The sequence below is a fragment of the Rothia sp. HMSC065D02 genome, assembly GCF_001815285.1.
Taxonomy (GTDB): Bacteria; Actinomycetota; Actinomycetes; order Actinomycetales; family Micrococcaceae; genus Rothia; species Rothia dentocariosa.
Window position 1 is genome coordinate 122,499 of the sequence record NZ_KV820076.1, and the last position, 57,671, is coordinate 180,169.

Annotated in this window: 40 protein-coding genes, 1 pseudogene and 1 riboswitch (1 of these 42 only partly in view); of the genes and pseudogenes, 24 read left to right on the plus strand and 17 right to left on the minus strand. The window is 55.8% G+C overall.

Going from position 1 to position 57,671, the window contains the following annotated elements; translation table 11 throughout:
• Positions 1-70: 70 nt before the first annotated feature.
• The 3 genes from HMPREF3016_RS03010 to HMPREF3016_RS03020 form a co-directional block, all read right to left on the minus strand.
• Positions 71-1,510 (minus strand): MFS transporter, encoded by a 1,440-nt coding sequence (locus HMPREF3016_RS03010; RefSeq protein ID WP_070740090.1) that lies wholly within the window; start codon positions 1,508-1,510, stop codon positions 71-73.
• Between the two features lie 360 nt (positions 1,511-1,870).
• Complete coding sequence (gene metE, locus HMPREF3016_RS03015; RefSeq protein WP_070740093.1) at positions 1,871-4,192, minus strand: 5-methyltetrahydropteroyltriglutamate--homocysteine S-methyltransferase; 2,322 nt, start codon at positions 4,190-4,192, stop codon at positions 1,871-1,873.
• 42 nt (positions 4,193-4,234) lie between these two features.
• Complete coding sequence (locus tag HMPREF3016_RS03020; RefSeq protein WP_037286983.1) at positions 4,235-5,146, minus strand: methylenetetrahydrofolate reductase; 912 nt, start codon at positions 5,144-5,146, stop codon at positions 4,235-4,237.
• 77 nt (positions 5,147-5,223) lie between these two features.
• A riboswitch (SAM riboswitch) is annotated at positions 5,224-5,332 on the minus strand.
• Between the two features lie 313 nt (positions 5,333-5,645).
• On the opposite strand from HMPREF3016_RS03020, the gene HMPREF3016_RS03025 reads away from it, so the two are divergent.
• Both HMPREF3016_RS03025 and HMPREF3016_RS03030 read left to right on the plus strand, forming a co-directional pair.
• Positions 5,646-6,647 (plus strand): aldo/keto reductase, encoded by a 1,002-nt coding sequence (locus HMPREF3016_RS03025; protein WP_070740096.1) that lies wholly within the window; start codon positions 5,646-5,648, stop codon positions 6,645-6,647.
• A gap of 119 nt (positions 6,648-6,766) precedes the next feature.
• Positions 6,767-8,248: a sugar porter family MFS transporter gene (locus HMPREF3016_RS03030; protein WP_070740099.1), complete on the plus strand. Its 1,482-nt coding sequence runs from the start codon at positions 6,767-6,769 to the stop codon at positions 8,246-8,248.
• Positions 8,249-8,364: 116 nt separating this feature from the next.
• Here the strand turns inward: HMPREF3016_RS03030 and HMPREF3016_RS03035 are convergent, their stop codons facing one another.
• A complete protein-coding gene (locus HMPREF3016_RS03035; protein ID WP_070740102.1) occupies positions 8,365-8,490 on the minus strand; it encodes an antitoxin PHD in 126 nt (41 codons plus the stop codon).
• Positions 8,491-8,620: 130 nt separating this feature from the next.
• Positions 8,621-8,749: a cell division protein FtsL gene (locus tag HMPREF3016_RS03040; RefSeq protein WP_246828443.1), complete on the minus strand. Its 129-nt coding sequence runs from the start codon at positions 8,747-8,749 to the stop codon at positions 8,621-8,623.
• Between the two features lie 367 nt (positions 8,750-9,116).
• On the opposite strand from HMPREF3016_RS03040, the gene HMPREF3016_RS03045 reads away from it, so the two are divergent.
• The 5 genes from HMPREF3016_RS03045 to HMPREF3016_RS03065 all read left to right on the plus strand — a co-directional run bounded on the left by HMPREF3016_RS03045 (position 9,117) and on the right by HMPREF3016_RS03065 (position 18,439).
• Positions 9,117-10,313 (plus strand): cytochrome P450, encoded by a 1,197-nt coding sequence (locus HMPREF3016_RS03045; protein ID WP_070740107.1) that lies wholly within the window; start codon positions 9,117-9,119, stop codon positions 10,311-10,313.
• A 907-nt stretch (positions 10,314-11,220) separates the two neighbouring features.
• A complete protein-coding gene (locus HMPREF3016_RS11040; RefSeq protein ID WP_168165979.1) occupies positions 11,221-11,382 on the plus strand; it encodes a hypothetical protein in 162 nt (53 codons plus the stop codon).
• Positions 11,383-12,943: 1,561 nt separating this feature from the next.
• A complete protein-coding gene (locus HMPREF3016_RS03055; protein ID WP_048754637.1) occupies positions 12,944-13,141 on the plus strand; it encodes a hypothetical protein in 198 nt (65 codons plus the stop codon).
• 41 nt (positions 13,142-13,182) lie between these two features.
• Positions 13,183-16,224: a type 2 lanthipeptide synthetase LanM gene (gene lanM, locus HMPREF3016_RS03060; RefSeq protein WP_070740113.1), complete on the plus strand. Its 3,042-nt coding sequence runs from the start codon at positions 13,183-13,185 to the stop codon at positions 16,222-16,224.
• Between the two features lies 1 nt (position 16,225).
• Positions 16,226-18,439: a peptidase domain-containing ABC transporter gene (locus HMPREF3016_RS03065; protein WP_048754635.1), complete on the plus strand. Its 2,214-nt coding sequence runs from the start codon at positions 16,226-16,228 to the stop codon at positions 18,437-18,439.
• Between the two features lie 115 nt (positions 18,440-18,554).
• On the opposite strand, the gene HMPREF3016_RS03070 is transcribed toward HMPREF3016_RS03065, so the two are convergent.
• The 3 genes from HMPREF3016_RS03070 to HMPREF3016_RS03080 form a co-directional block, all read right to left on the minus strand.
• A complete protein-coding gene (locus HMPREF3016_RS03070; protein ID WP_141757694.1) occupies positions 18,555-18,947 on the minus strand; it encodes an LURP-one-related/scramblase family protein in 393 nt (130 codons plus the stop codon).
• Positions 18,948-19,010: 63 nt separating this feature from the next.
• The gene (locus HMPREF3016_RS03075) at positions 19,011-19,751 is read right to left on the minus strand and encodes a lytic transglycosylase domain-containing protein (RefSeq protein WP_070740119.1); all 741 of its coding nucleotides are present in this window, start codon (positions 19,749-19,751) and stop codon (positions 19,011-19,013) included.
• Between the two features lie 145 nt (positions 19,752-19,896).
• Positions 19,897-20,640, minus strand: coding sequence for a peptidoglycan-binding protein (locus tag HMPREF3016_RS03080; protein ID WP_070740122.1), 744 nt, complete (start codon positions 20,638-20,640; stop codon positions 19,897-19,899).
• A gap of 136 nt (positions 20,641-20,776) precedes the next feature.
• Between HMPREF3016_RS03080 and HMPREF3016_RS03085 the strand changes: the two genes are divergently transcribed.
• Positions 20,777-21,535 carry an ABC transporter ATP-binding protein gene (locus HMPREF3016_RS03085; RefSeq protein ID WP_070740127.1) on the plus strand — a complete coding sequence of 253 codons (759 nt, stop codon included), beginning with the start codon at positions 20,777-20,779 and terminating at the stop codon, positions 21,533-21,535.
• Positions 21,536-21,571: 36 nt separating this feature from the next.
• On the plus strand, positions 21,572-24,355 hold the full coding sequence (locus HMPREF3016_RS03090; protein WP_083315868.1) for an ABC transporter permease: 2,784 nt from the start codon (positions 21,572-21,574) through the stop codon (positions 24,353-24,355).
• A 139-nt stretch (positions 24,356-24,494) separates the two neighbouring features.
• On the opposite strand, the gene HMPREF3016_RS03095 is transcribed toward HMPREF3016_RS03090, so the two are convergent.
• A complete protein-coding gene (locus tag HMPREF3016_RS03095; protein WP_371441532.1) occupies positions 24,495-27,449 on the minus strand; it encodes a multicopper oxidase domain-containing protein in 2,955 nt (984 codons plus the stop codon).
• Between the two features lie 133 nt (positions 27,450-27,582).
• On the opposite strand from HMPREF3016_RS03095, the gene HMPREF3016_RS03100 reads away from it, so the two are divergent.
• Both HMPREF3016_RS03100 and HMPREF3016_RS03105 read left to right on the plus strand, forming a co-directional pair.
• Complete coding sequence (locus HMPREF3016_RS03100; RefSeq protein ID WP_070740130.1) at positions 27,583-28,215, plus strand: hypothetical protein; 633 nt, start codon at positions 27,583-27,585, stop codon at positions 28,213-28,215.
• A gap of 258 nt (positions 28,216-28,473) precedes the next feature.
• On the plus strand, positions 28,474-29,784 hold the full coding sequence (locus HMPREF3016_RS03105; RefSeq protein WP_070740133.1) for a glycosyltransferase family 87 protein: 1,311 nt from the start codon (positions 28,474-28,476) through the stop codon (positions 29,782-29,784).
• Between the two features lie 90 nt (positions 29,785-29,874).
• On the opposite strand, the gene HMPREF3016_RS03110 is transcribed toward HMPREF3016_RS03105, so the two are convergent.
• Positions 29,875-33,285 (minus strand): hypothetical protein, encoded by a 3,411-nt coding sequence (locus tag HMPREF3016_RS03110; protein ID WP_070740135.1) that lies wholly within the window; start codon positions 33,283-33,285, stop codon positions 29,875-29,877.
• A 217-nt stretch (positions 33,286-33,502) separates the two neighbouring features.
• Between HMPREF3016_RS03110 and HMPREF3016_RS03115 the strand changes: the two genes are divergently transcribed.
• Both HMPREF3016_RS03115 and HMPREF3016_RS03120 read left to right on the plus strand, forming a co-directional pair.
• Complete coding sequence (locus tag HMPREF3016_RS03115; RefSeq protein ID WP_246828444.1) at positions 33,503-35,941, plus strand: CPBP family intramembrane glutamic endopeptidase; 2,439 nt, start codon at positions 33,503-33,505, stop codon at positions 35,939-35,941.
• Positions 35,942-35,950: 9 nt separating this feature from the next.
• Positions 35,951-37,264: a M18 family aminopeptidase gene (locus tag HMPREF3016_RS03120; RefSeq protein WP_070740141.1), complete on the plus strand. Its 1,314-nt coding sequence runs from the start codon at positions 35,951-35,953 to the stop codon at positions 37,262-37,264.
• Positions 37,265-37,385: 121 nt separating this feature from the next.
• Here the strand turns inward: HMPREF3016_RS03120 and HMPREF3016_RS03125 are convergent, their stop codons facing one another.
• Positions 37,386-37,790 (minus strand): hypothetical protein, encoded by a 405-nt coding sequence (locus tag HMPREF3016_RS03125; protein ID WP_141757695.1) that lies wholly within the window; start codon positions 37,788-37,790, stop codon positions 37,386-37,388.
• A gap of 164 nt (positions 37,791-37,954) precedes the next feature.
• Between HMPREF3016_RS03125 and HMPREF3016_RS03130 the strand changes: the two are divergent.
• The 3 genes and pseudogenes from HMPREF3016_RS03130 to HMPREF3016_RS03140 form a co-directional block, all read left to right on the plus strand.
• Positions 37,955-38,509: pseudogene (locus tag HMPREF3016_RS03130) on the plus strand (DNA-binding response regulator); the annotation flags it as partial.
• A gap of 169 nt (positions 38,510-38,678) precedes the next feature.
• Positions 38,679-40,337 carry an ATP-binding cassette domain-containing protein gene (locus HMPREF3016_RS03135; RefSeq protein WP_070740194.1) on the plus strand — a complete coding sequence of 553 codons (1,659 nt, stop codon included), beginning with the start codon at positions 38,679-38,681 and terminating at the stop codon, positions 40,335-40,337.
• 350 nt (positions 40,338-40,687) lie between these two features.
• Complete coding sequence (locus HMPREF3016_RS03140; protein ID WP_070740147.1) at positions 40,688-41,863, plus strand: ATP-binding protein; 1,176 nt, start codon at positions 40,688-40,690, stop codon at positions 41,861-41,863.
• Positions 41,864-42,039: 176 nt separating this feature from the next.
• Here HMPREF3016_RS03140 and pdxT read toward each other — a convergent pair whose 3' ends face one another.
• Together pdxT and pdxS are read right to left on the minus strand one after the other, a co-directional pair.
• Complete coding sequence (gene pdxT, locus HMPREF3016_RS03145; protein ID WP_070740149.1) at positions 42,040-42,666, minus strand: pyridoxal 5'-phosphate synthase glutaminase subunit PdxT; 627 nt, start codon at positions 42,664-42,666, stop codon at positions 42,040-42,042.
• A 222-nt stretch (positions 42,667-42,888) separates the two neighbouring features.
• Entirely contained in the window at positions 42,889-43,800 is a 912-nt protein-coding gene (pdxS, locus tag HMPREF3016_RS03150; RefSeq protein ID WP_070740151.1) for a pyridoxal 5'-phosphate synthase lyase subunit PdxS, read from the minus strand.
• Positions 43,801-44,167: 367 nt separating this feature from the next.
• Here pdxS and HMPREF3016_RS03155 point away from each other — a divergent pair, with 367 nt between their 5' ends.
• The 3 genes from HMPREF3016_RS03155 to HMPREF3016_RS03165 all read left to right on the plus strand — a co-directional run bounded on the left by HMPREF3016_RS03155 (position 44,168) and on the right by HMPREF3016_RS03165 (position 47,013).
• A complete protein-coding gene (locus HMPREF3016_RS03155; RefSeq protein WP_048752423.1) occupies positions 44,168-45,808 on the plus strand; it encodes a Na+/H+ antiporter in 1,641 nt (546 codons plus the stop codon).
• A 121-nt stretch (positions 45,809-45,929) separates the two neighbouring features.
• Complete coding sequence (locus HMPREF3016_RS03160; protein WP_246828445.1) at positions 45,930-46,532, plus strand: hypothetical protein; 603 nt, start codon at positions 45,930-45,932, stop codon at positions 46,530-46,532.
• A 76-nt stretch (positions 46,533-46,608) separates the two neighbouring features.
• Positions 46,609-47,013, plus strand: coding sequence for a hypothetical protein (locus tag HMPREF3016_RS03165; RefSeq protein WP_048752420.1), 405 nt, complete (start codon positions 46,609-46,611; stop codon positions 47,011-47,013).
• Between the two features lie 168 nt (positions 47,014-47,181).
• On the opposite strand, the gene HMPREF3016_RS03170 is transcribed toward HMPREF3016_RS03165, so the two are convergent.
• Entirely contained in the window at positions 47,182-48,063 is an 882-nt protein-coding gene (locus HMPREF3016_RS03170) for an EamA family transporter (protein WP_070740156.1), read from the minus strand.
• 103 nt (positions 48,064-48,166) lie between these two features.
• Here HMPREF3016_RS03170 and HMPREF3016_RS03175 point away from each other — a divergent pair, with 103 nt between their 5' ends.
• Positions 48,167-48,694, plus strand: a complete 528-nt coding sequence (locus HMPREF3016_RS03175) for a MarR family winged helix-turn-helix transcriptional regulator (protein ID WP_048754619.1) — start codon at positions 48,167-48,169, stop codon at positions 48,692-48,694.
• 30 nt (positions 48,695-48,724) lie between these two features.
• On the opposite strand, the gene HMPREF3016_RS03180 is transcribed toward HMPREF3016_RS03175, so the two are convergent.
• Entirely contained in the window at positions 48,725-49,162 is a 438-nt protein-coding gene (locus HMPREF3016_RS03180; protein ID WP_239662003.1) for a nuclear transport factor 2 family protein, read from the minus strand.
• Between the two features lie 747 nt (positions 49,163-49,909).
• Here HMPREF3016_RS03180 and HMPREF3016_RS03185 point away from each other — a divergent pair.
• The 3 genes from HMPREF3016_RS03185 to HMPREF3016_RS03195 all read left to right on the plus strand — a co-directional run bounded on the left by HMPREF3016_RS03185 (position 49,910) and on the right by HMPREF3016_RS03195 (position 54,726).
• Positions 49,910-50,530 (plus strand): FMN-dependent NADH-azoreductase, encoded by a 621-nt coding sequence (locus HMPREF3016_RS03185; protein ID WP_070740159.1) that lies wholly within the window; start codon positions 49,910-49,912, stop codon positions 50,528-50,530.
• Positions 50,531-51,181: 651 nt separating this feature from the next.
• Complete coding sequence (locus tag HMPREF3016_RS03190; protein WP_141757696.1) at positions 51,182-52,783, plus strand: MATE family efflux transporter; 1,602 nt, start codon at positions 51,182-51,184, stop codon at positions 52,781-52,783.
• 482 nt (positions 52,784-53,265) lie between these two features.
• Positions 53,266-54,726 carry an MATE family efflux transporter gene (locus HMPREF3016_RS03195; RefSeq protein WP_246828446.1) on the plus strand — a complete coding sequence of 487 codons (1,461 nt, stop codon included), beginning with the start codon at positions 53,266-53,268 and terminating at the stop codon, positions 54,724-54,726.
• 45 nt (positions 54,727-54,771) lie between these two features.
• Here HMPREF3016_RS03195 and nadE read toward each other — a convergent pair whose 3' ends face one another.
• Positions 54,772-55,602, minus strand: coding sequence for an ammonia-dependent NAD(+) synthetase (gene nadE, locus HMPREF3016_RS03200; protein WP_070696003.1), 831 nt, complete (start codon positions 55,600-55,602; stop codon positions 54,772-54,774).
• A gap of 250 nt (positions 55,603-55,852) precedes the next feature.
• Here nadE and HMPREF3016_RS03205 point away from each other — a divergent pair, with 250 nt between their 5' ends.
• Positions 55,853-56,323 (plus strand): DUF4870 domain-containing protein, encoded by a 471-nt coding sequence (locus tag HMPREF3016_RS03205; protein WP_070628087.1) that lies wholly within the window; start codon positions 55,853-55,855, stop codon positions 56,321-56,323.
• Positions 56,324-56,661: 338 nt separating this feature from the next.
• On the opposite strand, the gene HMPREF3016_RS03210 is transcribed toward HMPREF3016_RS03205, so the two are convergent.
• A protein-coding gene (locus tag HMPREF3016_RS03210; RefSeq protein WP_070740162.1) for a S8 family peptidase crosses the window boundary here: on the minus strand, positions 56,662-57,671 show its 3' end. It continues 2,602 nt past the right edge of the window; only the last 1,010 of its 3,612 coding nucleotides appear in the window; its start codon lies off the right edge, out of view; the stop codon is at positions 56,662-56,664.

The window sequence follows — 57,671 nt, forward strand, 5'->3', positions numbered from 1 at the left end:
TGCCGATAAGGTAGGAAAATCCTACCTGCTCGAATCAAAAACCACCTGCTCGCGGAAACTGAAATTACGTCTATGCGTTTTCTGCAGCGAGTTTCTTATCCCTCTCAGCCATCATGCGCTTCTCGGCCCCATTAACAAGCCAGAGGAACACAATAGCCAGTCCCGAGCATACGATCATGAAGATGAAGGCGGTGCTCCAGCCCCAGTGATCCACAATGATGCCGATACCGGTAGAAGCCAACGTAGCGCCCAGAGCATACCCGAAAAGACCGGTAAATCCTGCGGCGGTACCCGCGACATGTGAAGGCGACAGGTCGATAGCCTGCAAACCGATCAGCATCACCGGCCCATAAATCAGACCGCCAATCAGCGCCAACGCAATATAGGCGATAATGAGCGGAGCATCGGCTGAAGGCAGCCAATACAGCAAAATAGCGCCTACGGTAGCAATCAAGAAGAGAATACCCGCGGGTGAACGGCGCCCCTTAAAGACGTAGTCAGAGACGAAACCGCAGAGAATAGTGCCGCCAATACCGGCAAGCTCCAGGATTGAGAACCCGGCGATACCGCCCTCAAGGGAGGCGTGGCGCACATCGTGCAGATATTTAGGAGCCCACACCAGCACACCGTAGCGCAGCGTGTACACAAAGACATTAGCAAGAGCCAGATACACCATGGTCGAATTAGTCAGCACATGCTTACGAATAGTCGTCCATGTTGATTCAGAACGGTCTTCGTCCGTGGACTCAACCTTGTGGGGATCGTTGCGGTACACGTCAATAGTGGGCAGACCCTCAGCCTCCGGATTATCGCGAATCAGCAGCCACGCCACAAAAGCAAGCACAAAGCTAATCACGGCGGGGAACCAAAAAGCAACCTGCCAAGTTTTACCGAAGAGCGTGAAACCCCAGGCGACCAAAAGACCCGAGAGCGCACCACCAACGTTATGTGCGGTATTCCAGAGAGAAACCTTAGACCCGCGCTCGCTCGTTGAGAACCAGTTCACGAGCACGCGGCCTGAGGGCGGCCACCCCATACCCTGGAAGATACCGTTGAAGACCATAATGGCGGCCATGGTGGATGCGATTGCGGCCCCGTATCCTGCAGCTGCCGCACCGGATCCCATGTACCCGGCTATAGCAAGCAGAACGTTTGCAATACCAGAAAGCACCAATCCTATGGGGAGGAATAACCGCGCGTTAGAGCGGTCAGAAATCATAGCGGTAAAGAATTTGCTGAAACCATAGGCTAAAAGTAATGCCGTAGAAAGCGCACCAATAGCCGCATTACTAAAACCGAGCTCATGAGTCAGAATCGGCGTAACAAGCGGAACGTTATTGCGAATCAGATAAAACGTTGCGTACCCGATAAAAATACCCATAAAAACCTGAAAACGTAGGCGTGGGTACTTCGCCGCGACCTCTGCCGTGTTCAGTTGAGGTTTTGCTGTCGGGATAGCAAGCCAGCGGGGTACAGAACCCTTCTTCTTTGGAGAATCTGTAGTAGTCATGCTCGCATTTTAGGAATAGATACCTATAGAAATAGTAATTTTAAGAGCATATGTACAGGTCACTTAAACTAGAAGTGAACATATGTTCAGAATGATTATTCTGTGAATAACAATTTTAGGCTGTCAAAACAGTAAATTTTTTTTATTTATGTGAGATAGGACTATGTCTTAGGGAACATAAATGCCTATGTTGGATGTGCATACCCTCTATATAACCGCGAGCAGGTAGGATTTTGCCGATAAGGTAGGAAAATCCTACCTGCTCGAACCAAAAACCACCTGCTCGCGGAATTATTGTGATTGTTTAAGCCTGTAATTAAGGCACTTTATAGGGGTAGGGGAGAGGCTCCGCGCCAGAGACTACAGGCTCGCCCGAACCTTCTTCGCGGCGGACACTACGTTCTCCAGCGTCCTCTTTGTCTCCTCGTAGTCGCGGGTCTTCAAACCGCAATCCGGGTTAACCCACAGGTCAGAGATGGTTCCGTACCCAATCGCGGCACGGATCAGCTCCTCAACCTCGGACTGCGAAGGCACACGCGGCGAGTGAATATCCCACACGCCCGGGCCCAGCCCCGAAACATAGCTCTCGGGAATATCGGCCAGCAGCTCCATATGCGAGCGCGCAGCCTCAATACTGGTCACATCCGCATTCAGGGCATTAATCGAATCAATAATCTCGTTGAACTCCGAGTAGCACAGGTGGGTGTGAACCTGAGTTTTATCCTCGACCGCGCTCGTCGCCAGGCGGAACGCATTCACCGACCACTTCAGGTACGCGGGCTGCTCATCACGGCGCAGTGGCAGAAGCTCACGCAGTGCCGGTTCATCCACCTGAATAATGCGGATGCCCGCCTCTTCCAAATCGGCGATTTCGTCGGCGAGCGCCAATGCAACCTGATTCGCGGTTTCCTCGCGCGGCTGGTCATCACGCACGAACGACCAAGCCAGAATAGTCACCGGGCCGGTCAGCATGCCCTTAACGGGACGATCGGTGAGCGACTGGGCGTAGGAAATCCAGGGCACGGTCACGGCCTCGCCGCGCAGCCCTTCACCTGAGCGTTTCACATCGCCGAACAGCACCGATGGGCGGGTGCAGCGTGAACCATAGGACTGCACCCAGCCGTGCTTCGTCGTGGCGAAACCATCGAAATTTTCGGCGAAGTACTGCACCATGTCGTTACGTTCGGCCTCGCCGTGCACGAGCACATCCAGGCCCAAATCTTCCTGGAGTTTAATAACGGAGGCGATCTCTTCACGCAGGAACTCGTCAAGCTGCTGCTGCGTGATTTTACCGGCACGTGCCTCTGCACGGTGGCGGCGAATATCGCCGGTCTGCGGGAACGAACCAATGGTTGTGGTCGGCAGCTTCGGCAGATTCAGATCGGCTTGGGCATCCCGGCGGGTCTTCAGTTCGGGACGCTCAAAATCCTGCGGTTTCACGGATGCGGCACGCTCACGGATTGCCGCATTATGCTTACGCGGATCCGCTGTGAAACGTGCTAGCGCTTCGTCGGCGGTCTTCAACTCTGCCTCAACCGCAGACTCACCGTCGGCAAGACCGCGGGCAAGAGTCACGATCTCGGCGACTTTCTGGTCGGCAAAAGCCAGACCGTCTACGGGCACATCGGCAGGGTCTTCAAGGTCAAGATCGTGCGGCACATGCTGCAGCGAGGTTGAGGACGCAACCGCCGCCGCACCGCCGTTAATGTTCTGGAGTGCGTGCAGGAGCGCTCGCAGGTCGGCGCGCCAAATATTGCGCCCGTTAATGGCACCCGCCACCAGGGTTACGCCGGAGTCTTTGAAGGCGGTCAGCGCCTCGGCATCGTAGAGCGTGGAAACCAGATCGAGATGCAGCGCCTCAATACCGGTGTCTAACAGTGCGGGCAGGTTCTCGCGCAGATTGCCGTAGGGGCTTGTCACCAGGATTGCGGGGCGGTTCGTTTCGGCTGCCAACGCGGTGTAAGTTTTACACGCCAATTCGGCGATTTTGGCGTTGGGAATGTCGCGGTCCACGGTCAGGCCGGGTTCGTCGAGCTGCACCCACTGCACGCCGCGTGCTGCCAGTTCGGCGAGCACCTGCTGGTAGGCTTTCACGAAATCGTCCAGGCGATCCAGCGGTGTGAACCCTTCGGGCGAACCCTGTTCGGCTTTTGCCCCGAGAAGCAGGGTGAGCGGGCCGACCAGCTGCGGGCGCACCGTCACCCCATGTTCCTTGGCGACTTCAAGCTGCTCGTCAATAGCTTCAAGATTCAGCTTGATCTCGGTATCCGGACCGATCTCGGGCACCAGGTAGTGGTAGTTCGTATCGAACCATTTCGTCATCTCCAGCGGAGGCAGCGTCTCGGTGCCGCGCGCTAGAGCAAAGTACCCGGGCAGATCGAGCAGGCCGCGCGCATCCTTGGCGTCGGCAAGACGCTTGGGCACGAGGGTGAAAAGGCGCACGGCATCGAGCACCTGATCGTAGTACGAGAAAGTCGCCGGGATAGACGAATCGGTTGCGCTAAGACCGCGCTCGATCACACGGTCATAGTAGGTGCGCTGCACATCTGCGGCCGCCTGGCGCAGTTCATCCTGTGTGATTTTGCCTTTCCAGAACGCTTCCTGTGCCTTCTTCAGCTCGCGGAAACGGCCCACGCGGGGGTAACCGACGATGGTTGCTGCGGGGAATGGGGTGTGGGTCATCCTAGTTCCTTACTGTGGGAGGGTGTCAAATAAAAGGGGAGTTTAGAGGTATTGAAGATCGCTTAGGGGGAGTTTGAAACGGTTCGAGTAGCGCGGAACGTCGAGTTCTTCGAGGACGTCCAGCACAGCCTCATGCTCGTTAAATGTGAAGAAATGCAGGCCGGGGGCGCCAGCATCAAGCACCTTGCGACATTGGTCGAGCGCATGTTCCACGCCGATGCGGTGCATCTCGCGCGGCTCACTCGCGGTTTCCAGGCGATGCGCCAGCTCGCGCGGTACTTCAAGCCCGGCAAGCTCGCACAGCTTCGTCAGCCGAGTCAGCGAGGTAACGGGCATAATACCGGGGATAATGGGCATCTCCACCCCGGCAAGGCGCGCCGCATCCACCAGCCCCGAATAGCGCTCGGTCTCAAAGAAAACCTGGGTGATGGCGAAATCCGCCCCGGCACGCTGCTTTGAAAGCAGAATCTCAATGTCTTGAAGAAGCGAGGAAGACTCGGGGTGCTTATGCGGGTATGCCGCAACCCCAATCGACACCTTCCCCGCAGCAAGATGCGCGAAATCCTCACGTTCCACCCTGCGAATCAGCTCCACCAGGTAGCGGGCAAAAGGCAGCTCAAGCGAGCGCGTGTTTTCGGGTGGAATATCGCCGCGCAGCGCCAAGAACCCGCGTACTCCAAGCCCCAGAATCAGACGAACCGAGCGTTCCAAATCGGCCACGGAATGCCCCACGCAGATTAGATGCGCCAGCGGATTCAGCGAGGTTTCATGCACCAAGTGATCGAGCAGAGCCAGCGTCTTTTGGCGGCGCTGCGCATCGCCCGAATAGGTAACGGAAACATAATCCGGGTTGGTTTGCTCAAGCTCGGCAATGGTTTTGAGCAGGGAATCGCAGCTTGCGTGCGACCGTGGCGGATACAGCTCGTAAGAAAGAGCCGGGTGAACTGTCGTCATTTTCATTCCTCCGTGTTCACCCGATAGAAGCGTGCCCGAAGGTACGCCAAATCTTAGCAAGACGCGAAGGGAATTCACTTCTATCGGTTCTGGCGGGAGCACCTTGTCCGTCCACCCCATGGGTGGAGGCTGGCGAGGTTGCTGCGACGTCTAAGAGCCAGATCTCTCGGTCGCTCTGGATAGATAACGTTCCTATTCTAGGCAGGATGCGCGGTGCCAGCAAGAATATGTCAGCACATGTCGTCGAGCGGTCATAACCGCTTAATATTTGTGGGATGCGGCGAAACAATACGTCATACGGGTTCGCGGCGGTGCGGGTCAGCGCGTTGAAACCTCCACCTGATTTGGCCGCAAGTTTGGCCGCAAGCAGATAATATTTCGACGAACAGTAGCGGAATGTTATCCGCTCGTCACGAAACTATCTGCTCGCGGGAGAATTGCAGAGCGCCGTGAACGTCATGTTGCGACCATGTACTGTCAAACACGGTAGAGTAAACGTATGGAACGCATCGAATCTCCCGCATATGCACGCCTGGGTAACTCCGGGCTGGTCGTGCCCTCTGTCGGTATCGGCTGCAACAACCTGGGACGCCCCGGCACCCCCACTCAAACTCAGGAAGGCACCAACGCCGTGATCGCCGCCGCAGTCGAGGCGGGCATCGGCTTCTTCGATATTGCCGACCTATACGGCGCCGAACCCGGGCTGTCAGAAACCATGTTCGGTACCGCGATGCGCGAACTCAACCTCAACCGCAATGACCTGATCATCGTCACCAAATTTGGGCTCCCTACTGGTACCCTCAACGGCAACGACTGGGATGCGCGCGGCTCACGCCGATACATCATACGTGCCGTCGAAGGTTCACTGCGCCGCCTGGGAACCGAGTACATTGACCTGTATTTCTACCACAGCCCCGACCAGAACACCCCGCTGGAAGAGACCCTATCTGCTCTCGACACGCTCGTGACCAGCGGAAAGGTGCGTTACCTAGGGCACTCCAACTTTGCGGGGTGGCAGCTTGCCCACGCCGAGCACCTCGCCCGCGAACTCGGCACTGAGCGGTTTATCGCCGCCGAAAACCACTACAACCTGCTGGATCGCCGTGCCGAACTCGAAATTCTTCCCGCCGCCCGCCACTTCGGGCTCGGGGTTCTCCCGTATTTCCCGCTCGCCAACGGGCTTTTGACCGGAAAATACCGCCGCGACGGCATCCCTGCAGGGTCACGTCTGTCGCACTCCAAAGCGCAGGTACTCGCGCAAGCCGATTGGGAACAACTCGATGCCTACCGCGAATTCTGCGTCGATCTGGGGATCTCTGAGGTTCAAGCATCCATCTCTTGGCTCAAACAGCAGAACCCCGTCGCCAGCGTGATCGCCGGGGCAACCACCCCCGACCAGGTACGCGCAAACGCGCAGGCCGCAAGCGTGCGTTTCAACGATGAAGAACTGGCGCGGCTCAACGAGATTTTCCCAGCGCCTGAAAGCATTGCACTTTTCTAACAACCTCCTTCGCCACTGCGAATATAGCCAAATGGGAATATAACTAATCGGGAATATACCCAAGCCAGCAAGCGTTTAAAGACTGTGCGGTCTCTCAACCTGTGCCGTACAAGACCCTCATGAAAGACAAAAATATCCGCATGAGCATCACCACCGAGCCGCCGAATCGCGCCAGTGCACTACCCCCGCTCGGGCAGGGCGCACACACACGCCGCCTAGGCGTTATCGCGCTGGTGGCAACCTTCGGCGGGCTCCTCTTCGGGTACGACACCGGCGTTATCAACGGTGCCCTCGACCCCATGAGCCGCGAACTCGGCATGGACAACACCATTCAAGGCTGGGTCACAGGCTCCCTCGCCTTCGCTGCCGCCCTCGGAGCCATGGTCACCGGGCGTATCTCAGATGCCATCGGGCGACGCAAAACCATCATCGGACTCTCAATCCTCTTCATCTCGGGCGCGCTCGCATGCGTTTTCACCCCCAGCATTGCTGTACTGTTGATGGGCCGCACGATGCTCGGGCTCGCTGTGGGAGGCGCATCCGCAGTTGTGCCTGTATTCCTCGCCGAACTTGCACCCTACGAAATTCGCGGATCACTCTCCGGGCGTAACGAACTCATGGTCGTCGGCGGGCAGCTCGCAGCGTTCATCGTGAATGCCATCATTGGCAACCTCTGGGGTGAACACGACAGCGTATGGCGGTGGATGTTCGCCGTTTGCGCTCTGCCTGCGCTCGCGCTTTTCATCGGTATGCTGCGCATGCCCGAATCCCCACGCTGGCTTATCGCCCAGGGGCGCACCGAGGATGCGCGCGCTATTATGCGGCGCATCCGCCCCGCCGAACGTGCCGATGCCGAAATTGCGGACATCGCGCGTTCACTTGAGGAAACCCGCACCCAAATCGGTACGAAGGCTAGGGGCAGCACGGGTAAAATCCTACGTGAAAAATGGTTTGTGCGGATTCTGCTGGTCGGTATTTTGGTGGGTGCCGGGCAGCAACTCACAGGTATCAACTCGATCATGTACTACGGCATTAAGGTGCTCAAAGAGGCCGGATTTGACGAGGGTTCGGCTCTCATTGCGAATATCGCGCCGGGCGCTATCGCCGTGGTCGGCTCAATCTTTTCGCTGCGCATGATGGAGCGCGTGAACCGCCGCACGATGGTGATCGCTGGGTATTCGCTGACCGCGTTTTTCCACCTGCTGATCGGGGTAGCGTCTATGCTCCTGCCGGAGGGCAGCCCCGCGCGTCCCTATATTATTCTGGCGCTTGTGGTTGGGTTCGTGGGGTCGATGCAGACCTGCCTGAACGTTTCGACATGGGTGCTGATGAGCGAGCTGTTCCCGCTTCGGGTGCGGGCGGTAGGCATGGGCCTTTCCGCATTTTGCGGGTGGATGATGAACGGTCTGCTTTCCCTCGTATTCCCGGTCATTCTGGGTGCACTGGGACTGACCGGCTCATTCTTCGGGTTCATGGTGGTGAACGTGCTAATTGCCGTGCTCATGTGGCGTAACCTGCCCGAGACCCGCGGCAAAACCCTGGAAGACGTGGAGGCGGGCGTTATCTCGGGTGCCGCATACCCGTTTGCGGCTACTCGGTAGACGCGAGGCTTCGCTAGGACGCGAGCAGGTAGGATTTTGCCGAATAGGTAGGATTTTCCGACCTGCTCGTGCCGAAAACCACCTGCTCACGGATAAATAACACCGCTGGATGCGGTTTACGGATTCTGTTTTAGAAAGTCTTCAAGAGAGATGCGATAACCATCATCTTCGGCACGGGCTTTACGCAGAGCCTCAATATCAAGTAGCTCTTCGTATTCTTCTACGGGGTCTAGATCAGTCATATGTCCTACTCAAGGTGATGTTATTGATAGATAATGCTTGTGTTAGTCTTAACATATCTTCGCAAAGTTACCTGCGTACAGCGGAAGACTCAGCAGCGGTAACTACTGAGCCTTCCCGGTAGGTAGAGCACTACTTCAGAGGCTTAATGAGGCTTGAAGCAAAGCTCATGATGTACGAGACGGCCTGAGCCGCTCCATCGGTAAGGGCAAAACTTACCAAGAGCGCTTGGGTCGTTTCTACGTAGTCGTAGAAAGACATCGTATCCCACCGCCTTTCCGCCCCGGGAATCTCCACAGGATATTCTTCGCAAAGTGGCTGTGGGATTACCCTGCAGAAAGAGCATTACTAACTTTACTGTACGCATATGTTAAATTCTGCAAACGTGCGGTATATGACCGTCTTACGGGAGTAAACCAGTGATAGCTCTAGGCTTTGCAGACCCACCTAGCAAAGGCATTCCTATCCTGCGGGGGCGCGGGTTAAGTGATAGTGTCAAATATGTTATAACTATCCTTCGGTTGTGGTGCCGTCGCGCGATATTCCCGCTGCCGACTCCACGGATAGCGCACGGTCGCGCATACTTGACGGCACCCGCATACCTGTGACTTTTAGAAGGCAGAAAGTCGTGGCAGACAACGTAAAAAATGATTGGGATTTGCGCAGCGAAAAGGTTCAGAAGAACCAGGTAACCGCTTATGACGAGATGCGCCGCCGCTGCCCCGTAGCGCACGACGAGTTCATGGGCTACTCCGTGTTCAAGAATGCCGATGTGCAGCATGTGCTCGATCATCCCGAAATTTACTCGAATGTCGTCTCGACGAGGCACATTGCCGTGCCAAACGGTATGGATGCGCCCGAACACACAACGTTCCGCGCCGTGAACGACAAATACTTCACCCCCGAGCGCCTGAAGGAGTTCGAGCCGAAAATCCGTGAGGTCGTCAAGAACCTGGTGGCTGATCTGCCGCGCGGCACCGAGGTTGATGTGATGGACGGGTTCGCGCAGGCTTATGCGATGCGCATTCAGAATGCGTTCATGGGCTGGCCCGCGAGCCTTGAGAAGCCGCTGATCGAGTGGATTGAGAAGAACCGCGAGGCTACGCTGCGCCGCGACCGTGAGCAGATCGGCAAGGTCGCCCTTGAGTTTGACACCTATATTCGTAAGCTTCTGGATGCGCGCCGCGAGCAGGCTGCCGCCGGGAACCCGCAGGATGTGACCGCCGAGCTGCTGACCGACACCGTGCAGCTGCCCGGCCAAGAGCCGCGCACCATGACCGATGAAGAGATTGTGAGCCTGATCCGTAACTGGACGGTGGGGGAGCTTTCGACCGTTTCGGCGTGCGCCGGGATTATCGTGAACTTTTTGGCGCGCAACCCGCAGGAGCAGGCGCGGCTGCGTGACTCACTGGGGGAGAGGTATGCGGAGATCGCCGCCGCGGTTGAGGAGATTATGCGCCTTGAAGACCCGCTGGTGACGAACCGCCGCGTGACTACCGAGGATACCGTGCTGGGCGGGCGCACCATTCCGGCAAATTCTCGGGTGACGATTAACTGGTCGAGTGCCAACCGTGACGAGGACGCGTTCGAGGATGCGCTCGCCTATAACCCGCATCGTGACCAGTCCCGCAACCTGGTGTATGGAGACGGTATTCACGTGTGCCCGGGTGCGCCGCTGGCCCGCTTGGAGCTGCGCCTGCTCATGGAGGAGCTGCTGAAGGCAACCGAGAGTATTGTTCCTGGTGACGAGTCGGATGCCCCCGCCACCGAGAACGCGACCTACCCGATCTCGGGTTACTCGATGGTTAGGGTGGTGTTTGGTTAGGGAACTATAAAGGTTAGTCCGAGACCATATTTTATGGTCTCGGACTAACCTTTTGCTAAAGATATTTAAATAACTATCTAGAAACTTTTTGACAAAGAACCTTGCTGCTATTAGCAGTTAAAATAATAATAAACGGATTCTGCAAGAGTAGCCGGAGGCCACATCTTCCCATCTAGACGAGCTTTTAGGTTCTCGCAGGTTCCTGCTCCATTTACTTGCTCAAGTTCTTGTTCGCTGAGCTCTTGCAAGGTCATAGTACTTTCCTCCCGTTGATGATAACTTTTGAATCTACACACATTATATACATGATTGACTGCTTTAATGAACCTTATACATGTATATATTAGCTCATTAGGATTATTTATTCTTGTCTAAAATTTATAGCGTACCTTAATTAGGTTATGAAAGATGGGTAAGGTTCTTAATGATTTTATTAATCAGATAGCTGATATGCCACAGTTAGAGAAAAATTTTTAAAAATATTTTGTGCACACATATTCGTCTATAAACACTATTCATTTTCATGTATTTGAACATAGTTATTTATTTATGAAGGTGGGTTATTAATTTTCATCCTACCTTGATATCTCGATGTAAATGCTAATTTCGATCAGTGTATAATATATTTTATACACAAAATATATTATACACTGATTTCACCACAGATTCTCTTAAACTATCGTATGGATGGTCTTGAAACCAGTTATCGAGGTTGCTAGGTTTAACGTATCGGCTAACTTAGTCTGTCTGAAAGTTAAATAAAAATTTCAGGTTATTCTATGTTACTGATATGCCAGTGGGGTATTTTGTAGGTGTTGCCATATGAGTGCATGCCTTATTTAAGGTTGAGATCCTCTCATCTAATACCTATTGCCCTGAAATTTTTAATAATTGAAAGGAAATTCCAGTGCACAATGATAATATCATCCTGGAGGAACTCACTGACCAAGAGCTTAATGGCGTAAATGGTGCGGGTTACTGTGAGAATATGAAGGGTCGCGTTGAAGGTTCTGAGTGGCCTCCGGCTGGCCTTCTCGAAACCTTTTGGTACTACCGCAAATGCAAATAGTGTATAATAATTATTAATAATCATAGAGCATTTCTAGATATTATAAATTAAATGCCCGCTATACCTTCTTTCTGAAGGTGTAGTGGGCATTTAATTTGATAGTTTTTAAATAAAGTGTTTGTACTGTTCATGTCGAAAAGATAGTAAATATATACGGTTAAAATTTGTGTTAGGCATTTTGAAATTTGGAGATGTCTATTTTTCGAGGCTCTATACCCTCTCTAGTCGTGCGTCATTAAGGTCATCCCTAATGTTGTATCTAGCTTTTGAACGGATAATTTCACCTATTTCATAGCAATATGCCCTGCCCGGCAGATCGTGGTGATGGAACACGGACGGGTGGTACAGGTTGGCCGTCACGAGGATTTGATCTCGACTGATGGCCGATACTGGGAGTTATATTACCAGGAAGAAAAAGCAGCCGTGAGGAGTATGCATGAAAACCCTAGCCGTGATGAACGGACCTTGAAGTGGCTTTAGAGGCTGTAGCGGCGAAAAAGTTCCATCCAGTGATAGATTCGGTGTATTCCCCGGATCAAGCAGAGGAATTCCTGCGTCGTAGCTTCGGTGCAGAGCCGCGGTTTGGGAAAGTCGTTATGGATATGCGCAGCGGCTCGCACGAGTAAACAATCTAAGCCGTAGAGCAACCGAAAAACGTGGATGCTGTCGCACAAGCGTGCTGCCTGGGCGACAGCATCCAAATTTTTTTGGTGCTTCTTCAAAAACCAGCGCGGCAAGTTCCCCTCAAACCGCATAATATTTCACCCATAAAGTTTAAATTTCTAAGCAACAATACTCAGATTTCTCGGGAATTTTTAATGGTTTTGTTATCTTAAAAATGATACCAAACCGTTACAAAAACTTTTTCAAAATTATTTATCTAATTAAAAAACAAAAGTTAAGCTAAATAATAAAATACTTTCCAAGCGTTTTATTTTCCGAGTAAATAAACCTAAACCCTTGAAATTACAGCCCAAACTCGTAATGATTATTGTTTTGAATTACGTTTAAAATGCTTGACATCAATATTATTTACCATTTTAAAGAGTGCACAATAAATTTTTGACCCCTAGAGTACATCTTGAAACACGTTTATCAAGTTGTTACTGTAGAGTCACCGATTTCAATAGAGAGAAAACCGACTCTGATAAGGACTTTTGTTCCATGACCTTGCCGCATGATGAGAATAGAAGATATATCTCACCACCCCTATATGTCGCAGCCCGCGACGAAAGTTCATAGTCAATGGAGATGTGAGGCTTTTGTCGCTTGGCACCTGTAGCACACGCGGCATCCCCACATAATTTAGATGACATAGCTCTGACAGCTTGTGTCTAATAGCTATGTTTGTAGTGCTACAGAAAATAAGTAACAAATTTTACAAACTTCCTTTTCTTGGGGCGTTAGTGCGCCGTAAGGAAGGGTAGTGGGTTCCAGGTGAATACTGTGGAAAAGCAAACACCTGGAACCCAGTCAGAGAATAGTTTGATGTCTTCAGCATCAAACTAAACACCGATAATACTATTCCTGAACGGATCAGGAATATTTAAGGAGGATAACCATGGCTAAGGATATCACGCTCCTGGAAGAGATCTCGGACCTCGACCTGGACCAGGTTAACGGCAGCGGTCACGGCGGCGGCGGCTTCTCCGGTGGCGGCTCCACCGGCGGTGGCAACGGCGGCGGCGGCAACTACTGCGGTAACGGCTGCGGCAACTACAACTTCGGCTTTGGCTTCTGGGGCGGCAGCTCTTCCTAAGTCCGGGGAATAAGTAAATACGATAGATAAGGAGATACCAGGTGTTAATCAGGGAACTTCTTCCTGAACTGGATGATGAGCAATTCCGACGCCTAGAAACGTATGTATCTAGCACTTCGTTGTTAGAACGTTTGGGTACCGCATCCAATACTCCCGACTCCGAGTCTATCGTACGGTTGTCGGCTCCGGTGCTCGAAGCACTGGGGCCGACGGCCGAGCCCTCCATGTTTCACGCGCTCATTGCTCAGCTTGCCGAAGGTGAGCGTGACAATGTTGAACGTGCTGTTGCCGCATCGGGTTACGCCGCACCGTCGCGGCTTCCCCTTCTGGTTAGTCAGTTTTTGGAGAACCTGACCGCGCGTTTGACTAATTTCTACCTCAGACCGCTGGTTGCGCACATCAAAAAGATCTCTTCGCAGGGGCTTCTGCACGGGAGTACACCCGAAGAACGGTATGAAGACTACTGCCGACGTTGGGGCGAAGAATTTAGTGACGACTTTTATGCAAGCTACCCGCTTCTGCCCGGCGTTCACGGCAGGACTATTGAGCAGTTTCATGCGATGATTGCCGAGATTTTTGAGCGTGTGAGCGCTCGTGAAGATGATGTTCGCGAGCTTCTTAATGTCAAAGATGACGAACCCCTCAAACTCGAATCCTTCGGTCTGCCCAGAACCCGTTACGGTGGCGGACGCGCCGGTTGCCTTCTCGAATTTACCCAGGGCATGGTGGTCTACAAATCCCGCAATGTTGAAGGCGAATGGGTCTTCTGGAAAATCGTTCAAGACCTTGCCGCGCAGGGGGCGCCTTCGATGCGTGCTGCCCGCGTGATTCGGGGTGACGGCTATGGTTTCATGGAGTTTATTAAACGTGAAGACGCAGACTTTTATGCCGAAGATTTCCTTGGAGCTTGCGGGCGGCTGGCAGCTTTGCTCTACACCCTGCAGGCTAAAGACCTGCACGCTAAGAATCTGATACCCCTGCGCACGGAACCCGTTCCGATTGACCTTGAAACGATTCTCCACCCCGTGCATATTTTGACGGAGGATATTCAGAGTCCTCCCGAAGGCAGCGTTTACCTGCGCTGGCTGCGCGGAATAGCATGCAGCGCGTTCTTGCCTACCCGCCGCACACGCCGCGATATCTCGTTAGGGTTCCGTGACGTAGGCTTCCTACACGGCGAACAGGGGACGAACCCCTTCCACGAGGTAACCGTCGCAAATCCCTTCCGTGACGATGCTGTGGCACGCATCAACCGTGAACCAAGCTCAGAGAACCCGACCACGGAAGACGCGAATAACGCCGAGGAAGCTAACGCCAGTACCCCAGAGGAGCGGCGTATCTCTGAGGCAGCCCGCGCCCGCGCCTTCGCACGCGGATTCACGCAGATGTACCGGTGGGTCTGCGAGCATCGCGAAATCATGACCGAGATAGTTCGCACAAATTGCTCCGGGCTGACGCTGCGTGCCCTGCTGCAATCCACCAGGTACTACACCCGAATCCTCAAAATGCTCAGCAGCCCCGAAGCGCTGGCCTCCGAAGAAGTCTTCGCCACGATCGCGCTGCGTGCCGCAACGCTGAGCAATAACCGTCCCCTTGAGATGATCGGGGCCGAAGTAGAAGCCCTCTGGCGGTTCGACATTCCCTTTTTCATGCATCGCACAGATGGCTCCGAGATCATATCTTTCGACGGGCACGCCGTAGGACTGACCATCGACAGCAGCGCGCTCGATGAAACCCTGGAGCATATTGCCGCTCTCGGTGAAGACGACCTTGAAGAGCAGATGCAGCAGATCTGGTCAGCTTTCGTATCACTCTACCCGCCGGATCGCATACTCGCGGACGCATCGGCAGAGCTACTGTCAAACAGGCAGAGTGTGCAGCATGAACGAGAACTCTGCGAGAGCATTGCCGACCGGCTAACAGCGACGAACCACCCGGGCGGCAGAGAGGAAGACGCCTGGACCTGGCTGGCGCCCACCCCCGGACTATGGCAGCAGCACCTTAGCCTGTGGAACACCGAAGTCCTCGGCATAGACCTCTACACTGGCTCAACCGGAGCTGCACTCGCCCTCACCCAGGCCGCGCGGATGCTCGAAAAACCGGAATACACACAGACGGCTCGCCGGGTACTGGACCCCATCGCACAAGATGTCTTCGCTGACAGGCTATTCAGCATTCCCCCCGAAACCTGCGACGGCATATCCTGCGGCGAAACAGGTATCGCCTTCGTACTCGCCGCTGCCGCAGAAAACCTTCGAGACGACCGTTTTGCTGAGGCAGCCGTCAAGGTTGGCAACCGCACCGCCGCACGCCTGGCGCAGGTTGAGCATCCCATGCCCGGGTACCTGGACCACCAGGTAGGGGCTGCCGCCCTGCTCCTGGGTTATAACCTCGCCACCGACCGCGCAGCCCTGCTGGCGGTATTAGACAGGCACGCCCAAGACATTATCGCCGGCATGACAGAAGAAAACTGGTGGCACCGCAGCGGATTCGCCTACGGAATCAGCGGATCAGTCTTCGCGCTCGCCCGCTGGAACCACCAGATGCCCTCACCCGAACGTGCTCGCGAAGCCGTCGAAATTCTTTTGCGCCGCCTTAACGACTTCAACACCGGGGACGAATGGCGGGCCCAGCTCACCGAGCATGACAGCGGCGAAGAGCATGCCAGCGGCACCTGGTGCTCCGGCAGCGCGGGCATCGCCCTCGCCTTCGCGGCACTGCACCTGTGGATGCCCGAACTCGCCAGCCGCACCGACCTCGACCGCGCGGTACAGCATGCATTCCGCACCGGCACCCGAAGCAACCTCACCCTATGTCACGGCGACTTTGGCACCCTGGATGTGCTCGCCTGGATAGCCGACCGAATCCCCGACTTACCGTGTGCAGAGGCTATCCGGGATGCCATCGAGAACGGTTATAGCGCATCGGATATCCGGGCAGTCCTCGACGATAAATCCGTGCGCTACTCGCTGACTCCCTCGTTCATGGTCGGTACCTCCGGCGTGCTGTCCTGGCTGGCTCGCCGGGCAGACAATGCTCGCCCGTACAGCCCTCTTATCCCCGAGCCGTTCGAGGTTCGATAGTATGGGTTTTCCTGCTGTTCTTCAGGCGGCGAAGACTGAGTGCGGGCTGGGCGTGGGGGCGTCCGTCCTGCAGCACTACGGGCGCTATCAGACTATTTCAGACCTTCGCCTGATTGCCGAACCCGGTCGTGAAGGCCTCTCGATGCGCCAAGTGCGCGACCTTCTCGTTGAGGAGGGTATGGAGGTCAAAGCCTTCAGGGCGCCCTCTCTCGAACATCTTCGAGATATTGGCAAGCCGGTTATTCTGCACTGGAACAATTCCCATTACGTGGTTTTGGTGCGCATCCGTAAGGATCGCGTGCATATTATGGACCCCTCCACGGGAATGAGGGTGATGGACCTTCAGGAGGCTGAAGAGTCTTTTTCCGGCAGTATTCTGGTGCCGTCCCCGCGGAAAGATTTCAAAAAGAAATCCCGCAGTGTCTTTCAAGATTGGCAGCTGGGCACCTTCTTCACGAAGAAAATGTTCGGCCAGTACGCGCTGTTCCTGCTGCTTCTCATCATCACCTACAGCGTTACCTTCGCCGTGCCCATGGTGATCCAAACCGTGGTGGATGCGCAGCTCAGGGGTGCAAGAAACACCGTCGTGGAAACAACGGTCGGTGTGGTAGTCGGTGTTATTGGCTACTACCTGGTTTCCATTGCGCGCGCCGCAACGCTGGCGAGTATCGTCTCGTCCATTGGATATAAGCTCTTGGGCAATATGTTCGACAGGCTGCTGAGGCTGCCGCTGACCTATTTCGCGCTGCGTTCCCCGGGCGATATTCTCTACCGTCTCTCAAGCGTGAACACGCTGCGCAACTTCTTGTCTACAAGCCTGACCGAGTTCGTGATTAACATCGGCACGATGATCGTGATTCTCATCTTTATTGCCCAGCAATCGAGCCAGGTTTTGGTAATCACCTTCGTGGTTCTTGCCGTGCTGATGCTGATCTGGTTCGTCACGGCGCGCCCCACCTCCCAGGCGCTCGACGCCGAGTATGCGCACGCCTCCGAAGCGCAGGTGGTTGAGCTTGACGCTATCAACACCATTGCAGCCATGAAGATGACGGGTTCTTCAACGCCCACCTATAACACTTGGCGCGAAGCCTATATGCAGTCGCTGGCGTCGATGCGCCGCCGCATGGTGCTGCAGCAGGGTGTGCTCGGATCTGCCGCATCCGTGGTGCAGCTGGGCGGTCCTCTGATTCTGCTGTTGGCGTCGATACCGCTGGTGAATGATGGAACGCTCACGCTCGGTCAGGCTATTGCGACCGAGGGTATTTCTGCGCTGCTGTTTTCGTCGGTTGCTTCGACGATGTTCGGCATTATGAGCATTATCGCGGTGGACCGCGCGGTTGCGCGTATCGTGGATATTCAGCGTTATGAACCGGAGAAGAGCACGGGATCTGTCACCGATATTGCTGATGGTGATCTTGACCTTGAGAACGTGAATTTTACGTATCCGGGCGGTAATAAGCCTGTGCTGACGGATATCTCGCTGCGCGTGCCGGAGGGCCACGATGTTGCTCTTGTGGGTTCGTCAGGTTCGGGTAAGAGTACCTTGGCTAAGCTGTTGTGTTCGTTGTACAGCCCGGTTTCTGGCACGATTCGTGTGGGCGGAATCGATGTTAAAGATTATTCTTTGGACGAGTTGCGTTCCCATATTGGGTATGTGCCGCAGCAGCTGCAAACCAGGTCGGGAAGTCTCTACGATAACCTCACGGCGGGTCTGGATGACGGGCGTAGTCGTGAAGAAATCGAGGAGAGTATTCTCGCGATGGGCATCCTGGATTTTGTGAAGGATTTGCCGATGGGCTTCGATACGATCATGGCGAGCGGCGGCGAGAACTTCTCGGGTGGTCAGCGCCAGCGCATCGCGATTGTTACGGCCCTGTTGCGGTACCCACGGATTTTGGTGTTGGATGAGGCGACCAGCGCGCTTGACACCGCGACTGAGCGGCAGGTGACGGAGCTGATTGCGCAGTATCAGTGCACGAAGGTCGTGGTGGCGCATAGGCTTTCAACGGTGCGCAATGCCGAGAATATCGTGGTCATGGAGGATGGGCGCATTATTCAGAGCGGACGCCACGATGACCTGATGATGGTTGAGGGACGTTACCGGGAGCTTTATTCTCAAGAAGAGCAGAGCAGCCAGGCGGGGTATATTTGGGCGCAGTGGCCCCCCACGAAGGTTTCTCGCCACGGCTTCGGTTTGGGAATGTTCACCTCGTAGCGGATGCGCGGTGCACGCGGGTGTTCTGTGCGAGTGTTTTAACGGCACTGGTAGAACTGGAAGCGATTGCCCATCATCTCCTCTTGTGTGAACGTCCTGCAAGGGGCGTGCTGGACTATCCTGTGGCTACTACAAAGCCGCGCCTGCCGCCGATGTAGTGGGAGAGCACCATGAAGGCTGCCAGAACAAGCTCTTGGAGATTATCATCGAGAATTTCGAGGGTGTAGTTGTATTTCAGAACAAAACCCGGGCGAGTAATTTTGGCGATGATCCTATCTTCCTGGGTTATCGTGAATTTGCCGGATCCGCTGCTTCCTTCTAGGAGGAATTCTGCATCGGCTGTTTTAATGCTGATGCTCGGGTGGAAAGGTTTCCACTCTAGCCTTTCTAGAGAGGCGCTGCTTCCGTCAGCGAAGTCTGCGGTGTAGTGGTGTTTGGGAGGTTTTTCGTTCGCGATCCGCTGGGGAACCTTGTGAATATTTTGCAGCATGCGTAGAGGATTCGCCATCAAAAATTATCGCCAGAGAACTGGTTATCAAATCGCTGGAAGAGCGGCTAAAACCTCATAAACTTAGCTTTCCTTAGAGCCGGTGCGCAAAGACGGCACTACGGCATGCATGGAGTCTGCGGCGAGAGCATCCGGCGCGGTAGAGTCTTGCTTGGAAGCCTGAGCTTCAATGCGCACAATCTGCGACTGTTTAAACCGGTGGTCCGGAGTGCAGGTCAGCTTATATTTTGTTTCGGAAAGATCGCGGATCTTCTGCACATAGTTCTGCGTCTCGGGGAAGGGTGGAATGCCCTTGTACTTCTCGACCGCGCCGGGACCAGCATTGTACCCGGCAAGCGCCAGGTCGAGCACCTCGTCGTCATTGTGGGCGTACTTACCCAGCCGTTTCTTAAGTGATTCCAGGTAGCGGCCCTGCGCATCAATCGAATTGTGCGGATCGAGGATATCGCCGCCGTTACCCCAATCCTTCCAAGCCTCATCGGTGAACTGGGCTACGCCTCGGGCACCCGCGCTCGAAGCCGCATTGATGCGCCAGTGGCTCTCAGTTTCAAGCTGCGCCGCGATCACACCCGGGCGGATATTCGCTGTCTGACCGGCCTTGCGGAGATCCTCGTGCACCTCTTCCGGTGCGTAGGTCAAGTCGGTCATACCGCAATAGTCGTCGTAGGTGGCGGCGAGCCCCACCACACCCGTACCCAGGAGCAGCGCGGAGGCAATAATCTGCCAATGCGCCAGCGCCCCGGCGGTCACTTTCGTGAAGATATTCTTGCCGGATGCGGTCTTGAGTGAGCTCTTCTTCGCCATTCCTCTAGCCTAGCACCCCAGCAAGCCCGGCTGGCGCGGTTTTCACGGATCGGAAAGCAAAATTCCTGTCTCCATTCGCCCCTTTATCTAAACACTAGTATCCGCGCAGGAACTAAGGGGTAGGCAAGAACCGATATGCCAGAACCTACCGAGCCTCAATACCGTCGGGGAGGTCATCGCTGGTGAGATAGTAACCGTTGGGCCAGATAACGCTCCAGGTGACGGCTCCGCTACCGCCTTGATCCCCCGAAGAACGTGCGACCGCGCGAACAACAAATACACTCTGTGGCTTATCCATACCCGGAATCTTGACCTTAGCCTCGCGGTAATCCCGCACCTGAATATAGGTGCCGGGTTCGGGGTAGAGCCATTTACGTGCGTACTGCTCCGCCTCCTGCATGGTCTTCAGGCGCACCTTGGAATAGTCAAATGTGCAGTCAGCCTCTCCATCTGCCACCTGCTGGTAGGATACGTCCTCCGGGCATGTGGGTTCTTTCCCCGGGGATGCGCTGGCAGACCCACTGGCACTGGGGGCGGCGCTTGTTGTATCGGCTTTATGTTGTTCCTGCCCAGCGTCAGATGAAGTACTCGGAGACGGTTTGGCAGTATTCGTTGCGGAGGGCGAAGCAGATTCCGAGGGTGAATCCTGCGCTCCCTGCGACTGCTGTGGCTGTTCCGGCGCGGGTGCCGCCTGTGCGCTCTGCTCAGAAACCTGCGGGGTCTGTACCGGGGCGCTTGATGCTGGCGCGGAACTTGTGGATACGCTAGGTGTCGCCGTTCTGCCGGGTGTAGCCTCGTTTCGCTGCGTACCTTTATAAAGCAGGAACATCAGGGTCAAGAACGCTACAATCGCTAGTGCTATGAGAGCGTATTTACGAAATTTTGCCACGGAGTCTACCTCGCCATCGGTGTAAGCACTGAGGGTTTTTCTTTAATGGTATCCGTGGAAACTATAAATATGTAGGGGTTTTCCCTTCCGGTATAAATACAGGGTTTTGCGGTGGGTAACTGTAACAATTAAGAATATGACTACGACAGAAACCACCGCTGAAACTCCAGCGGTATCCACCAAAAACCTGTTCAAAACCTACGGGCGGGGTGAGGTGACTGTGCATGCCCTGAATAATGTCACTATTGATTTTGAGCAGGGTAAGTTCACCGCGATTATGGGTCCTTCAGGCTCAGGCAAATCAACGCTGATGCAAACCCTTGCCACACTGGATACTCCTGATCATATTCCAGAGACCAGCATCCGTATTGGTACCACCGAACTGTACGGGCAGAGGGATAACCAACTGACCGAGTTCCGGCGTGAGCACGTGGGGTTTATCTTCCAAGCGTTTAACCTGGTGCCTACCCTGACCGCTGGGCAGAATATTGATTTGCCGCTGGGGTTGGCGGGTAAGAAGCCGGACCCGGTTTGGCGTGAATACCTGGTCAAAACCCTCGGTCTGTCGGATCGGTTAGGTCATCGCCCCGAGCAGCTTTCAGGTGGTCAGCAGCAGCGTGTTGCTATTGTACGTGCGCTGTTGTCGCGCCCGGAGGTGGTGTTTGCTGATGAGCCCACCGGTAACCTCGACTCAAATTCGGGTGCCGAGGTGCTCAGGCTATTGCGGGATGCCGCTACTGAGCAGAAGCAGACGATTCTGATGGTCACCCATGATGCGCATGCTGCTTCGTATGCTGATCGTGTGGTGTTTTTAAAGGATGGTGCGATTGCTGGGGAGATGCTGAATCCTACGCATGATGCTGTGCTGCAGGCGATGGGACAGCTGGAAGGGTAAAGCATCCGCACATCTAACAGGAGGGGAAATAGCCGCATGTCTACTATGTCTAAACGAACTAATACATCTCTGAATACGGTGGCGCGCTCTAACTTGCGCGCTTCTAAAGGTAAGTACGTTCTGACCGGCATCGGCATAGCGGTTGCCTCATTCTTCATCGCCGCCATTATTGTGCTCCTCGGCTCGCTACAGGGAACTATAGATGCCGCGATAGGAGATGCGCTCTCAGAGGACGATAACGTGGTCCTCTCGGCTGGAACTAACAACCCAAATAATTACACGGCGAACCATTACCTCACGCCCGAAAATCTCGACACGATCACCAACGACCCTTCGGTTCAGCGCACCTGGGTCATATATGACGGGCAGGGTAAACTCGGTACCGGAGAAAACTCAGCAAAGGTGCGGTATACACCGGCCCCCACCGACACCGAGCTCTTCCCATTCCCCATTGACGGCAAACTGCCGGGCACAGACACAGAGCTGTTGATCTCAAAAGAATTCGCTGAAAAACACAACCTGCACCTTGGCTCAACGGTGACCTCACCGGATGTTGTGGCAGCTATTACGAACCCTAACACCGGTGCCACCAAGGAATACACCATTGCTGGCATTTTCGACACCGGATTCTCCGGCTCATTCTCAAACGATAACGTTTATATTGGTGGTACCTCCTATCAGAACGCGGCAGATGAGGCGCTCAAACAGCTTGACCCGAAATCTATGGAGGCGGCACAGCTACCGCACCCTAGCATGACGTTCGTCCAGTTCAAAGGTGACGATGACGCCCACGCACGCACCGAGCTACAGAAAAAGCTAGCTACCGGTGATCAGAATACCGAACCCGTGGCGAAGTCAGGTGGGGAGTACCTGCAGGATCTCAAAGAAGAAACATCACAATTCTTTGCCTTTATCGGCGTGATTCTAGGGGCGTTCGCGGCGCTCGCCCTGCTGGTCTCATCTTTCGTTATCTCGAATACGTTCGCAGTGCTGGTCGGTCAACGCATCCGCGAGTTGGCGCTACTGCGCACCCTGGGGGCGCACGGGAAATCCCTGGTGCGCATGCTCTTAGTTGAGGCGCTCGTGGTGGGGGTTATTTTCTCCGCTATCGGCGCTGCGCTCGTCTACCCAGTCGCAGCGCTCGTCGGTGTGCTGTTTAAAGATTTCATGGTCTCGTATAATCCGATGGCGCTCATTGTGGGTGTAGTGGTCTGCACGCTCGTAACGGTTGTTGCATCGCTCGCCCCGGCACGTAGCGCCCTGAATATTTCGCCCATCAGCGCTTTGGGGGAGGGTACCGCCCGAGCCGTGAAGAAGCCGAGCATTGCGGGTCTGATTCTAGGTCTGATCGCCGCCGCGGCAGGGGCGGCAGCAGTGTGGCAGTCGCTGAGTCTGACCAGCATACCGGACGCAGGTGTGCAACAAAGCAGCGCTGGGGTGCTGTTAGTCATGGTCGCGGCGTTGCTTTTGGGCGTTGCCGTGTTCTTACTCCTGCCGTGGCTGTTGCCGCCGCTGATTCGCGTGTTTGGTTCGGTGATCCGCTCCCAGACCGGGAACCTAGCAGTCGCTAACGCGCTACGTTCGCCCAAGCGCACGGTTTCAACCGGGCGTGCCGTGTTGGTGGGTGTGCTCGTGGTGTCTGCAGTACTGAGTGGGTACTCCATTATGACCGCATCTACGGCGAAATCTATGGACCGTGCCTATCCCGTCTCGGCGACGGCAACCTACGGGACCGGCGGCGGCACGGGAGCTGAGAGCCTTGCCAAGGTGCACTCGGTTGCCGATAAAGTGCAGGGGATTAAGAATGTCGAAAGCGTTGCGGTGGCTCCAGCCGCCGGTGCCCTAGAGTACACCCTCACGTCAAAAGACGGTAGCCAGTCAATGAGTAGCACCGCGAGTATGGTGGCGCTCAGCCAGGAAGACTTCGCCAAGGTTATTCCGGCTGAGGGCAAGTACCCGACTGAAGATAACACGGTGCTCGTGCCTGAATCGCTGTATAAAGATGCGGGCTTTGACGATTCCACCCGTCTGAAGGCACGCGGACCTTTAGGAGAGATCGAACTCAAGCCTATTAAATCGACCAGTAAGATCGTGAATCTGTACGTGGTGAACCCAGCCACCGGTGCTAAACTGCAGAACCCGGATGACCCGCAGCCCTTGACTCTGCAGCAGCCCGGAGAAGCTGGGGAACAGCCCCAAGGCTCAGCCGCGCAGGGGCAGCGGGGCGCATCCGCTGCCCCAGGGGGTATGAATCCCTCAGCCGGGGCGGAGACTATGGTGCTGGTACACGCTAAATCCCCGCTGACCGCTACTGAGAACTCCGCGCTACAGGATCAGCTTAATAAGGCTAATGACGGCAACGAATTCACCGGCGGTCTACAACAGCGCGGTCAGCTCGATCAGGTTCTGACGGTTATGCTGGGGATCACCCTGGGTCTTCTCGCCCTCGCTGTGGTGATCTCGGTGATTGGCGTAGCAAATACGATGACTCTCTCGGTCAATGAACGCCGCCGCGAGAATGCGATGCTGCGTGCGTTGGGGCTCTCCCGCAAGCAGCTGCGCCGCATGATTTCGGCGGAGGCAGTACTGATCACCCTCGGCGCGGTGGCGTTGGGTATCCTTGGGGGCGTCTTTATCGGTAGCGTGAGCGCAAAGGTGGTGCTTGCTGCAACAGACCAAAAGGTGGAGTTCGTGCCGGATCTGCCGTATCTGGGTCTGGCGCTGATACTGCTGGTGGGTCTTGCATCAGCGCTGGTTGCATCCGCTCTGCCGGCGGCACGGTCGGCTCGGATGTCGCCGGTGGAAGGACTCGGCAGCTAGCTAGTCTACGCTGAGCCCATACTTTTGTCATGGTTGTGCTTTTGTCAAACGACCGTAACCATGACAAAAGTATGGGAGGACAGCAGGGAAAAGCGGGGAGGCGACAGCGATAATCCCGCCACCTCCCCGACTGCCCGGACTACTTATCCGTCACCTTGATGTGCCCCATAGCGCCGCGTTCCATCTCGGCGAACCGGTGATTCACGAACGTGTACGTGCCGGGTTCGCGGAACTGCATCTCAACGAACCCGCCCTGCGCCGGATCCAGATCGAGGGCCTGCGAGTGACCGCCGGTTTCCCCATACGGATCTCTGCCGTCCCGAAGCAGGTAGCCGCCCTCCTTATACACGGTGTCAAATTGTGAGCCGACCACGTGGAAACTCATGCCCTTCGACGGTCCCGCAGCCAGCAGCCAGATGCGCACACGCTCGCCGGTTTTCACCTCCAAAGGCTGATTCACATACTGGGTGGCGTGCCCATTGAACATGGTGAGCGAGGGGGTGCCCGCCGCAATGCCGTCAGAGGAAACTTCGGCAAGTTTATTACCGTCAGCCGCGGTCTGTCCCGTATCGGTCAGGTATGTTTCATTCTGAACCATCACATACTCATGATCTACCGGCTCCAGATTCGGCGGGTCGATAATGACGGCACCGTACATGCCCGCCGCCATATGCAGGCTCATGGGCGCGGTCGAGCAGTGGTACAGCCAAATACCAGAGCCGGTAGCCTCAAAACGGTAGGTCAGCTTCTCGCCCGGGGCGATGGTTTTCATCGTGTTATCGGGCGAAACCATGCCCGCGTGGAAGTCGAGCGAATGCCCCATCGAACCGTTGTTCTCCAGGGTAATCTCGAAGACATCGCCCAGCTTACCGTGCAGCACCGGGCCCATATACGAACCGTTGAATGTCCATGCCTTCACGTCGAGCCCGGGTGCAATTTCACGGTCGAGCTCCTGCACATCCATGGTCATCTTGTGCACGGTCTTACCGTCACGTTTCTCGCCCGCAGGCACGGGACGCAGCACCGGATCACGGCGCTCATGATCCTTGCCTGGGGATGCGTGCATATCAATATTCGCGTTCTGCGCGGTCAGCAGGTTCGTGTTTGTGCCCGAGCCATTTGACCCGTTATTACCGCCGGAGCCGCCCCCGTGATGTCCGTTCGCCTGCAGGTTATTGCCGGTGGTTTTCACGTGAAATACCATGCCCTGCTGGCGGTGCCCGGCCACCGAGCACCAGCCCTCAAGGTCGGAGGTCACCACGCCAACATCCACACTCTTCGTCTCGCCGGGATTCAGCGTTCCGGTCTTCGCACCGTTGGCGAAGGTGAGGTCGTGGGTCATGCCCTGATCGTCGTTCGTCACCTCAATCACCAGGCGGTTACCCACCGGAACCTGCGCGGTATCGGGCGTAAACCGGTAATTCGAGGTTGCCTTGACCTTCAGCGTTGTGGTCTGTCCCGTGCCGGTCGCCGTAGAACCGCCTATAAAGTTGAAGCCTACCGAGCTGGGGTCGGCCGCAATACCCAAGGTCAGCGCCAGAATCACCGCAAGCGCGCCGAAAAGGGTCTGCCGGGTATGATTCACAGGTTCCTGTTTGACATCCGTAACAGGGGCAGGCTTCTCACCGCGCGCCCGCGCCGCCATCATCTCTTTACGGGTATTGACCGAGGCCTTAACGCCGCGCACCATAAACGGCAGGAACGAAGCCAAACCGAGCGCACCCACGGCAGAGACCGCGACCTTCACCCAAGAGCCCGTGAGCGCATTCGGCAGCATGAAAATAATGAGGCTCAAATTCACAACCGTCACGCGCCCGGCGGCAAGCCTACTAAACTCCTTATTGGATGCGCGCACCACGGCGGGTCCGCCGCCCATACGCTGGGGGAGCAGGTAACTCATAGCCCCCAGAAGCACCTGAAGCAGGAAACCTGCCACGAAAATGGGGGTAACCTCGCTCATGCGAAGCTCCTCAAACGGGGTGGTGAACACCAAGCCAGCAGTCCACACCACGCCGATAATAAGCCAGATAAAACCTGCACCCACCGACATTGGCGGGAACTCGGTGGGGCGCTTCGTGCGAAGGGTTCGCACCATCACCCACGCCACGATCAGCAGCCCCAGCAGGTACACGAGCAGGCCCGCGCCCGCGAGGGGGCGCATCCCGAAGAGTGAAGCGAACGTGGTAACCCCAACGCCCACGCACATCAGTATGAGGGCGCGCACGCTAGTTCCCAAGGCATTTTCGACCATCTTGGTGCGCAGCATCGTAGGCCAGAACGTAATAAGGGTACCAACCACCGTAATACCCACGAACCCGAGAACATTCACGGCCTCATGCGCAAGCATAAATTGCGAATGCAGCGTGCCCCGCAAACCAGGCAGTGCCGTCATCGCGCCCAGCACGGCACCGACGGGCAGCAGGAACGCGGCGGCGATATAGAAACGAATCGTAGCGCCAAACCGCGAGGGAAGCGCCTGTTTGACCTGGCGAAGAAGAGCATAGCCATGCCAGGCGACCATAGCGCCTACCGCCAGCGCCCCGACAACCGTCAGGGGATAGAACTGCGGCATGAGATCCTGCAGAATCATGCCCGCCATCAGCAGCACAATGCCGCCGTTAAGCGCAAAAATACGTGTGACCTGAATGCCGCGGGCCGAATCAGGAATCTTAATCTTCATGAGCGCTTCGGTGAAGTGCTGACTCCAGATCAGAATCGAATTCGTAATCAGCCCCAGAGTCACCATATGCACGATCAGCCAGCCGCCCTTGGGGATAAAGCGATGCACCAGAATTGCGATAATAACGCCAAACATCCAGTACGATACCGGTTTCGATGCGCGGCGGTGCCAACTGCCCCGACCGGAGGCGCGCTTAGCAATCTCCTCGGGCGTTAGCGAGGCGCCGGGAAGCTCGGTGGGGCGCATCCCAATTGTGAGTCCATCGTTGCCGGAACCCGAAACATCGGCCCCGGACCGTGCAGAACTTTGCGCCGCGCTCGGCTTTGAGGATGCGCCGCCACGACCGGTATCGCGGCCGGTTGATCCTTCTGAGTCAGAACCCGAGGGAGTGGGATTATGGGGATTCTCGCTCACGGTGTTGTCTTTCGATCGCTTTTAGTCACAGTGCATATAGTTCCATTATATTGCCCGAATCATGCGAATTTTGGCTTTGCGTGAGCCGTCATACAGTAAGGTACCGGCGAGTGGTAAACGCTAGAATAGCCCTATGAAGTATCAGACTCTCGCCCCCCTCGCCGCCGTTGCCGCTGTGATGCAAGCGCTCGCTATTTACACTTACGACCAAGACGGAATGGCGGTGGCGGGCCAGATCTTCTTCCCCGTTCTCTTTACGCTGATGGCGTTGTACCTGATGATGAGGAATCCGGGCGGGTCTGCCAAACAGCTTGTGGTGGTAGTCCTTGAGCTGGCAGTTTTCGCCGTCACGATGGTGGGGGTAAATCAGAAAAATCCTTATCTGTACCCCTCGATTATCATCTACTATGCGTCGTTCGCGGTGCTTGCCTTAGAGGTTGCGGTGCGCATCGCCGAGATGCCCAAGAAGGCGAAGGTTCAGGACGATAGCGAAGACCCCGAGTCTTCCGATCAGGATGCGCCCGCTGAGGGCAGCGATGATGCTGCCTCCGTAAAAACCGATGAAAAACCCGCGGCGAAATCTTCGGCGGCAACAAAATCGGCAGGTCATGGACTGCGGCGCGCCCGAGCTCAACGCGGTACGCACTTGGTGGCGAAGGTGAAGCCGCGTGAAGGCGCTGAGTCTTCCGGGCAGAGTTCTCAGGGTAAGACTCACGACAGCACGAAACCTGAGCCCGAAAAATCTTCAAAAAAGACCTCTGACTAGTATATATTTTGTATTTGGAATATAACGTGGATGGCTTGTTCGCATAGGGTGAGGAACCGCATTCGCTGCACATCAGCGATTGGCGTGTGCATCCCGCGACCTAATCAATATATTTAACGCAGGCATATGTCACCCCAGAAAGACAGGCTTTCATCTGGGTATATGCCCGAAGGGGAATATAATCTTTCGGCGAACAGAATATCCACGCTACACTAAAGGGCGAGAACTTCAGCTCAGTAAGACAGGTACTAATACGCCATGACTGAATCCCGCGCCCAGACTCCGGTCCTGGGCAAACTTGCAGTAGTGGCGCTCATCCTCATGGTGGTGGGCGGCTATATTTTTGAAGCCTTCGTGAACACCTACGGCGGTCTAGATTTTTCGATCTACCGCATGGGTGCCATGACCATTTTCGATAATGAAGGCTTCGACAAAGAACTTTATGGGCGCGCTATGGTGAGCATCGGCGTGCTGGATTTGCCGTTCACCTACCCGCCCTTTGCGGCGCTAGTCTTCCTGCCGTTCGCCTTCATACCGCTCAAGGTGGGTATGGCGATTATGGTGCTTATTACGACCGCCGCCGCCTGGTGGCTCTCCAGCATCATGTACTCCTATGCCAATGCACATGGCCGACCTTTACCGCTTCAGGATAAGCTCGGGCGTTACGGCACGATCGCCGCACTCACCATAGTGGTAATGCTCTGCGGGCCCTGGCGGCGTACCTTCGATCTTATGCAGATTAACCCCATCATTATGGTGCTGATTCTTGCCGATTTTCTGCGCCCGGCAACACGTGTGCCGCGCGGAGTACTTATCGGTATCGCTGGCGGTTTGAAACTGACTCCGCTCGTGTTCGGGCTTATTCTGCTGGTGCGCCGCGACTGGAAGGGCATTATCACCCTCGGTGCAACCTTCCTCGCCACCATTGCCCTCGGCTTTGTGCTACTGCCGCAAGAAGCCCCGCAGTACTGGTTCCACGCGGTTTCAGATCCTTCGCGTGTGGGCGATATTAACTTCGTCGATAATATTTCGATTCAGGGCTGGCTTATGCACTATGGGCTGAACGGAACCGCCGCCAAGCTCTGTTTCTACCTGCTGGCGGTGCTCTCCGTCGTGCTCACCGCCGCGATTCTCTATCAGCTCGAACGCCGCAACAAGGTTCTCGCCCAGGTTGCGGTGACCGGGTTCCTCATGGTCAGCCTCTCGCCGATCAGCTGGTCGCATCATAACGTGCTTCTGCCGCTTCTGATTCTCGTGCTTATTGTGGATGCATTCGGCGAGTTCTTCACATACCTGCCGCCCGCTGCGATGACTGTGGCGCGCATCCTGACCTGGGTGGGCGTTGTGGGGCTCTATATTTCCCCGCGCGTGCTCGGCGGCATGACTCAGTGGAATATGAACGGGCTCGAATTCTTGGCTGCGCCGGGTGTTGCGCTGGGTGGCACGCCGATCGTGTGCCTCTTTATCGTGACCGTTCTGCTGTGGGGGTGGGCGGTCCTCACCCCGAAAGCACGCAGCGCTTCGGTCAAACCCGCCGCAGAGTCGGCAAACGCCCCGAACTCGGCATAGCCTTGCGAACCGCGCAGAAGACCCCCGCATCGTGATCGACGATGCGGGGGTCTTCTCTATCTCGGTTTAGACCAAGAAGTTATCGGCTACCTAGCGAATACCGACGTTCCAGGTGCCCTGGAAGGAGTTAATTGCCAAGTAAACATCTTCGGAAGCGTCAAACTTCGCGGTGCCCTGGAACTCTGAGGTGCTGGATTCCAAGATGACATCGTTCGAGCGGGCCGCATCCATCACGCGCAGGTTCATTACCGGCCTGCGCTCGTAGCCAGCCTCCAAAGTGCCCGAGCCGCCCGAGTAGATCACGGCGTAGGAGTTGAACGCGGCGCTGATCTTCTCACCCTTAGAAATCTTCGGTGCGGAGGAAGCATCGTAGACGCGAATAAGCCACTCGCCCTCACTATCGACATTCACCTTGCGGGTGGGGCTGGAAGTCTTTAAGTCCATCCACAGGGTGCCCGAGATTTTATCTTTGGTCAGCGCGGAGGTGTACAGAGCGAAGCTGGAAGTTTTATCGTCCCCCGTGCGCCCCTCCAGGGAATGGCGCGAGTTGGATTCTTTGGAGGGGGTGAACTCATAGTAGACGATAGCCTTCGAATCGTTGCCCTTGGGCTTCTCGATATCGATGGTCTGCTTATCTTTGCCCTTGTACTCCTTGAAATCGCCGCTGGGCAGTTTCGCTTCAACATTCTTCAGCTCGGCGGGCGATGAGCTTGCCGAGCTCTCTGACGATGCCGAGGCTGCCGATGATGACTCGGCGGGGCTTTCCGATGCTGCTGCATTGGAAGATCCGCGCGGCAGGGTGAAAATCAGCACCAGAATGATAATAATCAACAGCGCCACAGCACCGGCAATTACGCTCCACCCAGCGGGAGTCGCAAAGAACGGGCGCTTCGGCTTCTCGGGCTGGTTGAAGGGAGTCTGACCGTTTGCATACGGCGAATCGCTGAACCCGGATGCTGCCGCTGCGGTGAACCCGTTGAGCGCATCCGAGGTGTTTGACTCGGAGTATTGCTGATTCTGGTTCGACTGGTTCTGATTGTACGAACCCTGAGCAAAACCGCTGTTCTGAACGTTATTATTCTGAGCACCGTTCTGCTGCTGGAACTGCTGCGATTGACCGGCCTGGTACTGACCCTGCTGAGGCTGGTTCTGCTGCGACTGCGAGCCCTGGAATTGGTTGGGCTGACCCTGCCCCTGGAACTGGTTACCCTGCTGGTTCGAAGCGTTCTGCACCGAGTGCTGCTGATTCTGTCCCGACTGAGAGCTCTGATCCTGTTGGGCATTCTGACTCTGCGTATTTTGGCTCTGAGAACCCTGCTGCTGAGCCGAAGCGCCGGATGCGCCCGCCCCGGAGGAGGCCGCTGCACCCGCGCCCGCTGCAGCGCCTGCGACAGCACCAGCGGCGGCACCCGCACCAAAGCCCGAGCGTGACCGATCCTGCCCCTGCTGAGGCTGTTGTCCCTGGTACGACTGACCGGACTGACCCTGTCCCTGCTGAGGCTGACCGGACTGAGAATATCCTGACTGGGATTGTCCGGGCCGCACCTGGCCGGATTGCTGCTGTTGAGACTGCGACTGAGCGAATCCCTGCTGGCTCTGCTGCTCTCGACTCTGGGACTGCTGCGCCTGCGAACCCTGGTTCGGGGCACTCTGACCCTGGGTATCTCGGTTCTGAGCGCCCTGGCTTTGGGTGCCCTGGCTTCGCGGATCCTGCCCCTGAGCGCTTCGCTCCTGAGCGTTCTGCCCGGCAAATCCCTGCTGAGACTGGGCGCTTAAACCCTGCTGCTCGGAGCCCTGGTCCTGCTGCGCAAAACCTTGACGCTGCTCGGAGCCCTGCTGTTGCTGGTTGAAGTTCTGCTGGCGCTGTATAGAATCCTGCTGCTGGCGCTGTGCAAATTCTTGCTGACGCTGGGCCTCAAAAGACTGCGGCTGCTGACCCTGCTGAGACTGTGCGGGCTGCTGCGGCTGAGCCTGATTCTGCTCACGGGACTGGCTGAACTGCTGCTGACCGGGCTGATTCTGCCAAGGCTGAGAGGCCTGACCCTCAAACCCGCGAGGCTGCTGCTGGTTCTGAGAACCCTGCGCTTGAGGATCCCGATTCTGCGGAGCCTGACCGCCAAAGCCCTGCTGAGACTGAGCACCAAAATTCTGCTGGGAATTCTGCGATGCAAATCCCTGCTGCTGAGAGCCGCTTCCCGGCGTCTGAGACTGTGAAATGGTTGAACTCGACTGACGCTGCGCAAAATCCTGCTGACGCTGCTCAGAGCCCTGCTGTTGCTGGTTGAAGCTCTGCTGGCGCTGTGTAGAATCCTGCTGCTGGCGCTGGGCAAATTCTTGCTGGCGCTGAGCCTCAAAAGACTGCGGCTGCTGAGATTGCCCGGGCTGTTGGGCCTGAGTAACGTGTTGAGGCTGTGCGGGCTGCTGAGGCTGAGCCTGCTGATCTCGGTTCTGGGCGTTCTGCTCCTGAGAACTCTGCGCAGCAAAGCCCGACTGCTGCTGATTCACGGGAGCCTGAGGCTGCCCCTCAAAACGCTGTTGTGTGGGAGGAACCTGGGAAGTGCCGCGCGGGGGAGTAGCCGGTCGGGAAGATGCCTGAGCCTCGGTGCCACGCGAATCAGCCGAATCGCGCGCATCAGACAGGGTGCGTGCATCCGTAGGCTCACCCTGAGACTGACCCGAAGACTGCTCGGGGCGCGACTCGCGTGAAGGAACCTGCTGCTGTGTGGATTCTGAAGATACAGACTCCTGTCGTGCAGCCTCGGGTCGTTCGGCACCTGCTGCAGTGGCAGAACCTGCGGACCCCTGAGAATCCTGTGCGTCGCTGAGGGGCTCTCGCGCATCGTAAGAAACACCCGAACCCTGCGCGACTCCCGGCTGCTGTGCGCTCGTGTCCGGCGCGGACGGGGCATTGTGGGTATCGCGAGCGGTCTCGCGGGTAGGCTCCGAAACCTGAGGCTTTGGAGCCTCGGCGGTGCCGCTCTGACGGTTCACGGGAGTCTCAGAAACGCTCTGCTCAGAACGCACCTGCGACTCGGCCGAAGAGCCTGCCGCTGCACCCGAACCGGATGCGCCCGCACGCTCACCTGCGGCTTCGCGTGGCTCGGAACTCCTGGACGCCGCATCCTGAGCGTGGGCAGACTCCGCCTGAGTCTTCTGCTCAGGGGCCTGCTGATGGGAAGTTTTCTGCTCGGCAAACTGTTCGGAAATGGTCGGCGCGGTACGCTGCTTCGGGGCGGAAGCCTGTGCAGACTCACCGCTCTGCTCAGAGCTTGACGATGGCGAGGGCTTCGCGCTGGAAGAACCCTCAGAAGAGCCCGATGCGGCAGATGACGATTCCGCCGTCGAGGGCGCCTGCTCATTCTCAGGCTCGGGCTCCTCAATCCACAGCTGCCAACCTTCGGGAACAGGACCCCATGCGGGATCGGGCCGCCACGTCGGGGTAGGAGACCACCCGGCAGGCGGTTTGGGCCAATTTGGGGGCGGATTGAAGACGAGAGCCATCTGAACCTTCCTTCACTACTGGCGCCAAAAACACCCGGAAGCGTAGGCACGAGTAGCCTCAAATTTTAAACTACGGTAACCCTCAAATTATGGCATATTTCCCATAAAATATAAGCCCGAAAAGTTCATAGGCAGGTAAATTATTACACCGTAAGGCAACCCGCACAGATGGCTCCGGTGTGACATTCGGGGGAGGGTCCCCTCTATTATGGATACTATGAGCACTAATCACCAGCAGGAACCCGGACATCACGGTTCTGAGTTCATTCCAACAAACCAACCACCTGGCGCAGTCACTAATACCCAAAATATGCCCACGATGCTGAGCCCGCATCAGGCAGAAAGTTACGGGTACGGCGCTGAGTCTACCTTCGCCTCCGCTGAGTATTACAGGAGTAACCGCCTTACCCGTAAGGAGCTTCTGGAACGCGCCAGCGAGCTGCCCTATCACCGGTTATCGCATGTGAACCCGCGTGCCCGTTGGTTCACCCCGGTTCTTGAGGGTTTGCTGATTGCCGGCATCTATTTTGTGCTCCTGCTGATTGTGAGCTTTGCGCTGCTGGCATTCGCTGTGATGCTGCGCGTCCCTTACGATTACCTGACCGATCTGCAGCGTATTTACGCGAACGTTTTTAAGACCCCGCTTGTTTTTATTGCGCTTCTTATTACCATCATTCCGGTGATTCCGGCGATTTTCATTGCGCGCCTGATTACTAACTTCAAACCCTTAGGTCTAATTCACTCCATTGCGGGCCGCATGCGGTGGTCCTATTTGAGTGTTTTCCTAGGCTTTGGGTTCCTCATTTTCGGTCTTTACAATGTGGGGAACTTGGTTCTGGCTGGTTCTTTGACCACGCAGAACAGCGTGCATCCGCTGAATTCCGGCATGTTCTGGCTGTACATTGTGCTTATTCTGTTGATAGTTCCGTTCCAGTGCTACGCCGAGGAACTGCTCTTCCGCGGTTATCTCATGCAGACCGTGGGTCGGTGGCTGAAGAATCCCGTTTGGGCAATTATTATTCCAGCGCCTATCTTTATGGTACTGCATGGTTACGGACTGTGGGGTCTGCTTTCTGTGCTGACGATGGCTCTGATCGCCGGGTTCTTGTGCTGGTACACCGGCGGTCTTGAAGCCGGTATCGGCCTGCATATTGCGAATAATGTTTCGATTTTTATCTTTGGACTGCTGGGTCTGGCTGACCCCTTTGACGCGAATCGTGAGGCTCAGGCGCTTGACTTTGTGCAGGCCCTTATTCTGCAGCTTGCCTTCGCCGGGCTCGTGTGCATGTACACCTACCGGCAAAAGAGGAAAGCCGCTCTGAACCAGGGGCAGGATGCGGCTGCCGCCTCCTCGGCTGAGGGTGCGTCAATGAGTGTGGAAGCGCCCGCTTCTTCCTCGGATGCGCCAGCCGCAGCACCGGCTTCGGGTGCTGCGCACGCGGCCACACAGCCCGGTATGTCCGTGAAAAATGCTGCTGCTTCACCTGCTGCTGATACTTCTGCTTCTGCACCGCAAGGGTCGCAGGCGCCGGTACAATCACAACCTGTACAACCTGCTGCCCCTGTGGCGGGGAACGCCAAGCCCGCACAGGATAATGCTTCGATAAAATCGGCGTCTTCGGCTGCCTCCGCCAGCCCGCAAACGGCTGAAGAGCATCGTGCGTCCGAGCGGAATATCGCGGAGAAACCGGCTGCACAGGCACCCGCCGCGAAGCCTGTGGAAGGCGCTCGTAAGAGCGAGCAGAATGATACGTCGGTCAAGGCTTCTGCCCCCGTACAGCCCGAACGTTCGGTACCGGCTAATAAGCCTGCACCAATCGGTAAGCCTGCGCCAGCCAAGGAATCTGTGCCGACTCATGAGTCAGCCCAGTCCCAGAAACCGGCGCAAACTGCCCAACCGGCACAGGCTCATGAATCGACTCAGCCTCAAAAGCCGGTACACACTAATGAATCAGCCCAGGCTGAGCGTCCGACGGCCGCGAATACTGCCGCCCGCGCGACCGGGAAAGAAGCGCCTGCTGCCGATAAACCCGCGCAGTCTGCACAGGCGAGGACTATCGCCGACGAGCTCAAGCCTGCCGTGGTTGCCCCTGCAGCAGCGGAAAAGGCTCCGTCAGGCATAGATCTGGATGCGGCGCAGAAAGCTGCACGCGCCTCCGCGCAGAAGACTCAGCAGGGCTCGAATCGGGCCGATTCTTCTGTGCGTGCCTCCGGGGCGCAGGGGTCTGCATCGAATGCAGCCGCGCCGCAGAAGGAAGCCGCTAGCGCATCCGCCGCGCAGGCAGACGATACGAAGAACCTTTCCTCGAAGAACTACGCGCCAGATACCTCCACGATGAGCATTCCCGTGCAAAATGCCTTGTCAGCCTATGAGCGTGCCAAGGCTCAGGCTCTAGCTCAGCAGAAAGAAACCGCCCGGCAGAAGGAAAGCGGGCAGGCCACATCCGCTAAGAATGCGGCTGTGGACGGCTCGGCTGCAGCCTCGCAAACCTCGCGGGCTCAGCAGGAGGAATCCCAGAATACCTCAGAGGTTCCCTGGGCTACCGCTCCGATTCCGAAAATCTCACCGGAAGCCGCACAATCGCATAAGCAGGGATCAACCGACGCTTCACCGTGGACCTCGGCGTTCCCCGTCATTCCCAAACCCAAGAAGTAGGCGCATAGTATGACCGTTGATGCCGTCAAAAATATCGAAGATCTCGCCCAGTTCGTCTGCGATTCGCCCGTCTCATATCTGGCGGCGCGAACCGTGGCGCGGCGCCTGCAGGCGGCGGGGTTTACCGAGCTGAACGAAACCGAGCCGTGGCAGAATGAGGCTGCCGTCGGCAGGCATTTTGTGATGCGTGACGGCGCGATCATCGCTTGGGCTGGCGGTCGGCGGGCGCAGAAGGCAAGCGGTTACCGGGTGCTGGGTGCGCATACGGATTCGCCGTCGCTTAAGCTCAAGCCGAGTTCGTCGGTGACGGCGGCAGGATGGCATCAGATGGGCGTCGAAAATTACGGTGGCGCACTGCTTAATTCCTTTTTGGATCGTGAGCTGCGCGCCGCCGGGCGCCTGACGGTACTTCGTGAGGACGGCACCCTTCAGGATCGCTATGTGGTGACTGGACCGTTGGCGCGTGTGCCGCAGCTGGCCCCTCATCTGGACCATAAACGTAATGAGCTGACCCTCGATAAACAGTTCAATATGTACCCTATTTGGGGCGTGGACGATACCGAGAACGATGTGCTCGCCTATTTGGCGCAGCAGACCATCGACGAGGGTGGTTTGGTGGATCCTGAGCAGATCGTCGGTTACGATGTGCTCTTCGCGGATGCGCAGGAACCCCGCCGTTTTGGGCGAGACGGAGAGTTTTTCGCCTCGGGCAGGTTGGATAATCTCTCGTCGGTTCATGCCGGATTGTGCGCCTTAGAACGCTATGTGGCCGAGAATGCCGATGAAGACTCGGCGCACACCGTGATGCTTGCGGGATTCGACCACGAAGAGATCGGTTCTGAAACCCGCAGCGGCGCCGCCGGTCCGTTCCTGGAGGATGTGCTGGTGCGGCTCTCGCAGGCTCGCGGGGAAAGCCAGGACGAATACCGCCGCTCGCGCGCCGATTCGGTGTGCCTTTCGGCGGATGCCGGGCATCTGGTGAACCCGAACTACCAGGGACATCACGATCCGACGGTGCGCCCGCTTCCCGGTGCTGGACCGCTGCTGAAGATCAACGCGAATCAGCGGTATGCAACCGATGCGGTGGGTGCCGGTATTTTCGCGGCGGCGTGCAAGGCGGCGGACGTTCCCTATCAAGAGTTCGTGTCGAATAACAATATGCCCTGCGGTTCCACGATCGGGCCTATCACCGCCACCCGGTTGGGGATGCGCACCATTGATGTGGGGATCGGACTACTGTCGATGCATTCGATGCGCGAAATGTGCCACGTTCACGATATGGCATACCTGACCCGCGCGGTGGAAGGCTTCTATCGGTTGTAGACGCCGTGTCCTTTCATCCCTTCCGTGGGGTGATAATAAAAAGAGCCTTGATCGTGAATACAGAGGATTTTTCCAATGCTTTATTCACGATCAAGGCTTTTTAGGGGGGGCAAAGAATCGGTCACTCAGACAGATGTGGGATTATATGATGCCGTAAATAGTGAGCAAAACGAGGAGTATCAGCTCTTTCAAGCGCTCCACATAGATCTAATTCGCCATATTTATTAATGAAATATCTTTCTTGGAATAAATATATTTCTGCGAGATCCGCCCTTCGCACAACAAGAGAATTTCTATCTGCTCTGCCAAAAGATTTTTCTGCATAGGTCATGAGAAGATCATCAGCGCTGATGGTTACATAGGGTAAGGGCTCGTCGGTATTTTCGCTCGTTTCCCAGTAATCCAGGAGAGCTTTGTCGTTGGTGACTAAGTAGTCAATATTGTGCTTCACCATTGCCGCATGTATATGAAGGTCGTTCTTATCGGGGTATCCATGTATTGAGGAGATAGGGTAACCTTCTAACACGAACACAGATTTACCTATCTGCTCTCTAACCTTCACCCGTGCAGCGTCATTTCCAGTTGGGTTTCCTCTAAGCCAGTGGTACCCCCCCCACTCGTCGAGAATATTCTGTGTTGTGTGTATATCGAAGTACTTTTTATTTAATATCTGGTTAGGAAGAAGTATCTGAAATTGATCTTGAGGTGGTCAAGCAGGTGGGCCGCGGTGATGAGGTGTTGCCTGCCGTGCGTGAAACCCGCCCGGATGTGGCGCTTCTTGATATTGAAATGCCAGGTGCCACCGGGATTGAGGCGGCCGCCGAACTTGCCCGTTCGGGCCTGACATCGCAGGCGGGCGCGCCGGTTCGTTCGCTTATTCTGACGACTTTTCGCCGTCCCGGGTATTTACGCCGCGCCCTTGAGGCAGGGGCGAGCGGGTTTGTGGTGAAAGACGGTACGGCATCGCAGTTGGCGCAGGCGGTTCGCCGTACCGCGGCGGGGCTGCGTGTGGTCGATTCGGTGCTGGCTGAGGAGGCAAAATGGCAGGGTTCTTCGCCGCTGACCGGGCGTGAGACTGAGGTTCTTCGCGCCGCCGAGACTGCCGGGAGCGTCAAAGAAATTGCGGGGATGCTCGGGCTGTCTTCGGGAACGGTACGCAACCACCTCTCGGCGGCCATGGCGAAGATAGACGCCAATAACCGGCATGAGGCGGTGCGCATCGCCCGCGACAACGGGTGGCTTTAGCCTAGCCTCTATCGCCCATAAGTCGTACATTTTCCTGCATATCGTACGTTTTAACCCTACGAATATGCAGGAAAGTGTACGATATATACCGTTATACCGTGCCTAGGTGCACACATACCGACAATACATTCTCCCGCCGCGTCAGGCAGCGGGAGAGAAAGAGAACTCGGTGAAATACCTCAAACCATATTTTATATTTTGTGCTCGCGTTATGACTTTAGCCTGGCGAGTCTCATTCCCGAAAAACCTTAGCGTACTGGCCGCCGTCATTATCTCTGCGCTCGCTCTGATCGCCTGCCCAATTCTGTTGGGTTATGGTGTTCAGCGCACCCTTGAAAACCTAGAAGCTTGGCGTCAAAACCTTGCCGTCCTCGTGATTCTTTACAGTATTTTGTGGCTAATCGGGCAGAGCTTTCGGTATCTTTTCTACCCTGCCTACGGGTTCATCGAGCAGAAAATGCAATCGCTCCATATGGCGGATGCACTCGTCACCAGCATCGGCGCCGACCCGCGCGCACGCGCTATGCTAGGCGCCTCCGAAATTGCGTATGCCGTCGATGCGCAGGCCGCATCCATTCGCGAAACCCTCGCCACCTTGTACCTCTCAATTCTGCCCGCCGGGGTTGGTTGTATCGCCGGTGCTGTCTCAATTCTGGTGATGAGTGGCGTGCCGGAGCTGGGCATATTTTGCGGGTTTGTAGCCCTATATCTGGCTGGAAGCGTGCCGCTGATTGCGCGTCATCAGAAGTTTCAAGGCGAATTCTTTGACGGCTCAATGCGCAGTTTCGGCACCCTGGAAAACACGCTCCGCCTGTGGCGTGAAAGCAGAATCCTTGGGGCGGCTCCCTTTCTGCGTGACCGATACGCCCAAGGCCGCCTGCCTGTAGAAGCAAAAGCTCTCAAAAGTTACCGTTACACCATGTTGTTACACACCTGGCAGGGCGCGATGCTGGCTCTATGTCTGCTCGCAATAGTGCTCAAAACCGTATTATTCGGTGAAGGTTCTCCGGCGCAGATTACGGGTACTGCGGTGGCACTCATCGGAGTGTGCGCGGCGGCAATTGGTCCACTCCAAGCCGTCGGCTTTGGAGTATCGACCATCGCAGTTTCGGCGGAGCGTTACCGGCAGGCGCACCATAAAATAGTCGCTCCTGCCGCTGAGAATTCGGGATATCTCGTCGACTATGTCGTAACCACAGGTGAACTTTCCCTCCGCCTGGATGCACGCAACCTGAGTGAAACTTCCTATGGTGTGCATACGGTGAAGCCGGGACGCCCATGTTGGGTGCGTGGCGCATCCGGTGCGGGAAAAAGTTTGCTTTTAGAACGGCTTCTTGGTGTGCGTGCGACAACTACCCCCGCTTATATGTCGATGAGCGCACCGCAAGGCACTCTTCGGTTTGTCTACTTGCCGCAGGAAGCTGGGCTGCTGGTTGGTACCGCGCATGAGAATGTGGCGTTTGGGCGCGACATTCCGGTGCATATATGCGACCGGTACCTGCAGGCGGTGGGGCTAAGCGAATTTACCTCTAGTGGTGCTCGATGTCATGACGCCGTCGCGGGTGAGAACGGCAGCGTGTCCGGGGGAGAGGGCAGGTGCATCGCCTTGGCGCGTACTTTGGCGGCGGCCGAAGCCTTGAATGAGCAGAAAGCCCTGAGCCCCGCGACCGTCATGGTTCTCGATGAACCGACCGCTGGGTTGGATGCGCCTACCCGCGCCCGAATCTGGGAACTGATTGAGCGAGCGGCCCATACCGCAATCGTGCTGGTGAGCACCCACGATGAGGATGCGCCCGCCCGGCAGGACGATACCGTAATCGAGCTCTAATGCGGCGCGAAGTCTAGGAATGAGAGAGTTTTACCTGTAAAACATGCGGTAAAGTTGAATCAACCCTTTTCACCGGGGTAAGAGCACACGGCACGCATTATGGCCGTCCTTCCGCAAGAGAATCTCAGATGCAACCTTTGCCTGGAAAGCACAACAGCTTCTGCAACCGTCTCAGAAAATAAGGCCGCGCGGTAGGTTATCTCAACTTATCCCCAGTTATCCCTTAAAAGGGATAACTAGCTTTGCTGCTTATCTCAACCTATCGGGACTTATCTTAAAAATCCCGATAACCCCCGATAGGTTCCGATAACTTCCTGTAGACTAAAAATCTAAGGAGGCTTTCGCAGACCATGACTCTCAACCCATTCCGCCCGGGCGCCGGGCATACTCCGCCCGAATTTGCGGGCAGGCAAGAACCGCTTAATACGTTTACTAACATCCTGCGTCGTACTGAGATAGGAGCCATTAGCCGTGGCATGATGCTTTACGGGCTGCGGGGGATGGGCAAAACCGTGCTTCTGCGCCGTCTGCAGGAAGACGCAAAACGTGCCGGATGGGTAACGATCTCTCTAGAAAGCGGAATGGGGAAGAATGCATATACTCAAGTTCGCACCCGCCTGGGTAAAGAACTTGCCCTAGCTGTTCGAGGCTACCAACAGCAAAGTCACTGGAAGAAACTCTTATCGAATATTGCTTCTCTATCAGCGACGCTTGGTTTTGCCGGAGCCTCCGTCGTGCTTAAAGCTGATACGCACCCCTCCGATACAACGGGTCTTCTAGACTTTGATCTTCCAGAGACACTACTGTCTATGGCTCGGGAGCTCAAAGACCAAACGCCTAGTACTGGTGTGGGTATTTTCATTGATGAGATTCAAGATCTTGATAACGAGATGCTCGATATTCTGCTGACAACCCAACATGAAGCCGGGCAAAAAGAGCTTCCATTCTATATTTTTGGAGCTGGACTGCCTTCAGTTCCCACGAAACTGGGCGAGATTAAGACTTACGCCGAAAGGCTCTTTAGCTACCATCCTTTAGAGCGTCTCAATGATGATCAGACCAGGCTGGCTTATGCTGATCCTATTGCTAAAAATGGCGGTAGTATCACGCAGGATGCGCTTGCAGAACTTGTGGATCAATCTCACGGATACCCTTATTTCATTCAGCAGTTTGGGCGGGATGCCTGGGACTGTGCCAGCGCGGGCAATATCACTCAGGATGATGTTCGTGTGGGCGTTACTTTGGGCTGGGAAGAACTAAACCGCGGGTTCTATATGACGCGGTGGAACAGGGCAACAGAATCTGAGAAACACTACTTGGTGGCGGTCGCCGACCTTATGTCTGAGAAAGAAGGAGATTCTGTGCCGGTCTCAGAAGTATCCAGCCGGATGAAATCTATTACAACGTCTTTGAGTGCCCGCCGCGCATCCTTAATTGAGAAAGGTGTACTGTACAGCCCTGCATATGGTCGGATCGCTTTTACGGTTCCGGGGATGGATCGGTTCATTAAGCGGTCGGCACAGTAGCTGCACGAAGTTATCTCAACCTATCGGGACTTATCTTAAAAATTCCGATAACCCCCGATAGGTTCCGATAACTTTTGCCCTCCATAAAAAGAGCCTTTATGTGAATAAAGCGGTGAAAAGTACGCTTTATTCACATAAAGGCTCTTTTTTATACTAGAGGAGAGGCAGAAAAATACCTATCGAATTAGCGAGAGCAGTTCCTCGTGCACGGTGATATCGCCCGTGACTTCCGGGTGGAAAGAAATGCCGATAATGTTCCCGGCGCGCACGCCCACAATCTTGTCCTCATGATGCGCCACCACCTGCACGCTTTCACCGGTGCGGGTCACAATCGGCGCGCGAATAAACGCCGTATCGATCACGACTTCCTCACCTGAGGGTGTAAGCCACGGCAGATGAACCTGCGCCGAATCGACCTGCGAGCCGAAGGCGTTACGCCCAACCGAAACATCCAACACACCGAGCGACTGCTGCCCCGGAGCCGGATCGTCAATCACAGTCGAGAGCATAATCAGCCCGGCACAGGTTCCCAGGGTCGGCAAGCCCCCCGAAATCGCCTCAATCAACGGCTGACGCAGCCCAAAAATACGGGTCAGCCTGTCAATTGTGGAAGATTCGCCACCGGGCAGAACCAGCGCATCCAGGTTCGCCAGTTGCTCGGCACTTTTGACGAGCACCACCTGCGCATCCAGTGATTCGAGCATGCGCGCGTGTTCGGCAACGCCGCCCTGCAGCGCCAAAACACCCACGGTTTTGCCCGCACCGGGCAGGGCAGCCGGGGGAAGAACCTCAGTCTCGCTCATGAGCCTATCTTTCTGCAACACGAGGTTGCGCACAGTGTAGAACGTTGGGTTTCGGGCTGCGTTTGAGAGCACCAAACTCACCCGAGCAGATAACGTATCTGAACAGAGTCGGGGGGGCGAAGCCCGCATCGAGCTTCACCCCCTGCATGCCTTGGCCGGGCGCTCGCCTGATCCGAAATATACCGATCGGCGAGCACGCATCCGCCACGTGGCGGCCTATACTTACCAGCCGCGCTCCGCCAGACGATGCGGCGCGGGCAGATCAGCAACGTTGATGCCGACCATGGCCTCGCCCAAACCGCGCGATGCATCCGCCAGTTTTTCGGGGTCGTTGTAGAACGCGGTCGCCTTCACGATGGCCTTGGCACGTGCCTCGGGGTTGCCGGATTTGAAGATGCCGGAGCCGACGAATACGCCGTCCGCGCCCAGTTGCATCATCATGGCTGCGTCGGCGGGGGTTGCCACGCCACCGGCGGTAAACATGACCACGGGCAGCTTACCGGTCTTCGCAACTTCGAGCACCAGATCGTAGGGGGCGGCAAGTTCTTTCGCCTTCACGTACAGCTCGTCGGGCATGGTGTTGTACAGGCCCTGCAGCTCAGCGATCTGGCGCTTAATGGTGCGGATATGCTTGGTTGCCTCCGAGACGTCACCGGTGCCAGCCTCACCCTTCGAGCGGATCATAGCGGCACCCTCGGCGATACGGCGCAGCGCCTCGCCCAGGTTGGTGGCGCCGCATACGAACGGCACCGTGAACTGGTGCTTGTCAATGTGGTTCACGTAATCGGCGGGGGAGAGTACCTCTGACTCATCAATGTAATCCACCTTGAGGCTTTCAAGAACCTGCGCCTCAACAAAATGCCCGATGCGCGCCTTCGCCATCACGGGAATCGAGACGGCGCTAATGATGCCCTCAATCATGTCGGGGTCGGACATACGGGCCACGCCACCCTGCGCACGAATATCGGCGGGTACGCGCTCAAGCGCCATGACGGCGACGGCACCAGCATCTTCGGCGATCTTGGCCTGTTCGGGGGTGACGACGTCCATAATAACGCCGCCCTTGAGCATGTCGGCAAGCCCGCGCTTCACGAGCGGGGAGCCGGTTACTGGGGAATTAGTCTGTTCAGTCATGCCCCCATTTTCTCACGTTCGATGCATGTACGCTCACTTTGCGACGGAATTTCTGCGGATGCGCGCGCATCTTTGTGTCTGCGTGACACGAATCGTCATATTTCGTGATGCTCACGGCGTTATACAGCCTCGTAAGCCGACTCCTATAGAACAGATAACTAGACCGCTCGGTGTGCACCCCTGCACGGGGTATCTTACATTTGCGCGTCTTTTGCATTTAGAACCACAGTACCGCGAAGAGAATGCAGTTCAGTATGAAAGCCGTATTTTTACCCCGTGATATGTTGGAATACGCACGCCTTCACAGGTGTTATTCTGGCGCTGTTTATTTCTCTTCAATCTCCAACACACATCAAGGAACGTCACCGTGCTTGAAGTCATTATTGCCCTGTCGCTGGCGATTCTTCTGGGTAATATCCTTGCCCATAAAATACGAATAACCCCCGCCATTATGCTCATTTTCATGGGGCTTGTGCTGGCGCTCATCCCCGTTCACGCCATGCACGAGGTGCGCGAGGCCGGGCTGCCCCCGCACGTGATTCTCGAAATCTTCCTGCCCGTGATGCTGTTCTGGGAGACCCGAAACACCTCCTGGCGTGAGGTGCGCGCCCGTCTGCGCGGCATTCTGCTCTCGGGCACGGTGCTCGTAATTTTCACGGCGTTCGTTATCGCCTGGGTGCTTCACACATTTATGGGCGTCTACCTGTGGCATGTGGCGCTGATTATCGGCGTGGCGCTCGCCCCCACCGATGCCGTGGCCGTGGCAACGCTCAACGGCAAACTCCCCAAATCTTCCATCACCACCCTTAAAGCGGAAGCACTCATTAACGACGGCACCACCCTAGTTCTTTTCGCACTCGCCCTGCAGCTTGCGGGTGGTCATGAACTGGCCCTGGGGACCGCATCCGGAATGTTCTTCTTCTCGTTCCTGATCGGAAGTCTCGTTGGCCTGGCCGTCGGATGGGGTGCGAATAAGCTGCGTGCGCACATCGGCAACCCCATGAACTTCAGCGTGTTCATGTTTACCGTGCCGTTTATTGCTTTCTTCCTGGCTGAAGAGATCGAGCCTTTTGAGGGCATGAAAGGTTCCGGAGTGGTGGCTGTGGTGGTCGCCGCTTTCTACCTGACCTATCGCGGACCGGATACCATCAAACCCCAAAACCGTTTCTACGGTCTGCCCATCTGGTCGTTTGTCTCCTATGTCATGAACGGTGCGCTCTTCGTGCTCGTGGGTGTTCAGCTGCCCAGCGCCACTGCGCCTGTGGATGATGTTCTTCGTGAATACCACTATGCGTGGGCTTTGACGTTCGCCGTGATTGTGGTGGCATGGCTTGTTTCCATTGCGGCGCGTTTTATTTTCCTGCACGTCTCGATCGGTATTATTCGTGCCCTTGACCGTTCAGAAAAGCAGAAGCAGCTGCGCACAACTTTCCGTGGCCGTGTAGTGAGTACCTTTGCGGGACTGCGCGGCGGTGTTTCCCTCGCGGTGGCTCTCTCCGTGCCGACTGATGTTCCCGCGCGTGACTTTATTATCTTTATTGTTGCGGGCGTGGTTCTGCTGTCGATGGTGGTTCAGGGGATGCTCCTGCCGCTCGTTATTAGGTGGGCGAAAATTCCGGTTGATACCACCGAAGAAGATGAGATCAATGAAGCAGTGCGCACGATAATTGCCGAGTCCTTCGACTCTGTGGCTGAGATTGGCCAGGAAATTGGTGCACCACAGTGGATTATCGACCGCATTGCCGATGAACAGATGTACAACGCGAGTATGTACCGCAACCTGCACGCCGTTCGTAAACACGGTGCGAACGCGCCGGAAGAAGCCCGCCGCATTATTGAAGCGAGCGACCTTGAGAAAGAGCTGCGTCTGCGGCATTTGGAGAAGCAACGCAGCGTGCTCAAGCGCCTGCGTAATGAGCGCACAATCGACACGAATGTGCTCCACGCGATTCAGGAAATCCTGGATATTGAGGAGGCTCGCGTGCTCGGCCCGGTTGAGCTGGAGTAGCCCCGAACGGCTCCAGAAGTGCTAAACCCCGGGTGTATTCTATATTCCGTATATGGAATATTAAGGATGCTCCCGGGGGTTTATGCGGAATTTTAGGGTGCTGCACGGTATTCTGGTACACGTGAGCACGAAACCCTCGGCATCGACCCCGCCCCCGAGCGGAAAAGTTCCGCGCGCTGTTGGTACCGCGCAAGGGCGCGCATCGTTAATGCTGCACGCGCTGATATACCTTATCTTTGGGATTATCACCGTTTTTGTGCAGACCCCTGATAATGTCTTCACCAAAATACTTTTGGGCCTCTGGATGCTCGCACTCGGCACCTCACACGCGCTCACGGCCCGCGGGATGCACTACGGGCCCGCGACGAGCGCATCGCTCAGTTCAACAGCGCTCGTGCAGGCGGCATCCGGGGCTTTGCTCGTGATAATGCCGGATACCCTTGCTCTTATTATTCTGGCGGTATGCGCCGGTTCGGGCCTGCCGGGGCTGATTAAGCTGCTCTTGGGGATGCGCTACCGTAGTGCGGTGGCTGTGTGGCGTGACTGGGTTCTGGAAGGGGGCGTGCTTCTTGCGGTTGCTTTAATTCTGCCGTTTGTGGGGGAGATCGGGGCGAAAGCGACCCTGGGAGTTCCCGGCGGTGGGGCGCTGATTATCGGCGTTTTTCTGCTGGTGGGTTCTCTGGGGCCGAGCGAGAAAGCGGGCGCTGACCGAACAAAAACCTAGTTCACAATCGCCCAGGTTTTAGAGGTGTACTGCAACGGCGCGTACACTGGTTAGACACACACAAGAGGAGGAACGAGTGGCTGAAGAACGCCCCCGCGGATTTAAAGCGCAGGTGAAAGGTCCCCTGCTGGTTGCCGCTGCTCTGGCTGTAGCGGCTTTCTTCGCCGTATTTATTTTTGCAACCGGCGGCACCCGCAACCACCCCAACCTTGTGTTGGCCTTAGGTGTGGCGGGCGCGGTTTTTGTGGTCACCCTCGTAGTGTGTGCAACCCTGATCTTAGCGGAACGCCCGAACGACCCTTCACTGGGGCAGGGTACAGGTATCAATAAATCCTCGGCAAAGCTTTACGAGCAGGCGAAGGCCAAGCGTGAGGCGGCGGAACGTGAAAAAGCCCGTGCTGAGAGGAATTCACAGACGGCTGGAACCAAAGAGACAACAGCTGGGAATAATGCTGAGCCCCCTAAGACGACTGACAGCTAATCGGCGCGCTAAGCTGGTTCTATCTTTATGAGTTATACGCCTTATGGCGAGAGGAGCTGGTAGCACTAACTGCCAACTCCTCTCTACGGGTAGAACAATTACCTTAGGCTCTTGGTGCTTTATGCGCATCAAGAGCCTTTTTATGTCGTGTGTGGGGCCGCAAGAAAACTATTTTGTGTGGGAAAGAGTCGCTTTTCGAGCGCCCATCATCGCGCGCTGTACCCCCACTATTGAGGTCAGTACCAGCACGAAGCCGAGCATCGACAGAGGTGTCATGTTTTGTCCCAAGAAAATCCAGCCAAGGATAAAGGCGGTGACTGGGCTGAGCGGTCCCAGGGATGCAATGACCGCGGGTGGCAACTTCGAGAGTCCATGAAAATACACGCAGTAGGCGAGCGCTGTGCCCACCAGGCAGAGGAAGGCGTATCCGCCGATATTTGCGGGGGTGAGCGGTGGCAGTGGTTCCTCGGTCAGCAGGGCAATCGGCAGCAGGAATATTCCGCCCACGAGCAGCTGCCATCCCGTCATGGCGAGAGTCGAGAGAGACGATGTTCCTGAGGCGGTGAAGAAAATACCGCACGCCATGGCGACAGCCCCGGTGAGTGCCGCAAGAATGCCGATCACATCGAAGGTGGTGCTGGGGGATGCGACCAGCAGAATAATACCGATAATGCCCATAAGTGCGGCAAGCCATGCTGATGCGGGAGTTGCTTTCTTGGCGACCGTTCGGGTGAGGACGAGGACGAAAATAGTTTGTGTTGAGCTGAGAATCGCCGCCAGTCCGCCGGGCAGGCGGTATGCAGAGACGAACAGCATCGCCTGAAATAGGCCGATATTGAGGATGCCGAGAAGAATAATTCGGCCCAGCTCTTTCTTGTGCGGGAACTCTCGGGTGATGAGCAGTAGCAGCAACCCTGCTGGCAGCACACGGATCAGCGCGGCGGTGAAGGGGCGGTTGGGCGGCAGAAATTCGGAGGTGATGAGGTAGGTTGATCCCCAAACCATGGGGACGAACGCCGTGATGATCAGCAGAGGAAGACGGTTTTTCATAGTTCTTCGCAGTCGGATAGATGCCTTGAGTTCAAGATAAATCCTAATCACTTTTTGTCTTGAAAGCAAGATAAAATAGTAGTGAGTCGATTTTAGGAGGAATATGTCGAGCGCCCGTTCCCGCAGTAACCGCCCCGATGCCGTGGATATTATTATCGATCAGTGGAAACGTGAACTCCCCGAGTTGGCTTCTGAACATATGGCTCTGATCGGGCGTCTTAAGCGATGCTCCATCCTACTCGCGCCGCGTCTTGACGAGGTTTTTGCTGCCTATGATCTCAGTAATGGCGCCTTTGACGTGCTGGCGACGTTACGCCGCGCGGGTGCGCCCTATATTCTGACCCCGACCGAGCTTTTTGCATCGCTCATGGTTACTTCAGGCACTATGACAACCCGCCTGCAGAATGTGCAGAAGCGGGGGTGGGTTGAGCGCATCCCCAACCCGGACGATGCCCGCAGTATGCTCGTGAAGCTAACGGGCGCCGGGCGTGAATTGGTGGAAAAAGTCGTCTTCGAACACGTGGACAATGAGCGGCGTATTCTGGAAAAGCTGCCTGCTGAGACGCGCCGTCAGCTGGATGCGGGCCTCGCCGAACTGATGCGGGTGCTGGAAAACGCGAAGAAGAGCTGAAGGAAAAAGGTTGTAGCGAGCCTGCGCGCTCTAATCCTCCAGCGGTTCCGCCAGAGCCTCCTCCTGCCCGTTCTCCGCTACGATGCTCAGGGCACGTTCCAAGATCTGCACATCCTCGCAGGTCTCTACCGACGTAACCTTACCCCACACGAGCGTGAAAAACTGAAACACCGTATTCTGGTAACGCTCCCCACCGGGTAGATCGCCACTCACCCGCGCCAGCACTGCCACACGCGTGCGCCACGGGTAACCCGAGACCAGAATATCCTGAACGTCAAAATGGGCACCCGGCAACAGACGATTCACACGTTCCCACCACAGGATCATGGTCTTTTTACTCGTGCGGGTGCCGCCAAGAGCGTGGCTGCCATGAAATCGGTATTGAAAAGAATCCGCCAACGAATCAATCATCGCTTGGTAGTTTCCGGCGTTAATTTCTCGGAAAGTAGCGCGTATTTTATTTGCCACTATGCGCCTATACATTTCTTGCTCCTCGTCTCAACATTACCCGAAAGGTACATGCGATTCTGTGTGGTTGGCCTCTCTGAAGTCAAGGGTTTACCGGTATATACAGATATATGACGCTTTATCAGTGAGAATTTACGCGGGTTCCTTACAGAAGAACAGCCTTCGAAGGTAAGGGGCGGTGTGCTAAGCTGGAACCATATTTGCAACTGTTAGCCCTTCATGGGCAAGAGGGGTCGATAGCGCTAACTATCAACCCCTCTTTAGTCAGGCAGATGCTACCTCAGTCGCTTAAGGAATACTGAGATAGCTTCTACGACATTAGAAACGGCTTGAGTCGATCCATCAATCAGAATGTAGTTGATGAGGATCGCTTGAGCCGTTTCTACTATCTCGTAGAATGACATCTGTCTCACCGCCTCTCCGCCCCGAGAGTCATCACGGAATGTATATTTGCAACCTGTGCCGGTGACTCATTCCGGGAAGAGGGCACTAATAACTTTACCGCATGCTTTACAAGGAAAGTTCGTGTGATTCTGGAGAATGCATAAAAATGTGATTCTTCTATTTTTAAATTCTTTTCACGCGCACTAGGGATATTCCTAGAAGAAATATTGCGTCATAAAGCGTTATTCCATAACTTTGCCTGTACTCAGCGTTGATACCAGCGTTACACCCAATCTACGATAGAAATATCCATTCCGGATTTTGTAAATTCTGCAATATCTTATTCAATCACCAGGAGACCCCATGCAGACCCTTATTATTAACGCCCACCCGGATCCCCAGAATAAAACTGCGTATTGCACCAACCGCCTCGTTGATTGCCTGACCGAGAAACTGCCGGATGCGTCTGTGCTGAACCTCTACAATGAGGATATTCCCGAACTTACTGCCGAAACCCTGCCGCTTTACGGGTCGGTATATGATGAAAAATCGTCCCTGAGTAAGAGGGAACAGCAGATTCTTGCGCGCCGTGCTGAACTCATTGAACAGTTTAAAGCGGCTGATCGGCTGATTATCGCTATGCCCATGCACAATTTCACGGTGACTTCGCGCCTGAAAGACTACCTGGATAACATTATTATGGGAGGGCAGACTTTCCAGTTTAGCGAGAATGGTCCGCAGGGTCTCATGGGCGGGCATAAAGCGTTGCTCGTGCAGTCAAGCGGCTCCGTATACAGCACCGGTCCGCTGGCACCGTTGGAGCAGTCGTACCCCTTCCTGCAGACCGCATTTGGGATGCTCGGGTTCGATTCGACCGATATTGTGCGTGCCGAAGGCACCATGGATCCAAATATTGGCCCAGACGTCGCTGTTGAGCGTGCCTGCGCCGAGCTTGAACAAAAACTGCCCGAGTTCCTTGCCTAGGCATCCAAGAATTGCTGGGTATAAGGAAAACTAAGAAGCCCGATGGTACTGAGGCGGTGTGCTAAGCTGGAACCATATTTCATAGGATACACTCATGGCGGAGGAGCCCAGTAAGTTGGAATTACTAAGCTCCTCCTTGTGAGCAGGGTCGTTACCTCAGGTTCCTAATACAGGTTGAGATAACGCCTACGATATGTGAAACGGCTTGAGCCGATCCATCAATCAGAATGTAGTTGATGAGGATCGCTTGAGCCGTTTCTACTATCTCGTAGAACAGCATTCCTACTCACCCCCTCTCCACCCTAAGAGTCATCACGGGGGTATATTTCATAGGATGTTCCGTGTGCTCTACCCCGGCGAAAAGGGTTATTTCAACTTTACTGTATATTTTTTGAAGAAAGTATTTTTCTTAAATACTTGTGGTCAAAAACTCTCTTTATTCACATAAAGAGCCTTTTTGCGTGGGAGGTTAGAGGGGGAAGCAGGGGAGAGGATCGGGAGGAAAAGCAACGAGATGAAGGGCTTACTTCTCAACAGGAAACGGGTACAATAGAGTCCCCTGCCCGCATCGGCATGTAGCGCTGACCGATATTACCTGAGCCATGCCGCCCCAGAGACGGGTGCACTCCACAGACCAAGAAACGCATCTTCATGACACATAAACCTACACACGCCCTGCCCGAAAATACCGGCGCGGCAGACAAACCCAACACAGCAGCAAAACTTGGCACAGTAGCGCCGTCCGAGGCGAACCCGCCCGTCACCGGTGCAGTTCCGGCGGTGACAGGAACCGTGCCCTCCACCACTGGCGCCATCCCGGCTGTGCCCACAGCTGATACAGGCCCCGGGATGCCCAATATGGACGATCCCAAAAACATCTACCTACTCAAAGAGGCCCCGGTTTTCAAGGCGCTTCTTTCCCTGGGTATCCCCATGGCAGCAGGGCTGGCGATCACCAGCATTTACAACGTCATTAACTCCTACTTTGTGGGGCACTACGGCACCGTCGAAGAGCTCGCCGCCACCGGATACGGCGTACCTGTTTTCGGTATCATCATGGCGATTGCGGGTGTGTTCGGTCTGGGCTCATCAACCCTGGCGTCGCGTCTGCTGGGCGAAGGCAATGAGACACGTATTCGCAATGTGACCTCATTCGCCTTGTACTCTGCGCTCGCCTGCGGCGTAGTGGTTGCCATCGCAGGGTTTTTGTTTGCAGACCCGATTACCGGGCTGATGGGCGCCTCCGGAGCATCCTTTGAACCGACCAAAACCTTCGTGCACCTGCTCTTTTTGGGTGCGCCGTTTTCGGTCGGCATGTTTACCCTGGAACAGCTGGTGCGTTCTGAAGGTTACGCCAAACAGTCCATGTACGGCATTATCTGGGGCGTCGTCATCAACTCAATTTTCGATGTTTTGTTGATTGCGGTTCTCGGCTGGGGTATCGCCGGTGCCGGTTGGGCGATGCTCGCCGCAAACGCCGCATCCATGGTGTACTACCTGCAGTTCCTTATTCGCAAGAGCCCCAACTTCTCGTGGAAACCCAGCGATTTCGTGATCGCCGGCGACATTATTAAACCCGTGTTCGCCGTGGGTGCCGCCGAACTGATTCAGAGTGCAAACCTGACCGTTTCTGCGCTGGTGCTCAACAATATTGCGGCAGGATACGGTGACGACTCCGTGGCCGCCTTCGGGCTGGCGATGCGCCTGAACATGGTACCTGAAATGCTGTGTATGGGTATCTGCATGGGCGGTATTCCGCTCTTCGCCTACGCCTACGGTGCCCGCAATCGAGACCGCGTGCGTTCGGCCCTGAAAACCGCCGCAATGGTATCGGTGGCAACCTCCATTATCTTCACCACCCCCGTTTTGATATTACGTCGTCAGCTTCTTGAGCTCGTGGGCGACTCCTCGCTGGTCGCCACCGGCGAGAAAGTGCTGATCGCGCTCATGCTCGCCGCCGTGTTCAACGCCGTGAGCATCGTGTTCGTCTCGTGGTTCCAGGCCGCCGGTAAAGGTTTGCCCGCCACGCTCATGACCCTGGGTATTGCCCTGCTTTTCTTCCCTGCGGTTATCTTCGGCAATATGTGGTTCGGCTTCGACGGCCTCACCTGGGCGTTCCCCTTCACCCAGATTTCGGCGTGCGTGCTGGGCGTGATCCTGTTCTTCGCAACCGGCGGTACAAAGGTGAAGGATGCGCCCGCATCGGGCACCCCCGAGCACGGCGTGACCGAGATTAAGGTTGAGTCTGAGTAGCGGGTCTGCACTTTCTTCATTCGCACCCGTGAAAACGCTCTGACCTGAGTGTATGCCCGAAGCGTTATATTGCAGTGACCCCTGGAAACAGAGTTTCACCGCTGTATAACGCTTTTGGTATATATCGGGCAAAGCAGCTCGAATAATATGCTCAAAACCGCATATAAGGTTCTGCCGTGCAGCGCAGTTCAGAAGTTATTCCGTCATGGAACGACCTGCATATGCCCCATACAGGCACAGCCGTGTATGATAAGCGAGGCGGCAGCCCCGCATTCAGGGGAGCCAACCGGTTATATGCGTTTACCGGCATATAAGGAAAAACTTGCGGTATCGGTGCTATGTGAGGTTATTGCATGGCACGTACATATGCCGCAGGATTATTCCAGACTGGGTATATACCCTTGTCAGGCTTATATGCCTATACTCCATGCGTTCGCACGCCGCCTACGTTCACCGACCATTACCCTATAAGGAGGTACACCGTGCCCCAAGCCGAGCATCTCGGTGTACCCGAAACACAGGTTGCCGGGGATACCGCATCGACGGCGAGTGCAGACGAGCTTTCCCGCGAAGTTCTTCATCAAAACAACCTGAGTGAAGACTCCCGAAATATCTATTTCCTCAAAGATGCCCCGGTGATGCGCGCGCTGCTTGCCCTGGGTATCCCTATGGCAACCGGGCTGGCGATCACCGCCATTTACAATGTGGTGAATTCCTATTTTGTGGGGCACTTTGGCACGGTTGAAGACCTTGCCGCGCTTATCTTCGGGTTCCCGGTGGTAGGCGTCATTACCGCGCTGGCGGGGCTTTTTGGGGTGGGCGCATCCACCCTTACGGCACGATTGCTGGGTGAAGGCAACACCGCCCGCATTCCCGCAGTCACCTCTTTCGCTGTCTATGCTTCTCTAATCTTCGGTGTAGGGCTGGCGGTAGCGGGGATTTTCTTCGTCGATCCGCTCACTCGGCTGATGGGTGCCGGTGGTGCCACCTATGAACCGACTCGCTGGTTCGTGACCGTGCTGTTCCTTGGCGCCCCGCCCTGGATGTGTATGTTTACCCTGGAACAGCTGGTGCGTGCCGAAGGCTATGCCAAACAATCCATGTACGGCCTGCTGTGGGGAGTACTCGCCAACCTCGTGCTGGATGTGCTGCTCATCGGTGTTTTTCGTATGGGTGCGGCGGGCTCTGGCTGGGCTCTCATGGGGACAAACGTCGCCTGCATTATTTATTACATGCTGTTTTTGACCGCGAAGAGCAAGAATTTTTCGTGGTCGCTCAAGGATTTCACGCTCTCTGCCGACGTGCTTAAACCCGTGCTTTCGGTAGGTTCCTCGCAAATGGTATCGAGTCTTTTCCTCGTTGTCTCGGCCCTGGTGCTCAATAACCTGGCGGTTAAATACGGCGATGCGGCGGTTGCCTCCTTCGGCGTTTCGATCCGCCTGATCATGGTTCCGCAAACCCTGTGTACGGGTATCTGCATGGGCAGTATTCCACTTTTTGCATATACCTACGGTGCGGGGAACCGGGAGCGTCTGCGCGCCGCACTCAAGGTTGCGGTGCTGCTCTCGGTTGGAACCTCGGCGGTGTTCTCGATTCCGGTTTGGGTGTTCCGCGACTGGGCGCTGTATCTTGCGGGCGGACCCAGCATCATCACGACGGGGGACCAGGTACTCACCGCTTTGCTTTTCTCAACCGTTTTCTATGCGTTAGTGATGTTGCTTGTCGCCTGGTTCCAAGCCTGCGGTAAAGGCGTGGCGGCGGTAGTTTTGACCGCGAGCGTGGGCGTTTTCTTTTTCATCACGGTCTTCGCGGGCGATACACTTTTTGGATTTACCGGGCTCACCTGGGCTTTCCCCGTCACGCAGATGGGGTCGTGCGCGCTCGGGGTGGCGCTGTTTTGGGCGAGCGGGCGCACGCGTATCCGGCGGTGTGAAAAAGCGTAAGCACAGAATAAGCCGCCGGGCAACGAGCCTCACCCAAAGATTATGCTATTTCCACCACGTATCGGCGATACCCACCGGAACCGTGCGTTTATGCCGACTGCGCAGGTAGATAGTCTCTAGCTTTTCGGCGACGGCGGGGTCAATTTCTTTACCCTCCAGGTAGTCGTCGATCTGCGGGTAGGTGATGCCGAGTTCGTCCTCGTCGGTGCGCCCGGGGATACCGTCAAGCAGGTCGGCTGTCGGCGGCTTAGCCCACAGCCGCTCGGATGCGCCCAGAACCCTCAGAAGCAGCTGATTCTGCCGCTTATTCAACCCGGACAGCGGCAGTATATCCGCCCCTCCGTCGCCGAACTTCGTGAAGAAACCGGTCACGGATTCCGCCGCGTGGTCGGTGCCGACGACCAGCAGGGACGGGTCGCCAGCGAGCGCATACTGGGCAATCATGCGGGCACGCGCCTTAATATTTCCCTTGTTAAAGTCGCTGATGGGCGTGCCCACGGCAGCCGTGTAGGCGGTGTCGAAGCCATCGACCGCATCCGCAATATTGAAGGTGACGGCACGGTCGGGGGCGATGAATTCGAGGGCCTTTTGTGCGTCTTCTTCGTCGACTTGGGTTTTATAGGGCAGGCGCACCGCCATGAACTGAGCTTGGTATCCTTCAGCGTTGAGTTTTTCGCTGGCGAGTTGGCAGAGCCTGCCCGCCAGTGTGGAATCGATGCCGCCGCTAATGCCGAGCACGAATCCGCGGGTGCTGGTCGCTTTCGCGTAGTCGCAGAGGAATTGTACGCGCCGCTGTATTTCCTCACGCGCCTGGTCTTCGGTCATATTGGGACGAACACCCATCTGTGCCACGATTTTTTCCTGAAGTTCACGCATATTTCTAGTGTACGCGGGCGCCGTTTTGCTGAGGGAACGAAAGTTAATGCAACTAATCTAAAAGATTAGCCGAATCTTTTGCTACAAAGAGCTAATTTGCTATTGTTTTTAGTCTAGAAATACTACAAAGTGTCGCGGTGTATAAAACAGGCGGAACTATTTGCATTTTTGTTAGCCTTGGATAGGTTCGCCTAATATTCGGTGAACCCCACACATCGCACTGATAGACCTCGAATGAAAGTACACTATCATGAGCCAACAGAACTTTGACCCCAATCAATATGGCCAACAGCCCGCACAGGGTATGCCTCAGCCGGTGTCGGGACAGGCGCCGGATGCGCAGGGCAAGGCAACGTTCGCGCATATATCCATTCTGCTTACTTGGATCGCCACGCTTATTATGTGGTCGATCTATAAGGATAAGCCCGGATACGAGGTTGTTAAACGTGCCGCAGCGCGTGCCTTCAACGTCTCGATTACCATTTCGATTGCAACGATTGTGGGTATGATCATTCCCCTTATTTTGGCAGTAGTTGCTGTAGCTGGGAAAAGCAGTGGACTTGCGGTTGTAGCCCTTATTCTCATGGTGGTTGTGGCAATCGTTGTTGGTATATGGGGGATTGCTGCTTTCGTATGCCACATTATTGGCGCGGTGAAGGCCAATGCGGGAGAGACGGATTATAAGTACCCGCTGCCCGCCTTGAAGATCTTGAAAGATTAGTAAGGCCTAGAGCATAGACTTTCAGAGTCGATAACAATACCCTCGCAGTGAAAAGCCTCTTAATAAACCTAGAGCTTTCTACTGCGGGGGTATTGTTTCATCGTTCGGGATAACCTGTCGTGGTGAAACCGATGTGCTAGAGACCCGCCAAAACTTCACACATAGGCACGGACAAGGCTTTATATCAGTATCGGAATATAAGAATATGCTCTCGATTCCCTCACTGCCGGAGGAACCGAGAGCATATTCGTGATTGGTTATATACCGTGTGGACTATATACCGGAATCGGTATACAGCCAGGTCAGCGTGCTAACGCATAGTTGGCGTATTCCGCACGCTATTTCGGCAAAGACGTATCTGCCTTTGGAGATTCTGTAGGCTCTGAGGGACCCGGTAGCGAGCTATCCTTCGGAGATTCCGTGGGTTCTGATGGGCCCGGCAGTGAGCTATCCTTCGGAGACTCTGTAGGCTCTGAGGGACCCGGCAGACTGCTCTGCTGCTGCTCGCTCAGCGGAACCACCTGGGCGCGTTCACCGGCAGCTCCGTTCTGACCGCTCAAATCGCCGGTACCGTTGTGCAGGTGCAGGAAGAGTGCCGAAGGCTTCTCGCCCTCAACGCGGTGCACCTTTACCTCGCCGCCGTTACGGTCGGCAAAGAGCCCCGGAACACCCGCGCTCTCACCCTCGAACCATACCTTCGGCGCGAACGGGTTGAAAGAGATCTTCTCGGTGGCATCAACATAGTCGCCGCCAGCCTTCGCATTGCTCCACGTGTTCGTTGAAACCGCATAGTCAATGCTCGAAGCCGAGTCAGCTGTCAAACCCAGATCCTTGAGCGGCACACCCAGCACCATCACGTTTGTATCCATGATGTTCGTATCGGTATCGCCCCAAGCGCCATTAAGCGGGTACCGATTGGTTATTTCCCAGGTATCCCCATTCGCCTTCCACACCTTCACGAGTGGGTAATCCAGACCCTTTTCGGGCCCCACCTCAAGGTTGTAGTCGGGCTTACCGTCACGGTTGGTATCGAGCGTCACCTGAAGCTGACGTCCCGGGTGCATGGAATCCCAAATACCCCAGGTTGAAATACCGAAGTAGATCTTACCGTCGTTCGGATTCTGCCCGGCTGCCTTGAGCGCCGGAGCGTCCGAAGCGGCACCTACATACTGCAGATCCATGCTCTGGCTTGAGGGAAGATCCAAATTCTCGGTGGGGATGCGCGGGCTTGCAGCCCCCAGCTCGAAGGCTCCCATCATGGACCGGTAGCCGCCCTGGTTCACATCCTGCCCGGCGAGTTTGACGGTGGTTTCGGTGGCTTTACCATTCTCAAACTGAATCTCAGAGC

What these genes read in the sequence shown, in the direction of transcription:
- HMPREF3016_RS03010 (WP_070740090.1), bottom strand. Translation starts at nt 1,510, where the DNA reads ATGACTACTACAGATTCTCCAAAGAAGAAGGGTTCTGTACCCCGCTGG.
- metE (WP_070740093.1), bottom strand. Translation starts at nt 4,192, where the DNA reads ATGACCCACACCCCATTCCCCGCAGCAACCATCGTCGGTTACCCCCGC.
- HMPREF3016_RS03020 (WP_037286983.1), bottom strand. Translation starts at nt 5,146, where the DNA reads ATGACGACAGTTCACCCGGCTCTTTCTTACGAGCTGTATCCGCCACGG.
- HMPREF3016_RS03025 (WP_070740096.1), top strand. Translation starts at nt 5,646, where the DNA reads ATGGAACGCATCGAATCTCCCGCATATGCACGCCTGGGTAACTCCGGG.
- HMPREF3016_RS03030 (WP_070740099.1), top strand. Translation starts at nt 6,767, where the DNA reads ATGAAAGACAAAAATATCCGCATGAGCATCACCACCGAGCCGCCGAAT.
- HMPREF3016_RS03035 (WP_070740102.1), bottom strand. Translation starts at nt 8,490, where the DNA reads ATGACTGATCTAGACCCCGTAGAAGAATACGAAGAGCTACTTGATATT.
- HMPREF3016_RS03040 (WP_246828443.1), bottom strand. Translation starts at nt 8,749, where the DNA reads ATGTCTTTCTACGACTACGTAGAAACGACCCAAGCGCTCTTGGTAAGT.
- HMPREF3016_RS03055 (WP_048754637.1), top strand. Translation starts at nt 12,944, where the DNA reads ATGGCTAAGGATATCACGCTCCTGGAAGAGATCTCGGACCTCGACCTG.
- HMPREF3016_RS03065 (WP_048754635.1), top strand. Translation starts at nt 16,226, where the DNA reads ATGGGTTTTCCTGCTGTTCTTCAGGCGGCGAAGACTGAGTGCGGGCTG.
- HMPREF3016_RS03070 (WP_141757694.1), bottom strand. Translation starts at nt 18,947, where the DNA reads ATGGCGAATCCTCTACGCATGCTGCAAAATATTCACAAGGTTCCCCAG.
- HMPREF3016_RS03075 (WP_070740119.1), bottom strand. Translation starts at nt 19,751, where the DNA reads ATGGCGAAGAAGAGCTCACTCAAGACCGCATCCGGCAAGAATATCTTC.
- HMPREF3016_RS03085 (WP_070740127.1), top strand. Translation starts at nt 20,777, where the DNA reads ATGACTACGACAGAAACCACCGCTGAAACTCCAGCGGTATCCACCAAA.
- HMPREF3016_RS03090 (WP_083315868.1), top strand. Translation starts at nt 21,572, where the DNA reads ATGTCTACTATGTCTAAACGAACTAATACATCTCTGAATACGGTGGCG.
- HMPREF3016_RS03100 (WP_070740130.1), top strand. Translation starts at nt 27,583, where the DNA reads ATGAAGTATCAGACTCTCGCCCCCCTCGCCGCCGTTGCCGCTGTGATG.
- HMPREF3016_RS03105 (WP_070740133.1), top strand. Translation starts at nt 28,474, where the DNA reads ATGACTGAATCCCGCGCCCAGACTCCGGTCCTGGGCAAACTTGCAGTA.
- HMPREF3016_RS03110 (WP_070740135.1), bottom strand. Translation starts at nt 33,285, where the DNA reads ATGGCTCTCGTCTTCAATCCGCCCCCAAATTGGCCCAAACCGCCTGCC.
- HMPREF3016_RS03115 (WP_246828444.1), top strand. Translation starts at nt 33,503, where the DNA reads ATGAGCACTAATCACCAGCAGGAACCCGGACATCACGGTTCTGAGTTC.
- HMPREF3016_RS03120 (WP_070740141.1), top strand. Translation starts at nt 35,951, where the DNA reads ATGACCGTTGATGCCGTCAAAAATATCGAAGATCTCGCCCAGTTCGTC.
- HMPREF3016_RS03140 (WP_070740147.1), top strand. Translation starts at nt 40,688, where the DNA reads ATGACTCTCAACCCATTCCGCCCGGGCGCCGGGCATACTCCGCCCGAA.
- pdxT (WP_070740149.1), bottom strand. Translation starts at nt 42,666, where the DNA reads ATGAGCGAGACTGAGGTTCTTCCCCCGGCTGCCCTGCCCGGTGCGGGC.
- pdxS (WP_070740151.1), bottom strand. Translation starts at nt 43,800, where the DNA reads ATGACTGAACAGACTAATTCCCCAGTAACCGGCTCCCCGCTCGTGAAG.
- HMPREF3016_RS03170 (WP_070740156.1), bottom strand. Translation starts at nt 48,063, where the DNA reads ATGAAAAACCGTCTTCCTCTGCTGATCATCACGGCGTTCGTCCCCATG.
- HMPREF3016_RS03175 (WP_048754619.1), top strand. Translation starts at nt 48,167, where the DNA reads ATGTCGAGCGCCCGTTCCCGCAGTAACCGCCCCGATGCCGTGGATATT.
- HMPREF3016_RS03185 (WP_070740159.1), top strand. Translation starts at nt 49,910, where the DNA reads ATGCAGACCCTTATTATTAACGCCCACCCGGATCCCCAGAATAAAACT.
- HMPREF3016_RS03190 (WP_141757696.1), top strand. Translation starts at nt 51,182, where the DNA reads ATGACACATAAACCTACACACGCCCTGCCCGAAAATACCGGCGCGGCA.
- nadE (WP_070696003.1), bottom strand. Translation starts at nt 55,602, where the DNA reads ATGCGTGAACTTCAGGAAAAAATCGTGGCACAGATGGGTGTTCGTCCC.
- HMPREF3016_RS03205 (WP_070628087.1), top strand. Translation starts at nt 55,853, where the DNA reads ATGAGCCAACAGAACTTTGACCCCAATCAATATGGCCAACAGCCCGCA.